Source organism: Bacillus sp. ISL-75 (genome assembly GCF_018613095.1).
Genome location: NZ_JAGGQX010000052.1, coordinates 57,672 through 115,342, shown reverse-complemented (window position 1 = coordinate 115,342; position 57,671 = coordinate 57,672). Strand labels below are relative to the sequence as shown.

Annotated in this window: 61 protein-coding genes, 1 tRNA gene, 1 pseudogene and 1 other annotated feature (2 of these 64 cut by a window edge); of the genes and pseudogenes, 15 read left to right on the top strand and 48 right to left on the bottom strand. The window is 38.4% G+C overall.

The annotated features are described in order from the left end of the window. A protein-coding gene (locus J7E63_RS20750) for an AI-2E family transporter (RefSeq protein ID WP_215015737.1) crosses the window boundary here: on the top strand, positions 1-864 show its 3' portion. It extends 237 nt beyond the left edge of the window; only the last 864 of its 1,101 coding nucleotides appear in the window; its start codon lies beyond the left edge, outside the window; the stop codon is at positions 862-864. An 85-nt stretch (positions 865-949) separates the two neighbouring features. Here the strand turns inward: J7E63_RS20750 and J7E63_RS20745 are convergent, their stop codons facing one another. The 8 genes from J7E63_RS20745 to cyoE all read right to left on the bottom strand — a co-directional run bounded on the left by J7E63_RS20745 (position 950) and on the right by cyoE (position 7,223). Continuing rightward, positions 950-1,705 (bottom strand): TPM domain-containing protein, encoded by a 756-nt coding sequence (locus J7E63_RS20745; RefSeq protein ID WP_215015735.1) that lies wholly within the window; start codon positions 1,703-1,705, stop codon positions 950-952. Continuing rightward, positions 1,705-2,265 (bottom strand): LemA family protein, encoded by a 561-nt coding sequence (locus J7E63_RS20740; protein WP_374193772.1) that lies wholly within the window; start codon positions 2,263-2,265, stop codon positions 1,705-1,707. The genes J7E63_RS20745 and J7E63_RS20740 overlap by 1 nt, the downstream gene beginning before the upstream one ends. A 172-nt stretch (positions 2,266-2,437) precedes the next feature. Beyond that, complete coding sequence (locus J7E63_RS20735; RefSeq protein WP_215015725.1) at positions 2,438-2,995, bottom strand: hypothetical protein; 558 nt, start codon at positions 2,993-2,995, stop codon at positions 2,438-2,440. Between the two features lie 2 nt (positions 2,996-2,997). Beyond that, positions 2,998-3,630: an SCO family protein gene (locus tag J7E63_RS20730; protein ID WP_168242542.1), complete on the bottom strand. Its 633-nt coding sequence runs from the start codon at positions 3,628-3,630 to the stop codon at positions 2,998-3,000. Between the two features lie 105 nt (positions 3,631-3,735). Continuing rightward, entirely contained in the window at positions 3,736-5,418 is a 1,683-nt protein-coding gene (locus J7E63_RS20725; RefSeq protein WP_215015723.1) for a cbb3-type cytochrome c oxidase subunit I, read from the bottom strand. A gap of 14 nt (positions 5,419-5,432) precedes the next feature. After that, on the bottom strand, positions 5,433-5,900 hold the full coding sequence (locus J7E63_RS20720) for a cytochrome c oxidase subunit II (RefSeq protein ID WP_215015714.1): 468 nt from the start codon (positions 5,898-5,900) through the stop codon (positions 5,433-5,435). A 15-nt stretch (positions 5,901-5,915) separates the two neighbouring features. After that, positions 5,916-6,065: a hypothetical protein gene (locus J7E63_RS20715; protein WP_215015712.1), complete on the bottom strand. Its 150-nt coding sequence runs from the start codon at positions 6,063-6,065 to the stop codon at positions 5,916-5,918. A 216-nt stretch (positions 6,066-6,281) separates the two neighbouring features. After that, the gene (cyoE, locus tag J7E63_RS20710; RefSeq protein ID WP_215015710.1) at positions 6,282-7,223 is read right to left on the bottom strand and encodes a heme o synthase; all 942 of its coding nucleotides are present in this window, start codon (positions 7,221-7,223) and stop codon (positions 6,282-6,284) included. A 295-nt stretch (positions 7,224-7,518) separates the two neighbouring features. On the opposite strand from cyoE, the gene J7E63_RS20705 reads away from it, so the two are divergent. Then, positions 7,519-8,415: a DNA-3-methyladenine glycosylase 2 gene (locus J7E63_RS20705; RefSeq protein WP_374193771.1), complete on the top strand. Its 897-nt coding sequence runs from the start codon at positions 7,519-7,521 to the stop codon at positions 8,413-8,415. Between the two features lie 327 nt (positions 8,416-8,742). On the opposite strand, the gene J7E63_RS29755 is transcribed toward J7E63_RS20705, so the two are convergent. After that, complete coding sequence (locus J7E63_RS29755; RefSeq protein ID WP_251033644.1) at positions 8,743-9,192, bottom strand: Gp49 family protein; 450 nt, start codon at positions 9,190-9,192, stop codon at positions 8,743-8,745. 282 nt (positions 9,193-9,474) lie between these two features. Here J7E63_RS29755 and J7E63_RS20695 point away from each other — a divergent pair. Beyond that, positions 9,475-9,786 (top strand): annotated as a pseudogene (locus J7E63_RS20695) (DNA-3-methyladenine glycosylase family protein); the annotation flags it as partial. 102 nt (positions 9,787-9,888) lie between these two features. Here J7E63_RS20695 and J7E63_RS20690 read toward each other — a convergent pair. The 14 genes from J7E63_RS20690 to J7E63_RS20625 form a co-directional block, all read right to left on the bottom strand. Continuing rightward, on the bottom strand, positions 9,889-11,391 hold the full coding sequence (locus J7E63_RS20690; RefSeq protein ID WP_215015709.1) for an amino acid permease: 1,503 nt from the start codon (positions 11,389-11,391) through the stop codon (positions 9,889-9,891). A 103-nt stretch (positions 11,392-11,494) separates the two neighbouring features. Then, a complete protein-coding gene (locus J7E63_RS20685) occupies positions 11,495-11,773 on the bottom strand; it encodes a YokU family protein (protein ID WP_215015708.1) in 279 nt (92 codons plus the stop codon). A gap of 2 nt (positions 11,774-11,775) precedes the next feature. Further along, on the bottom strand, positions 11,776-13,185 hold the full coding sequence (gene kamA / locus J7E63_RS20680) for a lysine 2,3-aminomutase (protein ID WP_215015959.1): 1,410 nt from the start codon (positions 13,183-13,185) through the stop codon (positions 11,776-11,778). Positions 13,186-13,244: 59 nt separating this feature from the next. Continuing rightward, positions 13,245-13,724, bottom strand: coding sequence for a GNAT family N-acetyltransferase (locus tag J7E63_RS20675; RefSeq protein ID WP_215015707.1), 480 nt, complete (start codon positions 13,722-13,724; stop codon positions 13,245-13,247). Next, positions 13,712-15,232: a M81 family metallopeptidase gene (locus J7E63_RS20670; protein WP_215015706.1), complete on the bottom strand. Its 1,521-nt coding sequence runs from the start codon at positions 15,230-15,232 to the stop codon at positions 13,712-13,714. Before J7E63_RS20670 ends, J7E63_RS20675 begins: the two co-directional genes overlap by 13 nt. Before the next feature lie 21 nt (positions 15,233-15,253). Next, positions 15,254-16,714: an aldehyde dehydrogenase family protein gene (locus J7E63_RS20665; RefSeq protein ID WP_215015705.1), complete on the bottom strand. Its 1,461-nt coding sequence runs from the start codon at positions 16,712-16,714 to the stop codon at positions 15,254-15,256. Between the two features lie 42 nt (positions 16,715-16,756). After that, complete coding sequence (locus J7E63_RS20660) at positions 16,757-18,052, bottom strand: aspartate aminotransferase family protein (protein ID WP_215015703.1); 1,296 nt, start codon at positions 18,050-18,052, stop codon at positions 16,757-16,759. Beyond that, the gene (locus J7E63_RS20655) at positions 18,036-19,421 is read right to left on the bottom strand and encodes an aminotransferase family protein (protein WP_215015701.1); all 1,386 of its coding nucleotides are present in this window, start codon (positions 19,419-19,421) and stop codon (positions 18,036-18,038) included. The genes J7E63_RS20660 and J7E63_RS20655 overlap by 17 nt, the downstream gene beginning before the upstream one ends. Continuing rightward, the gene (locus J7E63_RS20650) at positions 19,409-20,599 is read right to left on the bottom strand and encodes a thiolase family protein (RefSeq protein ID WP_215015699.1); all 1,191 of its coding nucleotides are present in this window, start codon (positions 20,597-20,599) and stop codon (positions 19,409-19,411) included. Before J7E63_RS20650 ends, J7E63_RS20655 begins: the two co-directional genes overlap by 13 nt. After that, on the bottom strand, positions 20,599-21,261 hold the full coding sequence (locus J7E63_RS20645; RefSeq protein ID WP_285289955.1) for a 3-oxoacid CoA-transferase subunit B: 663 nt from the start codon (positions 21,259-21,261) through the stop codon (positions 20,599-20,601). The genes J7E63_RS20650 and J7E63_RS20645 overlap by 1 nt, the downstream gene beginning before the upstream one ends. A gap of 1 nt (position 21,262) precedes the next feature. Continuing rightward, entirely contained in the window at positions 21,263-21,919 is a 657-nt protein-coding gene (locus tag J7E63_RS20640) for a CoA transferase subunit A (protein WP_215015697.1), read from the bottom strand. A 190-nt stretch (positions 21,920-22,109) separates the two neighbouring features. Further along, entirely contained in the window at positions 22,110-22,439 is a 330-nt protein-coding gene (locus tag J7E63_RS20635) for a DUF3870 domain-containing protein (protein WP_168242528.1), read from the bottom strand. A gap of 215 nt (positions 22,440-22,654) precedes the next feature. Continuing rightward, positions 22,655-23,536 (bottom strand): pyridoxal 5'-phosphate synthase lyase subunit PdxS, encoded by an 882-nt coding sequence (gene pdxS / locus J7E63_RS20630; protein WP_215015695.1) that lies wholly within the window; start codon positions 23,534-23,536, stop codon positions 22,655-22,657. A 357-nt stretch (positions 23,537-23,893) separates the two neighbouring features. Continuing rightward, positions 23,894-23,965 (bottom strand) — tRNA-Val (locus tag J7E63_RS20625). A gap of 192 nt (positions 23,966-24,157) precedes the next feature. Here J7E63_RS20625 and J7E63_RS20620 point away from each other — a divergent pair. The 5 genes from J7E63_RS20620 to J7E63_RS20600 all read left to right on the top strand — a co-directional run bounded on the left by J7E63_RS20620 (position 24,158) and on the right by J7E63_RS20600 (position 28,721). Continuing rightward, positions 24,158-24,382 carry a hypothetical protein gene (locus tag J7E63_RS20620; RefSeq protein ID WP_215015693.1) on the top strand — a complete coding sequence of 75 codons (225 nt, stop codon included), beginning with the start codon at positions 24,158-24,160 and terminating at the stop codon, positions 24,380-24,382. 114 nt (positions 24,383-24,496) lie between these two features. Then, positions 24,497-25,219 (top strand): alpha/beta hydrolase, encoded by a 723-nt coding sequence (locus J7E63_RS20615; RefSeq protein ID WP_215015691.1) that lies wholly within the window; start codon positions 24,497-24,499, stop codon positions 25,217-25,219. Between the two features lie 123 nt (positions 25,220-25,342). Next, the gene (locus J7E63_RS20610) at positions 25,343-25,855 is read left to right on the top strand and encodes a YjcG family protein (protein ID WP_215015689.1); all 513 of its coding nucleotides are present in this window, start codon (positions 25,343-25,345) and stop codon (positions 25,853-25,855) included. Between the two features lie 5 nt (positions 25,856-25,860). Then, complete coding sequence (locus J7E63_RS20605; protein WP_215015687.1) at positions 25,861-26,283, top strand: GNAT family N-acetyltransferase; 423 nt, start codon at positions 25,861-25,863, stop codon at positions 26,281-26,283. Between the two features lie 137 nt (positions 26,284-26,420). Next, complete coding sequence (locus tag J7E63_RS20600; protein WP_215015685.1) at positions 26,421-28,721, top strand: UvrD-helicase domain-containing protein; 2,301 nt, start codon at positions 26,421-26,423, stop codon at positions 28,719-28,721. A 25-nt stretch (positions 28,722-28,746) separates the two neighbouring features. On the opposite strand, the gene spoVIF is transcribed toward J7E63_RS20600, so the two are convergent. From spoVIF to J7E63_RS20560, 8 genes are all read right to left on the bottom strand, one after another. Continuing rightward, the gene (spoVIF, locus tag J7E63_RS20595; RefSeq protein ID WP_168242522.1) at positions 28,747-29,001 is read right to left on the bottom strand and encodes a sporulation-specific transcription regulator SpoVIF; all 255 of its coding nucleotides are present in this window, start codon (positions 28,999-29,001) and stop codon (positions 28,747-28,749) included. Positions 29,002-29,146: 145 nt separating this feature from the next. Continuing rightward, positions 29,147-29,263, bottom strand: a complete 117-nt coding sequence (locus tag J7E63_RS20590) for a YjcZ family sporulation protein (protein WP_098528384.1) — start codon at positions 29,261-29,263, stop codon at positions 29,147-29,149. 107 nt (positions 29,264-29,370) lie between these two features. Next, entirely contained in the window at positions 29,371-29,727 is a 357-nt protein-coding gene (gene spoVAE / locus J7E63_RS20585) for a stage V sporulation protein AE (RefSeq protein WP_168242521.1), read from the bottom strand. A gap of 4 nt (positions 29,728-29,731) precedes the next feature. Next, a complete protein-coding gene (gene spoVAD, locus J7E63_RS20580; protein ID WP_215015681.1) occupies positions 29,732-30,757 on the bottom strand; it encodes a stage V sporulation protein AD in 1,026 nt (341 codons plus the stop codon). Further along, entirely contained in the window at positions 30,758-31,237 is a 480-nt protein-coding gene (gene spoVAC / locus J7E63_RS20575) for a stage V sporulation protein AC (RefSeq protein ID WP_215015673.1), read from the bottom strand. It lies immediately after the preceding gene. 16 nt (positions 31,238-31,253) lie between these two features. Beyond that, entirely contained in the window at positions 31,254-31,724 is a 471-nt protein-coding gene (locus J7E63_RS20570) for a sporulation protein (RefSeq protein ID WP_215015672.1), read from the bottom strand. 149 nt (positions 31,725-31,873) lie between these two features. Beyond that, a complete protein-coding gene (locus tag J7E63_RS20565; RefSeq protein ID WP_215015670.1) occupies positions 31,874-32,035 on the bottom strand; it encodes a hypothetical protein in 162 nt (53 codons plus the stop codon). 82 nt (positions 32,036-32,117) lie between these two features. Then, positions 32,118-32,474 carry a DUF1360 domain-containing protein gene (locus J7E63_RS20560; RefSeq protein WP_215015668.1) on the bottom strand — a complete coding sequence of 119 codons (357 nt, stop codon included), beginning with the start codon at positions 32,472-32,474 and terminating at the stop codon, positions 32,118-32,120. Positions 32,475-32,612: 138 nt separating this feature from the next. On the opposite strand from J7E63_RS20560, the gene J7E63_RS20555 reads away from it, so the two are divergent. Then, positions 32,613-33,125 (top strand): CotY/CotZ family spore coat protein, encoded by a 513-nt coding sequence (locus tag J7E63_RS20555; protein WP_215015666.1) that lies wholly within the window; start codon positions 32,613-32,615, stop codon positions 33,123-33,125. A gap of 43 nt (positions 33,126-33,168) precedes the next feature. On the opposite strand, the gene J7E63_RS20550 is transcribed toward J7E63_RS20555, so the two are convergent. The 3 genes from J7E63_RS20550 to J7E63_RS20540 form a co-directional block, all read right to left on the bottom strand. Then, on the bottom strand, positions 33,169-33,660 hold the full coding sequence (locus tag J7E63_RS20550) for a CotO family spore coat protein (RefSeq protein ID WP_215015664.1): 492 nt from the start codon (positions 33,658-33,660) through the stop codon (positions 33,169-33,171). Between the two features lie 130 nt (positions 33,661-33,790). After that, on the bottom strand, positions 33,791-34,561 hold the full coding sequence (fabI, locus tag J7E63_RS20545; protein ID WP_214999601.1) for an enoyl-ACP reductase FabI: 771 nt from the start codon (positions 34,559-34,561) through the stop codon (positions 33,791-33,793). Positions 34,562-34,675: 114 nt separating this feature from the next. Continuing rightward, on the bottom strand, positions 34,676-36,535 hold the full coding sequence (locus J7E63_RS20540; protein ID WP_215015661.1) for a monovalent cation:proton antiporter family protein: 1,860 nt from the start codon (positions 36,533-36,535) through the stop codon (positions 34,676-34,678). Positions 36,536-36,629: 94 nt separating this feature from the next. On the opposite strand from J7E63_RS20540, the gene prpE reads away from it, so the two are divergent. Further along, positions 36,630-37,370, top strand: a complete 741-nt coding sequence (gene prpE / locus J7E63_RS20535) for a bis(5'-nucleosyl)-tetraphosphatase PrpE (protein WP_215015659.1) — start codon at positions 36,630-36,632, stop codon at positions 37,368-37,370. A 49-nt stretch (positions 37,371-37,419) separates the two neighbouring features. Here the strand turns inward: prpE and J7E63_RS20530 are convergent, their stop codons facing one another. From J7E63_RS20530 to J7E63_RS20515, 4 genes are read right to left on the bottom strand one after another with little or no spacing between them, the layout of a single operon-like run. Beyond that, on the bottom strand, positions 37,420-38,325 hold the full coding sequence (locus J7E63_RS20530; protein ID WP_215015657.1) for an RluA family pseudouridine synthase: 906 nt from the start codon (positions 38,323-38,325) through the stop codon (positions 37,420-37,422). Between the two features lie 18 nt (positions 38,326-38,343). Next, positions 38,344-39,138: an NAD kinase gene (locus tag J7E63_RS20525; protein ID WP_168242509.1), complete on the bottom strand. Its 795-nt coding sequence runs from the start codon at positions 39,136-39,138 to the stop codon at positions 38,344-38,346. A 53-nt stretch (positions 39,139-39,191) separates the two neighbouring features. After that, positions 39,192-39,830: a GTP diphosphokinase gene (yjbM, locus tag J7E63_RS20520; RefSeq protein ID WP_214999607.1), complete on the bottom strand. Its 639-nt coding sequence runs from the start codon at positions 39,828-39,830 to the stop codon at positions 39,192-39,194. 19 nt (positions 39,831-39,849) lie between these two features. Continuing rightward, entirely contained in the window at positions 39,850-40,215 is a 366-nt protein-coding gene (locus J7E63_RS20515; RefSeq protein WP_215015655.1) for a UPF0738 family protein, read from the bottom strand. 120 nt (positions 40,216-40,335) lie between these two features. Here J7E63_RS20515 and J7E63_RS20510 point away from each other — a divergent pair, with 120 nt between their 5' ends. The 3 genes from J7E63_RS20510 to J7E63_RS20500 all read left to right on the top strand — a co-directional run bounded on the left by J7E63_RS20510 (position 40,336) and on the right by J7E63_RS20500 (position 42,402). Further along, positions 40,336-40,926 carry a CYTH domain-containing protein gene (locus tag J7E63_RS20510; protein WP_215015653.1) on the top strand — a complete coding sequence of 197 codons (591 nt, stop codon included), beginning with the start codon at positions 40,336-40,338 and terminating at the stop codon, positions 40,924-40,926. Between the two features lie 206 nt (positions 40,927-41,132). Beyond that, complete coding sequence (locus J7E63_RS20505; RefSeq protein WP_098932875.1) at positions 41,133-41,540, top strand: globin domain-containing protein; 408 nt, start codon at positions 41,133-41,135, stop codon at positions 41,538-41,540. Continuing rightward, positions 41,533-42,402 (top strand): ClpXP adapter SpxH family protein, encoded by an 870-nt coding sequence (locus J7E63_RS20500; protein ID WP_246869707.1) that lies wholly within the window; start codon positions 41,533-41,535, stop codon positions 42,400-42,402. Before J7E63_RS20505 ends, J7E63_RS20500 begins: the two co-directional genes overlap by 8 nt. A gap of 601 nt (positions 42,403-43,003) precedes the next feature. On the opposite strand, the gene pepF is transcribed toward J7E63_RS20500, so the two are convergent. The 5 genes from pepF to spxA form a co-directional block, all read right to left on the bottom strand. Beyond that, positions 43,004-44,827 (bottom strand): oligoendopeptidase F, encoded by a 1,824-nt coding sequence (gene pepF / locus J7E63_RS20495; protein ID WP_215015652.1) that lies wholly within the window; start codon positions 44,825-44,827, stop codon positions 43,004-43,006. A 145-nt stretch (positions 44,828-44,972) separates the two neighbouring features. Beyond that, positions 44,973-46,169, bottom strand: coding sequence for a competence protein CoiA (locus J7E63_RS20490; RefSeq protein WP_215015646.1), 1,197 nt, complete (start codon positions 46,167-46,169; stop codon positions 44,973-44,975). A 105-nt stretch (positions 46,170-46,274) separates the two neighbouring features. Then, a complete protein-coding gene (gene cls, locus J7E63_RS20485; RefSeq protein ID WP_214999991.1) occupies positions 46,275-47,786 on the bottom strand; it encodes a cardiolipin synthase in 1,512 nt (503 codons plus the stop codon). A gap of 79 nt (positions 47,787-47,865) precedes the next feature. Then, complete coding sequence (mecA, locus tag J7E63_RS20480; protein WP_214999616.1) at positions 47,866-48,537, bottom strand: adaptor protein MecA; 672 nt, start codon at positions 48,535-48,537, stop codon at positions 47,866-47,868. A 305-nt stretch (positions 48,538-48,842) separates the two neighbouring features. Next, on the bottom strand, positions 48,843-49,238 hold the full coding sequence (spxA, locus tag J7E63_RS20475) for a transcriptional regulator SpxA (RefSeq protein ID WP_026566143.1): 396 nt from the start codon (positions 49,236-49,238) through the stop codon (positions 48,843-48,845). A gap of 588 nt (positions 49,239-49,826) precedes the next feature. Between spxA and J7E63_RS20470 the strand changes: the two genes are divergently transcribed. Then, entirely contained in the window at positions 49,827-50,012 is a 186-nt protein-coding gene (locus tag J7E63_RS20470; RefSeq protein ID WP_088086078.1) for a hypothetical protein, read from the top strand. Positions 50,013-50,053: 41 nt separating this feature from the next. Here J7E63_RS20470 and J7E63_RS20465 read toward each other — a convergent pair whose 3' ends face one another. From J7E63_RS20465 to J7E63_RS20445, 5 genes are all read right to left on the bottom strand, one after another. Continuing rightward, positions 50,054-50,992, bottom strand: a complete 939-nt coding sequence (locus J7E63_RS20465; protein WP_215015644.1) for an ABC transporter ATP-binding protein — start codon at positions 50,990-50,992, stop codon at positions 50,054-50,056. Further along, on the bottom strand, positions 50,993-52,087 hold the full coding sequence (locus tag J7E63_RS20460; protein ID WP_215015642.1) for an ABC transporter ATP-binding protein: 1,095 nt from the start codon (positions 52,085-52,087) through the stop codon (positions 50,993-50,995). Positions 52,088-52,104: 17 nt separating this feature from the next. Then, positions 52,105-53,133, bottom strand: a complete 1,029-nt coding sequence (gene opp3C / locus J7E63_RS20455) for an oligopeptide ABC transporter permease (RefSeq protein WP_215015640.1) — start codon at positions 53,131-53,133, stop codon at positions 52,105-52,107. After that, complete coding sequence (gene opp3b, locus J7E63_RS20450) at positions 53,130-54,062, bottom strand: oligopeptide ABC transporter permease (RefSeq protein WP_088086074.1); 933 nt, start codon at positions 54,060-54,062, stop codon at positions 53,130-53,132. The genes opp3C and opp3b overlap by 4 nt, the downstream gene beginning before the upstream one ends. A gap of 112 nt (positions 54,063-54,174) precedes the next feature. Beyond that, positions 54,175-55,869: a peptide ABC transporter substrate-binding protein gene (locus tag J7E63_RS20445; RefSeq protein WP_215015638.1), complete on the bottom strand. Its 1,695-nt coding sequence runs from the start codon at positions 55,867-55,869 to the stop codon at positions 54,175-54,177. 634 nt (positions 55,870-56,503) lie between these two features. After that, positions 56,504-56,745: a binding site (T-box leader), on the top strand. A 50-nt stretch (positions 56,746-56,795) separates the two neighbouring features. Here J7E63_RS20445 and trpS point away from each other — a divergent pair. Then, positions 56,796-57,671, top strand: the 5' portion of a protein-coding gene (gene trpS, locus J7E63_RS20435) for a tryptophan--tRNA ligase (protein ID WP_215015948.1). 117 nt of this gene lie beyond the right edge of the window; only the first 876 of its 993 coding nucleotides appear in the window; its start codon is at positions 56,796-56,798; its stop codon lies off the right edge, out of view.

The window sequence follows — 57,671 nt, the reverse complement described above, 5'->3', positions numbered from 1 at the left end:
ATTGGCATTCTGGTATTAGCGATTGGCAGCTTGGTCCCTGCCATCACAGAGCAATTCACCGCCCTTGCGAATGCACTTCCTGATTATGCTAACAAGACCTTGCAGTATTTTGATAAGCTATCACGCAGTTCTGAATTCAAATGGATCATGAAAGAGCAAAATGATCTTTTGGAAACAGGTAAACAAAAACTGATTGCCTACGCAAATACCTTACCGGATAGGGTTACCGGTGGCATTACAAATATACTCGGTGTGTTTGCTAATATTGCGGTCATTTTAGCCACCGTTCCTTTTTTATTATTCTACATGTTTAAGGATGGACATAAGTTCCCTAAGGCCCTCACTAAATTCCTTCCTGCAACATATAGAGATGCCGGGTTGATTATGTTGAAAGAGACTGGTGAAACACTTTCCTCCTATATTCAGGGACAAGTTATTGTAGCCCTGTCAGTAGGAACTCTTGCTTTTTTTGGTTACTTGATTATTGATTTGCCATTTGCGCTAGTTATGGCCTTAATTGTAGCGTTTACCAACATAATTCCTTATGTCGGGCCAATTCTCGGCGGTGCCCCTGCTGTGATTGTTGCTCTTTTTGATTCACCTACCAAAGCCTTATTGGTTATCGTGATTATCGTTATCGCTCAGCAGGTTGAAGGCAATGTCTTATCTCCGCTCATCCTTGGAAAATCATTGGATACCCATCCAGCGACAATTATTATTGTTTTACTCGCTGCAGGAAATTTAGCTGGAATCTTAGGGATGGTGTTGGCAGTGCCGTTCTATGCCGTAGTAAAAACGATTGTTTTAAATGTAATAAAATTTCTAAGGGCTCGAAAAATGGCAACGATAACTGACGAACCATAAGAATTTATTAAAAAAAATTAATAGAATATAAAAAACTGTTAGGAGAAAGGCCTCCTAACAGTTTTTCCACTTTCTGGAAAGGGTATCACCATCCTCGGCCTGCACCACCGCCACCGGATGAACCTCCTCCGCCCCCTCTAGAACCACCACTACCACCGCCCCCTCTACCTCCACCTCTGGAGATTATAGATAAGAGAAGGTAGGTGAGCGTTCCTCCAAAAAACTTAAAATCTAAAAACACAACGCCAATAACAACAATGACCATTAACCAACCGGGAATACCCAATCCTTTTTCACCGGTTGCCTGTGTCTGCTTACTAACGTCTCCTTCATTGCCATACTCAGCGAGGACTTCTTTTGTTAGAGCTTTATAGGTTTCAACAATTGCTCGATTTGGCTGTTGATTTTTTAAAAATGGAACGGCATATTCATCAAGAATTCGACCTGCTTTTCCATCCGGAATTCTGCCTTCCAATCCATAGCCTACTTCAATCCTTACTTTGCGTTCATGCATGGATAAGACGAGCAATATACCGTTGTTTCCCTGTTTATTTCCGATTCCATATTGCCGAAAAGCTTCATTTGCAAACTCTTCTATCGGTCGATCCCCGATAGTACCCACAGTTAGAACAGCAATTTGTGCCGTTGTTTGGTCTTCAATGTTCCTGCCTAAATTGATTAATTCTGCTCTTTCTGTTTCGTTTAATACATTGGCAAAATCCTGTACGTAAATGTCTCCAACAGGTGCCGGAATTTGGACATCCTCAGCTTGTGCATTCACAGCACAGAGAAAAAAAGTGATAAACACCAACAAAAGGCTGAAGATCCGTTTTGTTTTCATTATTGATTGTCTCCAAAGTCAACTTTTGGAGCCCCTTTGGCACTAGGGTCCGCTTTAAAATATTCTTTTTCATCAAACCCAGTTATGCCTGCAATAATTGCCCCAGGGAATCTTTTTACTTTTTTATTGTACACCGCCACTTGATCATTATAATCTTTACGTGCGACAGCTATTCTGTTTTCTGTCCCTGCAAGTTCATCCATTAATTGGGTAAACTGCTGATTTGCTTTAAGATCGGGATAATTTTCTACGACTACAAGTAGACGGCTTAACGCACCTGAAAGTTCTGCGTTTGCTGTGGCTTGTGCCTGCGGCGTATTCGCACCGGCTAGTCTTGCACGTGCATCTGAGATTGATGCAATCACTTCTTTTTCATGCGAAGCAAAACCCTTCACTGTATTTACTAAGTTCGGAATTAAATCCAGTCTTCTTTGCAGTTGGTTTTCAATTTGAGAATAGGACTGGTCCACATTTTCCTCTAAATTGACAAAAGAGTTATAGCTGGAAATTAACATTGCACCAAAAATAACAATCACTGCTACAATTATTCCAATCACCATATAACCTTTTTTCAAAATCATCACGTCCCTTCCCTTATAGTATATTTCAATTTCAAAAAATTTTCCTTTTCCAACAGTTATCATTTGTAAAAAGTACCAAATTACATTCGTATTTTAGCCTTTTCACAAAATAGAGCCTAATCCATAAAGGATTAGGCTCATCTGTATTTAATTATTCATATTTCGATGGATCAACAAAAGCGATATAAACCTTATAAATTACCATGCAGATTGCCGTCGTCAAAAATCCCCAGCCAAGCGTGATTTGCTCGATTACAAGGTAGTTATTACATAATTGCACAGGCGAGTCAATGTACAACCAGCCCATTCCAAAAAACAAGATTGCAAAAAAGTAAAAAGTAATGTCCTTCCCAATTGGGCGAAGTTTTTTCCAGCTATCCCTTAGTGGTATACCAGCTAATAATGGTAAACTGACAAATTTAAATAGTTCCATGCTCTGTTCATTCAATGCTTCATCCATTGAACGAGGCAGCGTCCAGTAAACAACTATGATAACAAACAACAAAATTCCTGGTACACCATTACCATTCCATTTTTCAAAAAAGTGAGGGAATCGCAGTTGAAAAAATCGTGCTATTAGAAATCCTGTAAAAATTAACAAAGGCATTTGCATATGCATGTGAATAACCATGACTGATTCCATTAAATTTACAACAGGAGGAAGTATTAAGGCAAGAAGTAACAATAAGCCATAGATTGATTGCTTCAAGATTACTCCCCCGCTTCCTTCTTAAGAATGCCTACAAGCTTATTAGCAGCTTCATCAATCTTTTTATAGTCTAAGACATCAAGCAGACTGCCATTTTTATCCACCAAATAAAAAGCTGAATTATGTGCAAAACTTCCATTTCCGTCAGGAATAACAATAACACCAAATTCTTTTAACAACGAATCCAATTCAGCTTGATTTGGTATTCTTGCCATCCTCCATGTTTCTCCATCACTATTAAAATAGCCCCGGTACTTTTCTAATGTACCTGGATCATCCCTGACAGGATCAAAACTTATGCTTAAAAATTCAATATCTTTGCCCATATATTTGCTTGGTATCTTATCGTAAACCTTAGACATGTTCATTTCTAATTGCGGGCAAACTGTTGTACAAGACGTATATAGAAAGGTAATAAATACATACTTGCCCTTAAACTCAGAAATAGAATAATTTCGCCCTTTACTATCCTCAAAACTTACTTCAGGGAATTTGGGCTTATCGCCAATTAGTTTATTGACCCGTGCCGTTTCTGACGTAAATGCTCGGAATCCATCGGTTCCTATATAGAACAACGCACACCCAAATAAGATAACAAGCAAACACGCAAATGTATTATGCCGATTTTTGATCACGAAGATCACTTCCCAATTTATTGATTTTGCAATTATATATGACTAAATTAAGTATAAAGAGATAGCCCATACCAACGAGCTATCTCTTTTTTAATTAATATTATATTACCAAGTTTTGAATGGTGGTGATCCTGGAGGTGCATTAACGATAAATTCAGTTAATGGGATGACATAGGCCATTGCAACAACTAATAGCATTATTACAATCCAAAGGCCCCAACGCTCTGTCCAATATGGAGTTTTAGTTGCATTATCTTCTTCCTCAGCGATAGGAAATTCTGTTTCTCCCTTTGGTGCAAAAAACATCATATTCATTACTGCATACACTTGAAGAATAACACCAATAATTAACAAGGTACCGCCAACAGCTAAGCACATTAAATATGGGCTCCAGCTTAATGCTGTTGCATTGTCTCCATAAGTTGTAAAAGAAGTTCTACGCGGGGAACCAAGTAATCCAACCCAATGCATAGCCCCTGACATAAAGATCATTCCTATTGTCCAAATCCAAGTTTGGATCACACCTAATTTATTTATTTGCGGTGTTAATACACGTTTTGAAATATATGGAACTAACCAATAACTAATGCCAAAGAACGTCATCACTACGGACATGCCAAGCGTTAAGTGAAAATGTCCAACAATCCACATCGTATTATGAACGACCTGATCCAATTGGTTAGTGCTTTGAGCAATTCCACCAGCACCAGCAGGTATAAAGGCAATCATCGCAATCATTGGAGCTAGGAAACGAACATCGCCCCATGGCATTTTTTTATACCATCCGATTAAGCCTTTTCCACCTTGTTTTCTTGCTGTACGTTCAAAAACGGCAAACATGGCGAATGATGTCATTAAGGACGGGAATCCAATCGCCAAACTCATAAATACGTGCATAAATTTAACGGCTGGATCAATTCCTGGGTCAACAATTTGGTGATGGAATCCACCCGTAATATTCATAACTACTAAGCCAATAATAACGACACGAGTTAACGTATCACTCCAGCGTTTTCCACCAATAATTTTAGGTACAATAACATACCATGCGGAAACAGCAGTTAAATACCAAATATTAACTAATGTATGTCCAAAGGCCCAAAATAGTGTGCGTGCCACCATAACATTGATTGTTTCGACCCAGCCAAATGACCAAGGAATAATCATAACGATTACTTCTATCGCTACAGGCATGGAACCGAAAAATAATAGGACAAATACTCCAGTAGCAAAATAAGCAAGTATTGGTACATGCTGTCCTTTGTTATTCTTTCTCCAATTCGCAACCTGGATAAAGGCACCGAAAGCACACATCCAAACACCAACCACAATTAATGCTAAACCAATATAAAACATTGGTGCAGCTGCCATTGGCGGATAGAAAGTATACATGACAGATGCATCACCCATAATGATTGGAATTACTGCTAAAACAAACCCGACAATCTTCAATCCAAAGCCAATCCATGCGATCTTTCTTACTTTTGGAAGAATCCCTCCTAAAGTATGTGAAAGACTGGCATAAAAATAACCAATCGTAAAGAAAGCAGTTAATACAACAACTAATAGTAAACCATGTGCTGTCAGAACTTGATAATAGTTAATCCATGATGGTAATTCCAGAATTCCTGCACGGTTCAGTCCCTGCACAAGGCCAAGAATTCCGCCAAGTAGTAATGCTATAAATGCTACAAATATATATGATTTCGTTAATAGGGCATCTTCCTTGCTGATTCCCATCACTTTACCTGCTTTATCTTTAAATGTCTGTGATTTTGCTGTTTGCATTTTGTTTCCCCCCTTTATTTAACCGTAATCGTTGTACTCATCATTTGGTGACCGGCACCGCAATATTCATTACATAACACTAAATACGTTCCCGCTTTATTAAATTTTTGAGTGATTTTTTGAATATGTCCTGGCATGACCATTGCATTTAAGTTTGTACCTGCAACTTCAAATCCATGGACAACATCTTTTGAGGTTAATGTAAAATGCACTGTCGATCCAGCAGGGACTTCGATATTACCTGGATTAAAACTGAAAGCTTGTAATGTCATAACTACTTCATATTCATTTTCGCCAATCTTTGTAATACCCGGTTTTTTGAATGGTGCTGTTTGGTCTACCTTTTGTGGATCAATTAGTTCATTATTACTCGGCGGTCCCATTTCCAAGGCAAATGCTTGATAGCCAGTAATAAGCATGAATATCACGATCATACCGAAACTCAAGGTAAGCCATATTTTTTCATCAAGACTCATTTTCATATCTATCATCCCCTCCTATACTCTAGCCATATAAAGACCATATAATATTAAATACGTAGCGAGAATTACGACCCCAACCACTCCTACAGAAATCCATGTTCCTTTTAATGGTGTCTCTTGCCTTTCACCATGCTTTTTTTTGTTGTTAACTTTTGTGTCCCCCACTGAAAATCAACCCCCTTATATTTCATACCTTAATAATAGATGGGAATGATTATCATCGAAGTGAACTGTATCACATTTGCTCAGCTTTTTTCGTGAACACCCAAAAGGAACTGCCTTTTTCAAACACAAAAAAGCTGCTCCAATAGTTTGCAAATAACTTGCATACTCTCGGAACAGCCTTCACTTTTCTATAGTTTGAGTTTTATTTGATCTCGACTAACTAAATACCGGCAATGTAACAATTACCATCAAGAGAAACAATATAGTTATATAATTAACGGAATATAGAAAATTCACATGTGCCCATTTTAAATCATCTTTAGTAAAAAATCCGCTGATACTCACAACCAACCATCCAACGTTAAGCAATGTAGCAATCACCATAAATGTAGTTCCAAGCATCGTTAATAAAAATGGTAATGGAAATAAGCAAGCAATATAGATCACCATTTGCCGTTTAGTCTCTGCCAATCCGCGAACAACGGGAAGCATGGCTACTCCAGCTGCTTTGTATTCTTTATATTTCTTTACAGCAATCGCAAAGGTATGCGGCATTTGAAAAATAAACAAGATAAGAAACAAGATCATTGGGACTCTTTGAAAACCAGGTGCGATGGCTGTCCATCCTATTAAAGGTGTAACGGCACCGGAAATACTTCCAATTACTGTATTAATTGTATACCGCCGTTTTGACCACATGGTATATAAAAAAACATAAGTAAACCATCCGACAAAGGAGTATATCGCCGCTTCAACGGTCGTAAAGAGTAAAAGGATTTGACCTAATACGCTTAGAGCAATACCTATTGTTAAAACTGCGTTCAAAGAAATATTCCCCGTTACTGTTGGACGACCCTTTGTTCGATCCATTACAGTGTCAATATCAACATCGTACCAGTTATTGAGCGCGAGGGCCCCGGCCATTACCATTGTACTTCCGAAAATTGTTAAGAAAAATAGATCCAGGTGTGCTGTAAAAGAAGTATTGGTAAAATGTAAGGCTAACCAGAATCCTGCAAAGACAGGCAAAACATTAGCGATTAATACATTTGCTTTGAAAAGTAACTTTAGATCAGTCATTATGTTAGATGTATTTCGTTGATTCAATATCGTAACTTTCCCATCCTTCTGTAGAGAAGGTATCTCATTATTGGTCATCTAATATCCTCTCCTAAGAAGTCTTCCAAACAAACCAAAGATAATTCTATCATACTACATTTCGATTATCTCACAAAATCCGGTGTCAGGCACCTGGAAATGGCTGTTGGATATTTCCATTTGGAACTTCTAGTTTAATACTCCTGTCCTTTCTTCAAAGAATCAATAAGGACATTTTGAATATAACAGCATGATATTAAAATTAATTTTACATATCTGTGATTATAATAGAATATAGCAAAAATGATGGGTGGGGATTAAATTGTCCAATACACTAAACACACTTGGGGAAGAAATTAACGAAGTTAATGAAGATATTGTCATTCCATTGCCTGAAGCGTTTGATATGAAAGCAAACTTTGGATACCTGCAGCGGAATAAAAATGAATGTATGTATGAAATTGAAAATGATAACATTACAAGAGTCATCGCGAGTGGCGAAATTCAAACACTTGTACAAATAAAAGTGAACGAGAAAAACCAAATGGTTGTACACTTTTTAAAAGGTAAACCGCGCAATCCTAATAAGGTAGTCCATTATATTCGAGAATGGTTTGACCTCGATAACGATTTAACTCCCTTTTATGAAATTGCCAAAGCTGATCCCTTACTTAAATTGCCCGTAAAAGACTTTTATGGATTACGCCTTATCGGCATTCCCGATTTGTTTGAAGCTCTTTGCTGGGGGGTCTTAGGCCAGCAAATTAACTTAGGATTCGCTTACACATTAAAGAGACAATTCGTTGAAAAATTTGGTGAATCCATCGAATGGGACGGCAAAAATTATTGGATATTCCCATCCTATGAACGAATTGCACAACTCACACCAAAGGATCTCGCAGATATTAAAATGACCGTCAAAAAGAGTGAATATATTATTGGAATTGCCAAATTAATGGCGAGCGGCGAATTATCCAAGGAAAAATTATTGGAAGCCGGTCATTTTAAAGAGGTCGAAAAAAGCTTAATTAAAATACGCGGGATTGGCCCCTGGACAGCCAATTATGTGCTGATGCGCTGCCTTCGTTTTCCGACTGCCTTCCCAATCGATGATGTCGGTCTAATTAATGCTATAAAAACGCTGCTAAATATGGATAGAAAGCCGACCAAAGAAGAAATCCTCGCATTATCAATCCCATGGGCGAATTGGGAATCCTATGCAACTTTCTATTTATGGCGTGTTCTCTATTAAATCAATAAAGAGGATAATTGTATTCGGGCAGATTAAATTGGTGGCAGGATGTTGGATTTTGCCACCACCATTCCACCAACTTACCACCAGAATGTTCCTGCATTCGATATGTGTCGAAAACTGGTCACTACTTAAGTTTGTAAGAATGTTGGATTTACCGTTCGTGTTCTTTATGATCTCATCGGGCAATTAGAATTCTTATGAATGAACCAAATCGATTTTCCAACAGTTTAGTTCTTGCTTTTTAGAAAAACAGGGTCAACATAAAAAAACCCTGAACACAATGATTCTTGCATTCAGGGTTCGGACTTTTCGCAGCTCCACATTCTAAGACTGTATCGCTACACTTTGAGTTTTGTAAGCTTCAAGCTCACTAATTTTATGTTTAATCCGTTCCAAACAAATCTGGGTGTTTGTTTCTTTGTTATAGGATGCCTCATCTACACTGGTTATCGATTCGGTGATGATAAACCCATTGGGCAGCTGGACCGCAACCATAGTGCATCTTCCAAAAGCCTTAACAACTTTAACCCGAGATTTTTCGATCATTTCATTGATATCCGCTTGTACGCTATGATTTATCATTAGTGCCTTTGCTTGTTGTTTCTCAATAGAGGAATAATCGGATGATGGTTCAAATGCCATTTCAAAGGCTAGCATTGTTGTTTCAATGACCTCATCATTGTTGATATCCCTAACCTTCACTTTCCCATTCGCTGTGATTTCCAACAATTCCATTACACTATCTGGCGACCCTTTCACTTGGTATATCTTCAAGCTCTTTCCCTCCACCATGCCTTTTTAAATAAGCTTCCGTTAAATTAGTCTATTCAGCATGTAGAAAAGCTGTGAAACTTGATAAAAAATTACTAACCGTTCATACGAGATAAGCCAGGCCACATCGCAAGAGGCCTGACACTAACTAGGAATCATAGCTCTTTTTCAAATACAATCATATCTAAAGCTCTTATCCCGTTTTCAAAGATCGGTGTTGGATAGGCTTTAAAAAAGTCTCTCTTAATTTCGGCCATTCTAAATCCGCAGCTTTTGAAAGAAAGCGGAATTGCCAAATTAATGGCGAGCGGCGAATTATCCAAGGAAAAATTAATGGAAGCCGGTCATTTTAAAGAGGTCGAAAAAAGCTTAATTAAAATACGCGGGATTGGCCCTTGGACAGCCAATTATGTGCTGATGCGCTGCCTTCGTTTTCCGACTGCCTTCCCAATCGATGATGTCGGTCTAATTAATGCGATAAAAACGCTGCTAAATATGGATAGAAAGCCGACCAAAGAAGAAATCCTCGCATTATCAATCCCGTGGGCAAATTGGGAATCCTATGCAACCTTCTATTTATGGAGAGTTCTCTATTAGTCAAAAAGCACTAGCTAGGTATTTAGCTTGTGCTTTTTGACAGGTCCATAGCTATTCCATTTTAATTCACCTTATAGAATTTATACCCATCCTCTATACCTTCTATTTTGATGATATCTCATCAAAAGAACATTCCTTTAGTGGAACGACCTTCGATTTATGAACAAGTTTATACCCAAGCCATAATGCCAAAAAGATCGGTAAACCAATATACGACACGGCTATTCCATACCAATCAATCTCACTTGCTAGAAAAGCTTGATAATTTTGGCCGAAAATGACAAAGACACACATCGCAAAAGCAAGAATCGGACCAAGCGGGAACCATTTCGCTTTAAATTTCAAATCATTCATGTCCCTGCCCTGGGCCATATATGCTTTTCTAAAACGATAATGGCTGACTGCAATTCCTAGCCATGCAATAAATCCAGTTAAGCCTGACGCATTTAATAACCATGTATACACTTGATCTCCAAAAATGGACGTTAAAAAGGCAAAGCCTCCGATAATCGTCGTCATGACAAGGGCATTCATCGGAATCCCGCGATCATTTACATTTTGTAAAAATTTAGGCGCCTGACCGTCTTTTGCCATGGACCAAAGCATGCGTGTCGATGCATATAAACCGGAACTCCCTGCAGATAAAACCGATGTCAAAATGACCGCATTCATCACAGATGCCGCAAATGCAATGCCCACTTTCTCAAATACAAGGGTAAAAGGGCTGACAGCGATGCTATCGACATCCCTGCCTAAAAGGTTTGGACTTGTATAAGGAATAATAAGGCCAATGACAGCGATGGCAACGACATAGAATAGAAGAATTCGCCAAAATACTTGTCGAATCGCCTTTGGTACGTTTTTCTCCGGCTCTTCACTTTCTCCTGCAGCAATCCCCACGAGTTCCGTTCCTTGAAAGGAAAAACCTGCAATGAAAAAAATACTTAAAATGGATAAAAGACCGCCATGAACCGGAGCATCTCCTATAGTAAAGTTTTTAAACCCGATAAACTGTCCACCAAGAATACCGAAAATGGTAAGCAAACCGACTCCAATGAAAACGATGATTGTCACTACTTTTATTAAGGAGAACCAATACTCGGATTCCCCGTAACTTTTAACCGACAATGCATTCAATAAAAATATTAGACCTAAAAACAGTGCACTCCACACGATGCTCGGTACATCTGGAAACCAGAACTTCATAATAATAGCTGATGCAGCTATTTCAACCGCCAGTGTCACAGCCCAGTTGAACCAATAATTCCAACCAAGCGCAAAACCAAATGCCGGATCGACAAAACGGCTGCCATAAGTTGAAAAGGATCCCGAAATCGGCATTAAGGTAGCCATTTCTCCGAGGCTTGTCATCAAAAAGTAGACCATGATGCCGATAGCTCCATAAGCTATTAGCGCTCCACCAGGGCCAGCTGTTTGAATGGACGTCCCTGTCGCTAAAAATAAACCTGTCCCGATTGACCCTCCAATAGCAATCATTGTCATGTGACGTGCCTTTAGATTGCGTTTAATATGCTCTTTACTTTCCTTATTATTCTGATGTTTCTGATTATTTTGGTCATTATTATAGATGTTGGTTGCTTCCATTCTTGTCCTCCTTAATTTTTCATCTATTAGCATCTATCTAACTTCTTAGAAAACATATGCCATCTCCCACTTTATATTGAAAAATGAGAGATGGCTTGGCTAATTATTTCGAAAAATCAAAGTAGTTTCGCTTCAATAAGCGTGGAGCGGCCATAAGTGTTTCATACGTCATACTTTTTTCGAGCTTTGAGCAATCAATTAAAAATAGATGATCCTCAATTTCTTTCACCGTATGATCTGTTTGATAGGTCATACCGCATTCCAAGCAATGAATGGATGGAGTGTCCTGAATTTCGATCGCATTTGTTCCATCTGGAAGTTCCCAATACACTTTGTTGCTCGTTTCACGTGCTGTGTCAGATTCGCACCATTGACAAATCAAAATTATTCCTCCTTTGCTCCCACTGTTTCATATTTCTTCATTTGTGATTGGAATTTTTTCTCTTTTAACTCGTCACGTTTGTCACGTTTATCTTTTAATGAACTATGCTCAGTATTTTCCTTATACGTTTTGCGGCGATCTAACCGTTTTAATCCTTCAGGTGTAAGGTTAAATTTCGTATCATCAATAATGGATAGAACACCATTACTTTCAAACTTTTCAAACACTTCAGGATATACCCTTTTGTAGTAATCCTCTGCACTGCCTGACTGATAATTTGTTGGTTCTGGATAGGATGTAATAACACCTTCAAAGTTACGTAATACGACTTTATTAGCACTTTGAGAAATGATATAGTTCGGCTGCAATGGAATTTTACCGCCTCCACCCGGGGCATCAACAATAAATGTCGGAACGGCATAACCCGATGTATGGCCGCGAAGTCCTTCCATAATTTCCAATCCTTTGCTGATTGGTGCACGGAAATGGCCAATCCCTTCTGATAAATCACATTGGTAAATATAATATGGCCGAACACGAATTTTAACAAGGTCATGCATAAGCTGTTTCATGATCGGTACACTGTCGTTAATGCCTGCTAAAATAACAGCCTGGTTACCAACAGGTACACCAACATTTGCAAGCATTTCACATGCACGCTTCGATTCTTCCGTAATTTCAATAGATGTATTGAAATGTGTATTCAACCAAACTGGATGATACTTTTTCAAGATATTACAAAGATTTTCAGTAATACGCTGTGGGAATACAACAGGTGCTCTTGTACCGATACGAATAATTTCTACATGCGGAATCTCACGTAAATTCTTTAAAATATATTCTAAAATATTGTCATTAATAAGGAGGCCGTCTCCTCCGGAAATTAACACATCTCGAATCTGTGGGTTAGATGCGATATAATTAATCGCTGTGTCTAACTGTTTCTTTGGTACACCCATTCCGATTTGTCCGGAGAAGCGCCTTCTTGTGCAGTAACGGCAGTACATGGAGCATTGATTTGTTACTAGGAACAACACGCGATCAGGATAACGATGTGTTAACCCAGGTACTGGTGAATCTTCATCTTCGTGCAGGGGATCTTCTAAATCATATCTTGTTTTATGCAATTCCGCAGAAATCGGAACAGACTGCATTCGAACCGGACATCTTGAATCATCAGGATCCATAAGCGATGCATAATATGGCGTGATGTTTAATGGGATTGTTTTTGTTGAGATTAAAACCCCTTCCTCTTCTTCTGGTGTTAAGTTAACTACTTTCTTTAAGTCTTCTAAATTTTTGATAGTATTCGTCAATTGCCAAACCCAATCGTTCCATTGCTCATCTGTAACATCCTTCCAAAGCTCGATTTCTTTCCAATGTCTTTTTGGTTTGAATAAATTGTTTCTCATCATAACTCCTCCTAAAAATAGCCTATTTTTTAATGAATTCTCCTCTGATCATTACTTTATTAAGAAATGAGGTATTCCATATAATAGCGATTTTCCCCTTCACCAAATTCATCGAATCTCGTCTCTTTTATGACAAACCCTAATTTTTCATATAACTTGACGGCTGCCTTGTTTTTAGTACTGACCGTTAAGCAAACCTTACGAAAACCATCTTGCTTTAGAATAGGGTAAATTTCCTGTAAAAATAATTTCCCGATTCCTTTCCCTTGCTGGTCGGAGCGGACATAAAACCCAAAAATGTAGGCTTTATGAATATCATTGTAAGCTCTCATCACTTCGCAAATCGCAATCGGCTTTGGATCATTTTGCTGCCGGTATTGAATGAGTTTCCCGTAGCGTGTAAGCGGGACAAGGGCTTGTTCATCTACTGCTCCTAATCCCGGAAACGCATCTTGCTCAAGCTCCATCATCATTTTTAGCTGTTCTGGATTCAATGAAGCTGGTACTTCGACATAATAGGTTTTGTTCAATGTTTCCATTTTTCTGTCCCCCTCCGTTCTAATTCATATTGGATATCATCCAGCGGCCAAATTGGCTTAGGAATGTAACGATACGTAAAAGTTGTTAAGCGATTGGATGCAACACCAGGTGCATCCACATAAATGATACGGCCAACAATCGGCTCAAACGCTGCCCGAAAATGATTTTTAGCCTTTAACCCAAGAATTCTCTTTACCTGCGGCTCAAGGCCAATATGACGAAACATTTCCGGATCATTCGCTGACATCGGCCTTCCAATGAGGAGGATATCCATCTTGCCAACGCGAATGTGAGCCGCCCCCTTTAAATCAACTCTTAAATGCTGATTGAACGGACCAGAATTGTGAAATACACCGTCTGATAAGGCCACTACAGTTGCTTCGACCTGTACGGGTTCCCCAAATTCAGGCGATACTTTCCCTCCAAGGGACAAGAATACCTTATTTCCGGCTCCAGACTTGCGGCAAGCCTCAATGGATTCGGGATCGTAGAGTCCTCCAAACAGCGTGTCAGGAATGTTCATCTTCACCATCTCCCGAAGCAGCTCTGTTGTATCCCCGCTCCCGCAGCTTAAAGGATTATCCGAGATGTCCGCCAGCACGACCGGTTTGTCATCTTCAATCGACATCGCCAAAGCGAGCCCTTCTTTTACACCGGGCAAATCCATGATAAATTCTTCTTTTACACTCCAGAACAAGGAAGCCATCTTTTGGGCAGTCTCTTTTCCTTTTTGCGGATCGAGCGAAACAACAAGTACACTTGCACCGACCATGGGGATATCCGAGTAAGGAAAGCCGCCAAATACGGACACATGATGAATTCCTTCTTCCTCTTCGGCTTGTTTCGCCCACTCTATCATTTTGTACATCGGCCCTTCTGCAGTTCTCATATTGATAGAGGGAGGCATCATCGGCAATTTTTCAAAAGAAGCATAATAATGCACACCTTCCTTTAATTGCTTCAATAAAGCCACTGACGCATGAACGCCTTGTTCATACATATCAACATGTGGATATGTTTTAAATCCAAAATGAAGCGGTGTGTAATCAATCATTTTTCTGCTTAAATTGGCGTGCATGTCCAGGGTCGTCGCAATCGGGACATTCGGTCCGATATGCTCACGAATTTTTCCTAGTAAATGCTCTTCTGGATCAAAGAGGTCCTCCACTACCATCGCTCCATGCAGTGCCAGCAATAAACCGTCCAGCCTTCCAGCCTCCCGGATTGACAGGAGCATTTGCTCTTCGATGATGGAATACGCTTCTGTTGATACTACGCCCGATGGGACCGCTGCCGCACAAAGCAGCGGCACGATTTCTACATCCTCTTCCTGTTTCAATACATCCAAAAACCCGCCCACTTCCGTTTTCGTACCAATATAGGCATCATAAATTTCATCGCCGATAAAGTATCCTTCATTTCGAAACTGTTCGATTTCAGTTTTCATCGGGCTGAAACTGTGGGATTCATGGTAAAAGAATGCAATACCGATACGATGTTTTCTCATGTTATCCCCCATCCCGTTCATTTAATAGTTCGTATAAATCGACTTCCACTCTGTCATGACATCGAATGCATGATGGGAAACTTCACGGTGCCCATTTCCGGACATTTTCATGCCTCCAAATGCAACTCCCATTTCGGCATTGGATGTTCCGTTATTAATATAGACAAGTCCGCTTACTGCTTCCTTTGCAGCACGGTTCGCATAATGAAGGCTCTCAGTATAAATAGAAGTTGATAGCCCATAAATTGTCCCGTTATTTACCTCCATGGCTTCCTCATATGAATCTACTTCAATGATGGCAAGAACAGGACCAAATATTTCTTCCTGTGCAATGGTATCATTTGGTTTCACATTCTCAATGATTGTCGGCTCATAATAATAGCCGCCCAATTCGTTGACACGCTGCCCACCTGACACAATTTTCCCACCTTCTTCAATCGCTGTTTTTACATATTTTTCGACTATATGGAGCTGGTCTTCATTTACGAGAGGGCCTACTTGTTTACCTTCTTCAAGTCCATTTCCTATTTTCATAGACTGTGTTAGTTCGACAACTTTTTGTATGAGCAGTTCCTTTACTGGACGCTCGACGATTACTCGGCTTGCCGCTGTACAGCGCTGACCAGTTGTCGTAAACGCTGATTTTACGATTCCGTCTGCCGCCTTGTCCAAGTCCGCATCCTTCAAGACGATCACTGCATTTTTTCCACCCAATTCCAATGAAATACGTTTCAATGTTTTACTGCTCATTTCAGCCAACTTTTGTCCGACTTCAGTTGAGCCCGTAAACGAAATGATTTTAACATCAGAATGCTCTGCGAGTGATTGCCCGACTGTTCTTCCTGAACCGGTAATTAAGTTCACAACTCCTGCTGGAAATCCTACTTCATCTAACACTTCCACAAATATCTTTGCCGATAGCGCAACCTCTGAAGCAGGCTTCCATACGACAGTATTACCAGCAATCAGAGCTGAAAAGATTTTGTAGGAAGCAAGCGCAACAGGGAAGTTCCAGGGGGTAATGCACGCCGCAACTCCAAGAGGTTCACGAACCATTCTTACGTTCCGATCCGGGAAGCCCGCAGGGACCGTTTCTCCAAAGAGGCGTCGTCCCTCGCCTGCCATATATTGAGCAGTCGCGATGACCACTCCAACTTCGCCTAAAGACTCTGGCAGCACTTTGCCCATCTCCATTGTCATAACGCTAGCAAGTTCCTCTTTTCGTACTTCAAACAATTGGGCTGCTTTCGTTAAATAAACCGCTCGTTCTGGAATGGGTGTGTTCTTCCATTGTGAATACGCTTCATTCGCTTTTGCAACAGCCTCATCCACTTGCTCTGTTGTGGCGGCCGCACATACGCCGACAAGTTCCCCCGTTGCCGGATTTAAGCTTTCAAAGTAGGACTGATCGGGGGCACTTACCCATTTTCCATTTATATAAAGATCTCCCTGAAGAATATCTGTTTTGATTTGACTAGACATAAACTTGACCTCCTTTTTCGTGGTATTTCGAGGAATCGAAAATTAGTTTCCGGATATAGTTTCTGTTATCACATCTTCTAAAATCGTTAATCCTATATCTAGTACATCTTCTTGAATATTAAGAGGCAGCATTAATCGGATCGTTTGCCCGCTTACACCGCAGTTCATAATGAGCAATCCATTTTCCAGTGCTTTCGATTTAATTTTCGGTACAAAGAAAGTAGCAGATTCCGAATCGAATTCGATACCGATCATCATGCCGACTCCTCGAACTTCAACAATGCCCGGTAAATGTCCTACCGAGTTATGAAGTCGGCCGACAATCTTGGCACCGAGTTTAGCACTGCGTTCTACTAACTTCTCTTCCTCAATGACCTCAATGTTTGCCAATGCCGCAGCACAAGAAACTGGATTTCCTCCAAATGTCGAACCATGACCGGCCGTCGGCCATTTTTCATGAAGCTCACGATTTGCTACAATGGCACCAAGAGGCATTCCGCCGGAAAGGGCTTTTGCCAGTACTAAAATATCAGGAGTCACATTCGCATGCTCTGCCGCGAACATTTTGCCTGTACGGCCAAATCCTGTTTGTACTTCGTCAAAGATAAGCAAAATGCCGTGTTCCTCTGTCATCTTTCTTAACGACTGCAAAAAGCTTGGCGGTGCCGGATAATAGCCGCCTTCACCCATTACCGGTTCAATGATGATAGCCGCCACACGTGAAGGATCCACGCGTAGATCGAACAATTTTTGAAGCTGATTCAAGCAATACTCTTCAGCTTCTTCTTCTCTAATGTTTTTCAGCTGGCTGGGATACGGATATGGAACGTGATACACCTCACCTAAAATCGGTTCATAATAACGGCGGTATTTAGAGCTTGATGCCGTAATGGCTGTTGCTCCTAATGTACGGCCATGAAACGATCCTTCAAAAGCAATGATGGCGGGTCTCCCTGTGGCCGCCTTTGCTAGTTTAAGTGCACCGTCAATAGCTTCAGCTCCCGAATTGGAGAAAAAGACAGTGTCTAGATTTCCTGGTGTGATTTGAGCAAGCTTTTCCGCCAAATTCGCTGCCGTTTCATAATAACCATAGTTCAATCCAAGATGAATCAAATTTTCAGCTTGCTTTTTAATGGCTTCCACCATTTTTTCGTTCGTATGCCCGACTGCATTGACGGCCACTCCTGAAACAAAATCGATATATTCCTTTCCGTCTGTCGTCCAAAATTTGGCGCCATGCGCTTTTTCAATGACAAGCTCCGTTACCCTTGTCATGACCGGTGATAAATGCTTTCGTGCTTTTTCTTGAATTTCGTTTGTTTTACTTTGTAATTTCATATGCCTCTTCCTTTCTAAATTGGCCTTCGAATATCGATAATGATTCATCTAGTATTCTCACAATTTCATCAATTTCTATTTTCGTGACATTTAAAGGAGGACTGATGATAAAGTGCTCCCCCATGGTGCCGTCAATTGAACCGGAACCGGGATAAAAAACCGCACCAAGTTCCATCGCAATTCCATTCAATCTTTCAGCAGCTTTTTCAGATGGATTGAACAATAGATCCTGCTCACGATCTTTCACAAGCTCCATACCGATTAAAAGCCCTCTGCCCCGAACATCAGATATATAAGAATGTTTTTGCTTCAGCTCCATAAGACGGTTGAAAAGGTAGGCCCCTTGTTTTTTGACGTTTTCCAGCACCATATCTCGCTCATATACGTCTAATGCAGCAAGACCTGCTGCCACTGCCACAGGATGACCACTATATGTGTAACCGTGAATGAATTTCCCATCGCTGTTTTGAATGAGCCCATTGATTAACCGATCATGAACGATCATTCCGGCAAGCGGAGCATATCCCGCTGATACCCCTTTTCCGAATGTGATGATATCAGGCTTGATTCCAATCTGTTCTGTCGCGAAGTTGGTACCAGTACGGCCGAATCCAGTCATCACTTCATCGATAATTAAGACGATTTCGTAACGATCACATAGCTCTCGTACTTTCTCAAAATACCCAAGCGGCGGTGGAACAGCACCTTGCTGGCTTCCGACAATCGGTTCGGCGATAAATGCCGACACGTTCTCAGGACCAATTTCTAAAATGGTTCTTTCAATATCCGTTACACACGTCCAGTTTTGTTTGGAGAGACAATCATCTTTTTGACGATCGTATGGACATCGGTGGCAGTACGGAGAATAGACATGGGCATAGTTTAAAAGATTAGGAGTGTATGCATGCCTTCTTTTAACGTCTCCTCCTGCTGATAAAGAACCGATGGTGTTACCGTGATACGATTGCCATCGCCCGATCACTATGTGTTTTTGGGGTCTGCCGGCGTCTCTATGATATTGCCTCGCCAGCTTCAAAGCACTTTCATTTGCTTCGGAGCCTCCGGTTGTAAAATACACTTTATTTAAATGGTCGGGGGCCATTTTTCCGATTGTTTCAGCCAGTTCATGCAACGGTTTCGTCTCGAAGCGCATTGTATGGACGAAAGCTGCTTTTTTTGCTTGTTCTGCCATGGCCTCTCCTATAGAAGTAATCCCATGGCCCAAGTTGGCTGCAACCGCTCCCGAGCAAGCATCCAAATATTTTTTCCCGTTCTCATCTATGAGATAGACCCCTGCACCGTGGGTAATAATCGGGTACTCCTTTTTTAAATCACGATGAAACACGTAGTCTTTTTTTATTCCATCCATCTTTCCACCACCATTGCCATTCCTAATCCCCCCGCCACACAAATCGTCGCAAGGCCATATTGCCGCTTTTGTTTTTCAAGCTCATGACATAATGTAGTGACGATTCTTGCACCGGAGCACCCAAGTGGATGGCCTAAGGCAATCGCCCCACCGTTTACATTCACGTTGTCTCCTTTTATGCCCCATTCTTTTAAACAAGCAAGACTTTGAGCAGCGAACGCTTCATTTAATTCAATCAAATCAATATCTTCCAAACGAAGACCCGCTTTTTTCAACGCAATTTGGGATGCAGGAACCGGACCGATTCCCATTTCTTTTGGTGATACACCCGCTGCAGCAAAGGAACGAATCCTTGCCATCGGGACCACTCCAAGTTGTTTCGCTTTTTCTTCCGACATCAACAGCAGCATCGAGGCTCCATCATTTCTTCCGGATGAGTTTCCGGCAGTTACCGTACCATCCTTTTGAAACACGGAACTTAATGTTCCTAACTTTTCAATGTCCGTCAATCTTGGGTACTCATCTATCGCAAAGTGTCTGATCCCCTTTTTTCCTTCCTTAACCGGAACAGGAATGATTTCTTCTTCAAAATGGCCCATTTCAATTGCACGTTTCGTTTTCTGTTGACTCGTGAAAGCAAATTCGTCTTGTTCACGGCGGCTAATGTTATATTTTTCAGCCAGCCACTCAGCTGTTTGCCCCATCGTGAAACGGCCGTATATCTCCTCTGGCTGCGATTTTGGCTGACTCTCCGTATTTGAATCATACAGCGTCATATCTCCCATCTTGTTGCCGAATCGAGTGCCAACCGTATAATGAGGCGCTTGTGACATGTTTTCGACGCCTCCTGCTAAAACGACGTCCGCCTGACCAGTCAAAATGGACATCGCCCCGTTAATGACAGCCTGCATGCCCGAACCGCACTGACGATGAACAGTATAAGCAGGAATTGATTCTGGAAAATGGGCCTGTAATGCCGCGACTCTTGCAATATTCGGAGCATGCGCACTCTGCTTTGTTTGTCCGACGATGACTTCATCGACAATATTGGCACCGTAACCGGAAGCAGAAAGATTATTTTTCATGTTGAGAGATACGAGCACTTCCGGAGGCGTATCTGCCAGTGATCCGCCGAGGCTTCCGATAGCAGTCCGAAATGCATTTACGATTACAACCACTACACAGTCACCTCTTTGTCAATATTGAAAGATTCAGCAATATGGAAGGGTGCGTCCGTTTTCTGTTGAACTTCCTCAAGGGAAATTCCAGGGGACAGCTCCATAAGATAAAGTCCATCTTCCTTTACAGTGAACACCGCCAAATCGGTAATAATTAAATCCACTTTTCGTTCCGATGTGATCGGATAGGTTAATTCCTTGACAATTTTTGACTCACCCTGGTTAGACGTATGCATCGTTGTTACGATTACCTTTTTGGAGCCTTCCAATAAATCCATCGCCCCGCCTACACCAAGAACACTTTTTCCTGGGACGGCCCAGTTGGCGATCCGGCCAATTGCATCGATTTGCAGCACACCAAGAATCGAAACGCTTACATGTCCTCCGCGAATCATTGCAAAAGAGGAAGCGCTATCAAAATAGGATGACCCTTCCAATACTGTGACAGGATGTTTCCCTGCGTTGACAAGATTTTGGTCAATATGCTCTGGATCAGGGGTGGGACCTACTCCAAGAATGCCGTTTTCCGAGTGTAAAAAAACTTTTACATCTGATGGAATATAATCAGCCACCAGCGTTGGAATCCCTATCCCCAAATTGACGATATCCCCATCCTTCAATTCCTTTGCTGCTCTTGCAGCAATGTATTGTTTCATGTTCAAGCTAGTTCACGCCCTTCACAACGATATAATCAACGTATAAATGAGGGGTCACAATTTCTTCAGGAGAAATTTGCCCTACCTCCACAATCTCGTCCACCTCGGCAATAACCACATCCGCAGCTGTTGCCATCATCGGATTAAAGTTTCTTGCCGATTTGTTGTAGATGAGATTTCCTAATTGATCCGCTTTTTTCGCTTTAATTAAAGCAAAATTGGCTTTAAGAGGCTCTTGGAACACATATTTTTTACCGTTAAGGGTACGCTCTTCTTTGTTTTCGGCGATTTTTGTACCTACGCTGACCGGTGTATAAAACCCTCCGAGTCCCGCACCGCCCGCTCGAATGGCTTCAGACATCGTTCCTTGCGGTAGCAGCTCCACTTCCATTTCCTTATCCTGATAAGACTTAACCACTTCCGGGTTGGATGTAAAATACGAACCTATCGCTTTTTTCACTTGCCTTTGCCGTACTAAAACTCCAAGACCTCTGCCTGGTTCACCAAGGTTATTACTAATAATCTCTAAGTCTTTCACTTTCGACTGAGCCAAAGCGGCTATTAAACTAAGCGGACTTCCAACTAGTCCAAATCCACCTACCATAATTCGAGAGCCGCTTTTAACCTTTTTTACAGCTTCTTCGCATGTAATCAGCTTGCTCATGTTTTTTTATCCCTGCCTCTCCATCGACTTTTGTGGGTGTAACAGTTCGGTAAAATAAAAAACCGAGCAAAACATAAATCTCTATAAAGAATGTCGTTCTAACGAACATTCCTTACAAAGAGTTCATGTTTGCCCGGTTTTAATAAGACCATGGGAAGAGGTCATCTTCCCACTTTATTATAACCAAACGTTATGTATTCATTTGCTTCACATTATCCCAGTAACGTTGAACTGCAGCTTGTAGAGCCACAATGATCGCTTGCTGGGATGGAGCAAAATAAAAACTTTGAATTCGTTTAATCAGCTGCTCGACACCGTCTTCAAGACAGTAGCCTATCAGCAGTTTTTGAAAATAATTTTTAGTTAGTTCAGTCACGAATGTGAATTCAGCTCCGATAATCTTATGATCTTTCAGATTCACTTCGAGAACAATTCCCGCATGCTTATACATTTCATACATGGAAGTTCCCTGTGGAGCTTTTGCATATCCTGTAACAATCACTGTTTCCAGTGTTTGCATGCTATAATCCACCTTTCAAAAATCCACTGAACATGTTTCTAACACGAGTATACGGGTCAGAATAAACAATGTCAATGTGAATATTTTAAATTTTCAAAAATGTTAAAGCGCTTTCACTAACAAAAAAGAGCTTACGACTATTTTTTAGACCTATACACAATAAATAGATTATTCTCCCCTGTATGTTAAAATCCTTCTAGAAGGATTTTAAATTTTTACCAACCACGTTCCTGCATTCGCGCTTCAGGTGACAGAGTTGAAATCTCAATACCTTTCATTGCAATTCCAAGATTTTTTGAAATCTCTGCAATTAGTTGATAGTCCTTATAGTGGGTTGTTGCTTCCACGATAGCTCTAGCGAATTTTGCTGGGTTATCAGATTTGAAGATTCCAGAACCAACAAATACTCCATCAGCACCTAATTGCATCATAAGTGCAGCATCAGCAGGCGTTGCTACTCCACCAGCTGCAAAGTTTACTACAGGTAGTCGTCCGTGACGCTTAATCTCTAGAAGAAGTTCATATGGAGCTCCAAGTAGCTTAGCCTCTGTCATCAATTCATCTTCACTCATTGTAGCAACTTTACGTACTTGTGCATTTACCTTACGGATATGACGAACAGCTTCTACGATATTACCAGTTCCCGGCTCTCCTTTTGTACGAAGCATGGAAGCACCTTCACCTATACGGCGTGCTGCTTCGCCAAGATCACGGCAACCACAAACAAATGGAACAGTGTAATCATTTTTATAAAGATGGTACTCTTCATCTGCTGGTGTTAAAACTTCACTCTCATCAATATAATCAACACCCATTGCTTCAAGTACTCGGGCTTCTACGATGTGTCCGATACGTGCTTTTGCCATAACTGGAATAGAAACCGCATTCATAACTTCTTCAGTAATTCGTGGATCTGCCATTCTTGCTACTCCGCCACTTGCACGGATATCAGAAGGAACGCGCTCCAATGCCATAACAGCTACCGCTCCTGCTTCCTCTGCTATTTTTGCTTGCTCAGCATTCACAACGTCCATAATGACGCCGCCCTTTTGCATTTCAGCCATGCCTCTTTTTACACGATCCGTACCTGTTTTCATTGTTAAGCCCCCTTAGATGATTATTTACGTCAAAAAATGGATAACATTCATATTTATCCAAAATTTAATTTTCACTTATAAACTTGCAATTACCATGCCAATATTAAAAACACCTATTTGTTCACTATTTGTGGAAATGATATGCAAAATTTATTGGCACTATCCTTGTTTTTTTGCACTTAAACTGCAAAAAGAATATTTGAGGTACGGTGGACACATTTATTAGAGAAAATGGAGAGGCTCCAGTTCCATTAAAGGACCGAACGGATCGATTTGAAATAAATTTTAAATTAAAATAAGAAACTAAAAGATATAAAAAAAATCCTAACATCATAAAGATGTTAGGATTTTAGTTGATGACCTGTGAGGGATTCGAACCCACGACCCCTTCCCTGTCAAGGAAGTGCTCTCCCACTGAGCTAACAAGTCGTATTTAATTAAACTACATAATTAATTATATAAATTTTTGTGATAATGTCAATAGTTTAATTATTATTCTTACATTTTTTTTGATGACATTGTTTATCATTCCAAAACAAGAACACAAGTTCTATTTTCCTTGAATAAAGAACAAATGTTTGGATATAATAATAACATAAGAAAACGAAAGGGGCGATTCACATGGATGGGCTTTTCATACGTTCAATCGAGGAAAATATTCCATTAGAAATGATTTATTTAGCCGACAACAAAGAACTTTCACAACGGAAGTTGATTGTGAAGGAAGTTCACGACGAATACATTCGTGCGTATTGTTTGCTGCGCAAACAAATGCGCACCTTTAAACGGGAAAATATATTATCGATTATGCCTGAATCTCGCACCAAACAACGCTACCTTCACTAATCCTCTTCATACCTGCATTCACATATCATTCTTCCCTCGTATCATTAAAAGCATTTCCACTTTAGTTTTGTTATAATGCAGTGGTAAAGATCGAATTATTGGGGGAATCATTGCATGGAAATTCCAAAAGGCACAATCAAAGAACTTACCTTTCACAGCAGGGAGCTTGGAGAAGATTTACAGCTTCTCGTTTATCTGCCTGCAAATTTCTCACCGTTATATAAGTATTCGCTGTTGATTGCCCAGGATGGCAGGGATTATTTTCAACTTGGCAGAATTGGCCGATTAACAGACGAGTATCTTTTTGAAAAGGAAATTGAAAATTTAATTATTGTTGGGGTACCCTATAAGAATGTAGAAGAACGCCGCAGGAAATACCATCCTGAAGGCGAACAGAATCAGCAATACATTCGCTTTCTTGCCCATGAATTAGTTCCGTTTTTAGACCAAGAGCTTCCAACTTATCAAATGGGCTTGACCAGAGCGCTTATAGGAGATTCTCTGGGCGCAACTGTTTCGTTAATGGCTGCCCTTCAATATCCTCATACATTTGGAAAAGTCCTTCTACAATCTCCATATGTGGATGAAAATGTATTGAATTCGGTCCAGAACTTCTCGGATGGACAGCTTTTACAACTCTATCACGTAATAGGTAATCAAGAAACTGAAGTTCAGACTACAAATGGCAAAATTGAAGATTTCCTGACCCCTAACCGGAAGCTTTCAAAAATAATTTCAGAAAAACCCATTACATATTTTTATGAAGAATTTAACGGGAATCATACTTGGACCTACTGGCAGCCAGATTTAAGACGGGCTCTTAAAATGCTATTTTAATCTTATTAGAATATACATCAAGATAAGTCGTTTAATATTTTTTGAAAATTTGCTATAATATCAGGAAGGTTAATTTTTTGTTTTTGTTAAAAAAGGTCAGTCCATCAAAACGGAGGTATACGTATGAAATTTGGAGTTGTTATTTTTCCATCAAAAAAACTACAGGATTTAGCTAATTCCTATCGAAAACGTTATGACCCGCATTATGCTTTAATTACACCTCACCTAACATTGAAAACTGGATTTGAAGCGTCTGAAGAAGAAGCAAAGGAATACGCTGAAAAGTTACGGAGAGTAGCTGCTAGCCATAATGCATTCACATTAAAGACTTCAAAAATCAGCTCTTTTCAGCCTGTAAATAATGTTATTTATTTCAAAGTAGACAAGACAGATGAACTTTCCGCCTTGCATAATGAAGTCAATCAAGAGTTTACGGAGCAAAACTTAGAATATGCATTTGTTCCGCATATCACGATTGGTCAAGAGCTATCTAATGATGAGCATTCTGATGTATTTGGATCACTGCGTATGACTAAGATTAATCATGAAGAAACGGTTGACCGTTTCCATTTACTTTATCAATTAGAAAATGGTTCCTGGACCGTTTATGAAACATTTCGTCTTGGAAAGGAATAGTTTAAGTGACAGTCAAGATTGTAGAGAATCAAAAAGAACTTGAAGATGCCTATTCAGTTAGGAAAATCGTTTTCGTTGAAGAACAAAATGTCCCTCTCGAAGAGGAAATTGACGCCTACGAGGACGAGGCAAAGCACTTTGTCATGTACGATGAAGGATCTCCAATTGCTGCTGGTCGATTTCGTTTCGTTGATGGCTATGGAAAAGTTGAACGAATTTGTGTATTGAACAAGGCAAGGAAAACTGGTGCAGGAAAAACGATTATGAATGCAATCGAGGACTATGCTCGTCAAAAAGATATTCATAAATTAAAGCTAAATGCTCAAACACATGCCATTCCCTTTTATGCAGGACTTGGTTATGAGATTGTCTCAGAGGAATTTATGGATGCTGGAATTCCTCATAAAACGATGGGAAAAGAAATATAAACTTGGGAAGCACTTGGCGCTTTATGCGGCAAGTGCTTTTTGGTAATTCCAGCAATGTCGGTGAAACCCTTTTAGTTACCCTCAGGTTTTGATATGATAGAACATGTCTTGATTTTTGGATATAGAGGGTAAAAATTATGAAAACAGCAATTTATCAAAATCAGAATATTGTCCTTGAACAATTAAGCAGGGATCAATATCAAAAAATATTTCTCGCCGGAAAAAATGGTCAACTGAACTGCCCTGTATGCAAAGGGAACGTTCGATTGTTTTTAGGAATTCAGAAGGACCCCCATTTTTTCCATACACATTCACCTGAAATACATTGCCCAGAACCCACTGTAATAATGGAAAAAGTAGATTCACAACAATCTTCCGAAGTGAACGGATTTAACATCCCAAAGGGTAGAACCATTACACAGATCCCGCAAAGTGTGGATCATTTCAAAAAGTCCATAAATATTGAATATAAGGTTGCGTTTAAACAAACAATTAGTGACAAGCATGAGGAGCGCTCACCTTATTTACAGCAACTTGCAGACAGTGGAGTTGTTCTTGATGGAAGTCAGGCGGCTGCTGTCATGGAGACAGAAGGCTCCTTATTAGTCCTTGCTGGTGCAGGGAGTGGCAAAACTCGAGTGTTAACAGCACGAACAGCATATATGCTAGATGACAAACACATCGACCCAAGGACAATCATGCTCGTTACTTTCACGTCAAAAGCAGCTGCTGAAATGAAGAACCGTCTGCTTTCCTATCCGCAAATGAAACGAGATAAAATCAATCAGCTTGTTACCGGAACCTTTCACAGTATTTTTTATCGCATTCTAATGTTCCATGATTCAATTAATTGGTCTTCAAATAAGCTGCTCAAAAAAGAATGGCAGCGAGACAAAATCCTGAAGGAAGCTGGCAAAGAACTCGACTTGTCCGAAAAAGAATTTGCCTATGATTTAGCTCTTCAGCAAATCGGGTTATGGAAAAACTCTCTGTTGATGCCAGATGAAGTAAAGCCCACCACCGAATGGGAAGAAAAAGCTGTCTTTTTATATAAAAGATATGAAGACTATAAGAAAAAAGAAGGTCTGTTTGATTTTGACGATATGCTAATTGGCTGCTATCAACTGTTTGCCACCACCCCTTCCCTGCTTGAACAATATCAAAATCGGTTTCATTATTTTTTAATTGACGAGTTTCAGGATATTAATAAGGTCCAGTATGAGCTGATCAAACTTTTATCCAGAAAACACAAAAATGTTTGTGCCGTTGGCGACGATGATCAAGCGATCTATTCGTTTCGGGGTAGTGACCCAAGCTATTTGCTAGAATTTGAAAAGGATTTTCCCTATGCCAAAATGGTCACACTTGATCAAAATTATCGATCGTCACATGAAATTGTCTCGGCTGCTAATCAAATGATTGCAGCTAACAAAGTAAGAAGAACAAAGAAAATGATAGCGCAGTTTTCATCAGAAAAACTCCCACAGTTATTTTTTCCCTATGATGAAGAGGAAGAAGCAACAATGATTGTTACCGATATACAGGAGAGGATTTCACTTGGTGCAAATCCTTCAGACTTTGCCATTCTTTATCGGACCAATGCAGGTTCTCGGGCAGTGTTTGAAAGACTGGCTGGCTCCAATCTTCCTTTTAAAATTGATTTAGATGCAGAGGCTTTTTACTTACGCTATATTGTAAGAAGCGCCCTTGCATTTCTAAAGGTGAGTTTAAATGAGGATGACACGCAAGCAATGTCAGACATTTTACCATTATTATTTTTAAAGCAGGCAGTCCTAAAAGAATTAAAAGCACAAAGTATCCTAAAAGACTGCAGTCTTCTTGAAGCACTCGCTTACTTAACGACAGCCCATTCATTCCAGGAAAAGAAATTAAAAAAGGCTGTCACCATTATTCGAGGGTTAAAGCATTCTTCACCTCACTCTGCGATTGAAAAAATCGAGAAAGATATTGGCTTTCTTGATTTTCTGAAAAAACGAGGAAATGAATCGAATAAACTTGAAAAAGGATCGGACGATCTTAAGGATTTAAAGGTGGCTGCAAATAGTTTCGACAAAATTGAAGCGTTTCTAGCTCATTCCGAGCATATGTCGGCGATGAATAAAGAAATCAAAAATTTAAGTAAACATTTTCATGAAGCAATCAGCCTAAGTACAATCCACCGCTCAAAAGGCCTTGAATACAAAACCGTATATATGATCGGCGCAGTCGATGGCAGCCTTCCGCATGATTTTGCCCTGGAAGCCTATCGAAATGGAGACTTTACTGCACTCGAAGAAGAAAGAAGACTATTTTACGTGGCGATGACTCGTGCAAAGGAGCAGCTGTTTATCTCTATTCCTCAAAATAGACGAGGGAGAAAAGCAAATCGCTCAAGGTTCCTAGTTCCTCTTACTAAAAAGAAGAAGACCGATTCCTAAAACTTAGGAAAGTGGTCTTCTTCTTTTACTTTTTATTGATCATATTCGAAATTGTATTAAGGTCAAGCTGCTTTCCATCGTTAACGATTGATTTTACAATTTGATCTTCCATTTCTTTATTTACCGGTTTATTGGCAATTTGAGAAACTCGACGAATCACATTACGGACTGTTTTTTCATCTTTAAAATTCGCATTTTGTAATGAATTGGCTAAATCTAAGATATCTTTCATATTAACGCCCGTTTTCTTTTCAATGTTTTTAAAAAATCCATTATCCATGGTAAAAGATCACGCTCCTTCATAAACTACTTTATTGTATGAAGGAAGGGGAAAATGGTGAATTAAATTTCCTAAACGACAAGTAAAGAAAGGGCTGGCCACTTTTTTTGGCCAACCCTTTCCATTAATACAAGCTTACTGTTTATTAATAGAAGCTTGCACCAACAATGATTAAAAGGATGAATAATACGACGATTAACACAAAAGTTGAACCGTACCCGTATCCACCACCGTAGCCGTAGCCGCCATATCCAAAGCACATAGAATGTCACCTCACTTCTGTAATCTCATTAATAACATATGAAATTACTTTATACTGTGTGTAGGCGCGACATCTATTTCAGTAATTTGGTTTTAAAAATGATTCATTTACCCTTTAGGTTTAAAAATGAGTGCACCAATAAAACCGAAAATAATCGCTGCAGAGATACCGGAACTTGTCACTTGGAACATACCGGTCAGTACTCCTATCAGCCCATGTTTCTCTGCATCCTGAAGTGCCCCATGGACTAATGAATTTCCAAAACTGGTAATTGGAATGGTAGCACCTGCCCCTGCAAAGTCAACTAGGGGCTCATACAGTCCAAAACCATCTAATATAGCTCCAATGACAACGAGCAAACTTAGTGTATGACCAGGTGTAAGCTTGGCAACATCAAATAAAAGCTGCCCTAGAACACAGATTAGCCCACCAATAACAAATGCCCAGAAAAACATCGCTAGCATAGGATCACCCCTTATCTCCATTCATTTCAATAGCAACAGCATGTGCAATACATGGTATCGATTCGTTTTGCTGAAAGCTGAGCGGGGATAGCAGAGCCCCCGTCGCAACCATTAAGATTCGTTTATATGTACCTTTTTTCATTTGGTTCAGTAAATGCCCATACAAGGCTGTGGCTGAGCATCCCGCACCGCTTCCCCCCGATTGTACAGGCTGATCATCCTTATACATTAATAAACCACAATCCTGAAATTGTTTTCGTTCTAATTGAAGTCCACTCTTATTGATTAACTCGAAAGCTGTATCATGACCAACTCGGCCGAGATCCCCAGTGACAATCAAGTCATAATACGAGGGTTCTAATTGAAGATCACGGAAATGAGCCATAATTGTATCAGCTGCTGCTGGTGCCATCGCGCCGCCCATATTAAACGGATCGGTTAATCCCATATCGATGACTTTTCCAATCGTTGCCGAAGTTGTTACTGGGTGCATCTTTCCAGATTCATTTGGTTGCACAAGTGCTACTCCAGCACCTGTTACCGTCCATTGTGCAGTCGGGGGCTTTTGACCTCCATACTCTGTTGGGTATCGAAACTGTTTCTCGACAGCTGCATTATGACTTGAAGCACCCGTAAGCACGTATTTTGCCCCCTGGTAATTTACCACAAAAGAGGCTAAGGCCAGCCCTTCCATGGACGTTGAGCAAGCCCCAAAAAGACCAAAGTATGGAATCTGCATTGTCCTTGCCGCAAAACTGGTTGGCGTAATTTGATTAATTAAGTCTCCAGCAAATAAAAATTGAATCTGCTCTTTCTCAACATTCCCTTTTTGTAAAGCTGTTTTAATTGCTTCTTCTAATAGTAAACGGTGGGCTTTTTCATAAGACTCCTTTCCCATCCATAAGTCTTCATATAATAAATCGAAATCATTGGCTAAATTTCCATTGGCTTCAAATGGTCCACCAGTAACCCCGGTAGCAGTGATCATCGGCCGATTTGTAAATATCCAAGATTGGTGCCCTTTTAGCAATTACAAAACCCCCCAAATCACTAACAGCGTTTTAACTAGCGCCACAACAAAAGCTGAGAAAACACCGAAGAGCACTACCGATCCAGCTAGCTTGAACATATTTCCACCTACACCTAAAACAAAGCCTTCCGTTCGATGTTCGATACATGCCGAGATTACGGCATTACCAAAGCCGGTAACGGGCACAGCACTTCCTGCACCAGCAAATTGTCCTAGACGATCGTAAATTCCGATGCCAGTGAGTAACATTGATAAAAAGACCATTGTTGCCACGGTCGGATTTCCTACACTCTGTTCGGTAAAATCAAAAAAGTAAATATAAAAGTAACTGATGGCTTGGCCGACAACACAAATAAGTCCACCAACAAAAAATGCCTTCATACAATTCTTCAAAACAGGCCTTTTAATTTCATGCTTCTGCTGAAGCTGTTGATAGTTGCGCTGCTGAGGCGTCATGTTCTTCTGCTTACTCGTTGCCATCTTCATTCTTCCTTTCTTACTTCATATCTTTCGTCATTTTAACGATGTCGTTAAAGCGCTTTTCAGCCCTTTGATGAGAAAATTTAGAGGAGGTTTTCATTCTCTCATCAAGTCTCACTGCTTCAAGGAAAATTTTGTAGTCACTTGAAATGGTAAAGTTATCATTGGGATATTTTTCTTCAAGCATTTTGTTGATGTTTTTTTCAATTTTTTTCATTCTAAAACGATGCAAATGCTTAACCTTATATACCACTAGTGTATCTTTTTTCCCTTTTATAACGGCCACGTCATATAATTCTGGAAACGCGCTTACATCATGCTCAATTTCTTTTACATGATTTTTACTTATGTTTTTCCCGGTTACGATCGGATTAGGATTCGTTGTTTTCATAAGGGCTATTTGACTATCCTTAACCTGTGGATTTTGACTACAGGAGGAGAGTAATAATAAACAAGCGAATAATACCCAATGACGAATAGCTTTCATTTGATTCCCATCCCTTATTCCGTTTTTTAACTCATCACAATAGGTAGTTTTTTCGATATTGTCTAAAATTATGACTAGTTACGAGTAATTTATCTATATTCCTTCGTAAAACAAAAAAACTGCCAGTCAATCTGGCAGTCCCCTTAAGCCTATCTAGAAGTTTTTTTTCCGCAGCCACAACCTGAACCTTTTTGCTTTATGGATTTTGACGGTTGATACGTGTGAGTTGATTGTGTTGTTTCTATATCTTGTGTCGTTTCTGTACCTTGTGTTGTGTTTGTATATTGGTTTCTCCTTTTTTTCTGACTCATTAATTCTCTCTCCCTTGCTATCAATTCATTCCTACTTGTATTAGAATATGACCAAGATGTAGGTCTTGTCTCAGCAAACACCTTATTTTTCGATAAAATACTGTACAATTGACTCCAATATTGATGCAATGCCAGCAACCGCTAAAATTAATATAATAGGGTAGGAAACGATTGGATATAGAAGTGATATACCGACAACTCCTACAGAAGTCCATATCCCTGTACACCAATAACAGCTAAGAAGTTCACCGAGGAACTTTTTGACCCCTTTTTCCTTTGGTAAATAATAAACCTCGATTTCACCATACTCATCTACTTCTTTGATTTCATTGAAAAAAGGCTCCCTAATAAATTCGGTTATTTTATCAAAAACAAATAATCTTGTTAGCCTAAAAGACGCAAGTGATAGAATAATCAGGTTTAATAAAGTTATTTTCATGTTGTGTTTACTTTCTTCCTTTCATAGGCATTTTTATCGCCTAATTTACTCAAACAAGGCTATTGTCCGTTACCCAAAAGTACTCTGTGAAATATGTTAATAATGTAAGGTATATATCGGATTAAGGAGGAAAAATAAATGGGTTGTGGAAATAATGATCATGATTTTCATAAAGGTAATTGTGTTTGCGAAGTCGTCCGTGCAATTAAAGATATCCAAGATAATGCTGTAGAAGAAGATGAATGTCCTGAATGTTCCAGTTGTTTCAATGAGCCACTAGGTACCTTGGTTTCACCAGCAAGGAGAGATCCAGTTGATACTCGTGTATTTGTTTTAAGTACTGCGGATGGTTCACCATTCCACGCTTTCTTTAGTACCGAAAACAATGCATGTGTATCCATCTACTTCCGTGTCGAAGATGTATTTGATAACTGCTGTGCTACACTTCGTGTATTAGTACCTGGTCGCCGTGAAGGTGGAACTTTCACCCCAGTAAACTTAGTTTCAGGTGGAGATAAGTGTTGTATTAACCTCGATAGGGTTTGTCAGGTTGAACGTTTCCGCGCAAGTAACGATTGCATTACAGTTGACTTAAGATGCTTCTGCGCTGTTCAATGTATTGCGGATGTTAACTTAGGAATTTGCAATTAAAAATATTGCCAGTCGGTATAATCGGCTGGCTTTTTTGTTGTCTCTATTTTTTGATTCCAATCAAGATAACCCCTTTAAGTGCATGGACTGGCACTGTATTTGTTGATTGATCATGAAATCGAATCGTTACTTCGTTTCCATCGTACTCAGTTAAGTATCCCTGATAATTTTTTTCTTCGGTAATAAAAACGCATGGTGGAGGCGGAAGGACTTTTGGATAGTTGATTAAATAATCCAATCGTTCTTTAATATCCATTTCTTTAAAGGGTTTCACCCTGTTAAAGGGAGAATGCTGCCTTTCCTGAATCGATCTTGGTGATTTTGTTGCTGGATTATCTGATCTAGATCCTTCCGTTCCTATTGGCTCTTGAACTATTTCTTTTTTTAAAAGAGAAATTTTCTTTTGGCTTTCTGCCTCTAACGGCTTTTCTTCTTCCTGTCTGCTCGTATAAATGTCCTGCATGTTAGTTGCAGGAGTCCTTGCAAACGGCTGGTGTATATAGAGTAATGGTCCTTTACTTTTCTTTTCCGACATGCTCTGTACCTCCATTTACGTAATCCTACACATTATATTTATGCTAGAGGCCCATACGCGTTCATAGGAAAATAAGAAATTTACTGCAAGCAAAAAGGCCCGCATCAAATGCGAGCCTTCATCATCATCCTTATAGAATATGATATCCGGAATCAACATGAATGTTTTCGCCGGTAATTCCTCGTGAAAGATCACTGAAAAGGAACAAAGCAGTGTCTCCAACTTCTTCTGGAGTGGTAGCTCTACGTAATGGAGCTCTTTCTTCAATTTCTTTTAAGATTGAATTAAAATCACTTATTCCTTTTGCGGATAATGTTCGAATTGGACCTGCAGAAATCGAGTTTACACGTATGTTATCTTTTCCAAGGTCTGCGGATAAGTAACGAACACTAGCATCTAGAGAAGCTTTGGCTACACCCATAACATTATAGTTCTGGATTGCACGTTCTCCACCTAAGTACGTCAACGTGACAATGCTTCCACCTTCAACCATCAATCCACGTGCTTCTTTCGCTACGGCTGTTAAGGAATATGAGCTGATATTATGAGCGAGCATGAAGCCCTCTCTAGTTGTGTTCATATACTCACCGCTTAGTTCTTCTTTATTAGCAAATGCGATGCAGTGTGCTACCCCATGAATTGCCCCAACTGAATCTTTGATTTCAGCAAAGCACTTCGCAACGTCTTCATCGCGTGTAACATCACACGGTAAAACAAGTGTCCCTTCAGCCTCTAACGAATTAGCAAGTTCTCGAACACTGCTTTCTAATCTTTCACCTGCATAGGTAAAAATTAATCTTGCTCCTGCATTGTGCAATGAGCGGGCAATTCCCCATGCAATACTGCGTTTATTGGCAACACCCATTACTACATAAGTTTTTCCAGATAAAGAAAGATTCATATTGAAAAAGTCCTCCTACTATTACATGAGTTATTAGTACTTGGTACTAATTTTACACTAATTTACGACAAATGAAAAGTTCAACACATCAAACAACATTTTTTCAAAAATACTTTAACAGGTTTCGCAGAATTCTAACTCTCTTTTCAGTTCATCCACATATTCCTTCGATCCGGTAACAATCAAGCGGTCATTCATTTGCAGCTCTGTATCTCCATGTGGGACGATGGAGTCCTTGCCACGGAAAATTCGGACAAATATGATATCTCCTGTAAAAGGAAATCTCCGTAAAGACATCCCATCAAATTGCCTTTTCAGCATAACAATTTCATAAAGTCCCGTCTCCTGATTTGTTAATATATTTAACAAGGTTGGTGATTCAATTAATGCCCGGAGCAATACTTTGGTTGACATAAACGCAGAAAACACTTCTATATTATGCTCCCGTAAGCTTTCCTCTAAATCAGGACTTTCTATTCGGGCAATAACCCTAGAAACTCCTTTTTCTTTCGAAGCTACAGAAAGTGTAGCATTTACTCTTTCATCACCTGTTGAAATCACTACAACTTCTGATTGAAAGACGTTTGTTTTCTCCAACGTTTCAAGGGAATAATCGGGAATTTCAACTATGTCAAAAAGAGAATTAGCAATTTGCTTTTCTGATTTCTCCATTTGTGTATGATACAAGATTGGATCATACAAGCCTGACTTTAATTCTCTTGAGACAGGCAATGTGGTCTGATTGGCACCTAAGAATGCCACGCTTACCCTTTTATTAGCGACCACTTCTTTAGGGAATAACTTTTTAAAAACAATCGGTGTAAAAATAGACGTAATTACAGCAACCAATATTAATGTGCCACTCATCTGCGGGGTAATGATTTCTAACCTCTCTCCTATTGTCGCCGCTGCAATGACTAGGGAAAGTGTTGAAGTGAGTAAAAAACCCGATGCAATGACTGTTTTCAACTCATACCAAATTTTCAAAATATACACGGGGATAAGTTTTGATAAAAGCAGCCCCATTAATAGCAGCGGTATCAATAATAAGAGTTTTTTTTCATTAAAAAGGGACCAAATATCAAGATTTACCCCCACCATTACAAAAAAGATGGGAATCAAAAATCCATACCCGAATGAGTCTAGCTTATGTACAAGCTCTTGGTTCGGTGATAACAACGAAACTAGGACACCTGCTAGAAACGCTCCTAAGATGTTTTCTGCACCCACTGTTTCAGAAAGGCCTACTAACACGATGATCAGTGTAAACACGGCCCTCGTCCCTATTTGAACGGTCCCCGTTGAAAGTGTTTCTATAAAGGTTCGATTTTTAAATCTTTTGCCCAGTAAATAAAGAACGATACCTGCGGCAAACAAAATAAGTAACAGCCACGTATTTCCATGTCCTGATTCATAGAGCGATACAAAAACAGCAAGCAATATCATCGTCACTAAATCAGCTATGACCGCAACCAATAAGATAATTTGTCCGATGACGGTTTTCATAAGATGCGCCTCTTTCAAGGTAGGCACAACAACACCCAATGATATGGTCGAAATGATCAGCGTCATTAAAAAGGCATTTTCAATAAAACCTGCCATCACAAACAAAAAAGATAAACCAAGGGAGAAAATAAAGATACCTGCAAAGATTAGCCCCGCGACTACAAATGAATTGGGCTCTTTTTTTCCATTTGGAAGCTTTTTACGCAATTTCCTCCCAGCAAAGGCCGTGAAGTCTATCTCAAGTCCGCTTAAAAACATGAGAAAAATAAACCCTAAGGTCGATAGGGTTGAGAGCCACATATCTTCGTGAACCACATCAAAACCGCTTTTACCGATTACCAATCCCATAATAATTTCCGCGACGACCACAGGGATATAATTCAATTTAAACCGATGTAAAAGAATCGGTGTTAAAAATGCCATCGTAACAACAATTAATAAAGAAATAACTGAAACCTGCTGCTCCATTCGTGTAACTCCTCTCAAAAAAGTTTTAGATTTGAATTCTTTTTATAAAAACTAACTCTTAGACAAAAAATATCGATATAAGGGAGTTGAATTTATGAAAATTGATATAATCGGTGATATTCATGGATGTTTAACGGAATTAAAAGAACTTACCATTACACTTGGTTATAATTGGGAAAACGGTATCCCGAGACATCCCAATAATAGAGTGCTAGGATTTCTCGGTGATTTAACAGATCGGGGACCTGCTTCACTAAACGTAATTGAAATTGTATGGCAGTTAGTCATTAAAGAAAAAACAGGCTATTACACACCAGGGAATCATTGTAATAAGTTATACCGTTTCTTCCTTGGCAACAAAGTTCAGATTGCCCACGGCTTAGAAACAACAGTTGCCGAATATGAATCATTATATAAAAAAGAGCAGCAATCCATTCGAAAAAAATTCACCGAACTTTATGAAAGGGCTCCATTATATTTAGTATTAGACAACAAAAAGCTTATTATTGCCCATGCAGGGATTAAGCAGGAATTTATCGGACAATCCCATGCTAAGGTCAAAGAATTTGTCCTTTACGGCGATATAACAGGTAAAAAACACCCTGACGGGTCACCGATAAGAAGAGATTGGGCCAAAGAGTATCACGGTGAAGCATGTATCGTTTACGGACATACTCCTGTGAATGAGCCAAGAATCATCAATAATACCTATAATATTGATACTGGGGCAGTCTTCGGAGGAAACCTAACCGCCTTAAGATATCCTGAAATGGAATTGGTTTCTATTAAATCTACTATGCCATATGTAGAGGAAAAATTTAAGCAATTTGATTGAAATTGAAAAAGCGGGATCGCACGCACGTTCAAATTAAAAAGGCTGCCTCCTATAAAAGCGAGTCAGCCTCTAAAATTTCACCCATATCCCTCGGTAATGGTGCAGTAAAAATCAATTCCTCTCCTGAAAATGGATGAATAAATTTTATTCCTTTACAATGAAGAGCCTGCCTAGCAATTAATGATCGGTCTCCCCCATACAAATCGTCACCAAGCAAAGGATGGTTTAAATAAGACATATGGACTCTAATTTGATGGGTTCGTCCGGTTTCAAGTGTGAGCTCCAAATAGGTAAATGCAATATGTTTCTCGATCACTTGATAATGAGTGCAGGCATATTGACCATCCGCACGAACTTCCCGCTCAATAATGCTGTCGTCATTGCGGCCAATGGGCGCTGTAATCGTGCCACTATCTAGTGAAATCCTGCCTCCAGCAAAAGCTTCATATGTCCTTTTCACCTGCCCGCCCCGTTGCATCAAACTGAACAAGTGATGGACATGGCGATGCTTAGCAATTAGAACAATCCCTGAAGTATCCCTGTCAAGCCGAGTTACAATGTGCGTTGTTGCCTTTAGCCCACTGCGCTGATAATAGCCTACAAGAGCATTTGCCAAGCTGTGTACGGGGTGTTCTCGAGACGGAATCGTATTCATTCCTGCGGGTTTATTAACAACCAACAAATACTTATCTTCATATAGAATCGTTAACGGGATTTCTTCGCCCTTTAGTCCCTCGCTAGGACTCTCCATGGGAAAAATAACCATTACTTCATCCCCAAATGCCAACCTGTATCGAACATTTACTTCTTCTCCATTTACTTGGATACTACCGCCCTTGAACTTAATATCCGTTAAGGCCGTTCGAGAAATCTCTTCCTTTTTTAAAAATTCTCTTAAAAGTTTTCCACTATCGCTTTCACTAATTTTCCACTTCATTTGAAACGGGGAAGTCATTATAATGGCCCCTTCTCGTCAATCTGAAATAAAGGAATCATGAACTCTTTTCCAAAAAGGAAACGGCCGGAAACGGGCAAAGCGAATTTTTTCTTCTGGCACCCTAAATTGGATTGATTTTACATCCTTATGAAGCAAGGTCAGATGGTCGATGGTCACTTGAAAATCAGACCGATTTACCGGTTTAAGCATACATGTATGGTGTGCAGGGAGAATAAGCGGCGAGCCTATTGTTCTAAAGACTTTGTTATTTATCGATGCCATCTCAGCCACTTGGAGTGCAGAAATCGACGGATGGATAATCGCCCCTCCAAGTGCCTTATTATAGGCGGTACTACCCGAAGGTGTTGAAACGCATAAGCCGTCCCCACGGAACCGCTCGAAATGCTGTCCGCGGATTTCCACATCCATGACGAGTGTCCCCTCGACACTTTTAACAGTTGACTCATTTAAGGCAAGATACCTTGATTCCTTCCCTGCATGTGAGTAACGGATAATCACTTCTAACAATGGGTATTCCACGACTTGATAGGGTGTTTTAGCAATCGCAATCACTAGCTTTTCAATTTCATCTGGGATCCAATCTGCATAAAAGCCGAGATGGCCTGTGTGAATTCCTACAAAGGCTGTTTTATCCAAACGGCTGCTATAGCGATGAAAGGCATAAAGGAGTGTCCCGTCACCACCAATGGAAACAACTATATCTGGTTGGTCCTCATCGTACACAAGATCAAAATCAAGTAAATAGGTCCTCATTTTGTGCATTAAAATATTTGATTTTTGATCTCCTTTTGATGTTATCGCAAATTTCATAGTATTTTTGCTCCTTGTGACTTGAATGGCTTTTCAAAAGACGGTTATGACAATTAATCCTTTTCTTCTTGTTTTAATTCTTTCTTTCTTGTAAAAAAGGCCTGAGCATCCTGAATTTCACCACGAATCAATGACATTTCCTCATCTAACCGAAATGCCGCTTCAGCTGCTCTTTTCAAACGCATTTGAATATCACTTGGAAAAACACCTTTATACTTATAGCTTAGCGTATGTTCTATGGTCGCCCAAAAATTCATTGCCAAAGTTCGTATTTGAATTTCCGCTAAGATTTTCTTTTCCCCATGTATCGTTTGAACGGGGTAGCTAATGACAACATGATAGGACCGGTACCCGCTTGTCTTTTTATGGGATATATAATCTCTATCCTCTACGATTTCAAAATCATTCCGGTTTCGTAATAAATCGACAACTGTATGAATGTCATCGACAAACTGACACATAATACGCATACCTGCAATATCTTGCATTTCCTCTTCCAATCTTTCTAGTGGTATTCCTTTCTGATTCGCTTTGTCAAGAATACTTGCGATTGGTTTGACTCTTCCCGTCACAAATTCAATCGGTGAATGAGTAGCATCGAGTTCAAATTGACCTCTCATCCCCTTTAATTTTACTTTTAATTCTGCAACGGCCTGTTTATATGGAGCTAAAAATTGGTCCCAATGCTTCATGATTTCACCTCAAAACAAATTAAGTTAAGAAAATACCCTCTACTTTTGTAACCAATTCTTTTCCATAATTACTATTACCTTTAATATTTGTTAAGAGATAATCAAATTCATCATGAAAATTTATTAGTTCTTTTTGCTCATCATTAAAGGTAGCCCAGACAGGTAACTTGTTTTCCTGTGCATTTTTTAAAAGCGGCCAGATTTGTTCATGTAAAACGATATATGTATAATCATTTTTATCTTCCATTAAGTAAATGAAAGAGTATTGGGCAGAATCTACAAGAATCTGTTCCCCAGGAACCAATTCAAGAATTGGCTCATTTGTTTCTAACATTAGTTTATCTTCTTTTATGTATGCCTTTAGGATTGCAATATTTTTCTTCATCTCTATACCTCCATTGTTCACCTACCTATTTTAGCATAATTCATCCATTTCTCCCAAGGATTGATGTTTAAGTTGGAAGTGAGATAATAAAGAAAACACTCAGTTGAAAGGAAGTACGGTATGACGCAAAATATTGAAATCGAATTTAAAAATATGCTAACAAGATTAGAATATGAAGGCCTTCTTAAGTATTTCAAGATAGACAAAAGCCAAATATTCTCACAAGAAAACCACTACTTTGATACACCTGAATTTGCTTTAAAAGGTAAAGACTCTGCACTAAGAATTCGTAAAAAGGGCGGGGCCTACGAAATGACCTTAAAACAGCCGGCATCTGTAGGGCTGCTAGAGACGAATCAGATAATAGGGGAAGAGGAAGCCTCTACCGCCATTCACCATGGGAGACTTCCAACAGGGATCATTCAGCGTCTCATCGAGGACTACCAAATTTCTTTTTCATCTATTAAATATTTTGGATCATTAATTACGGAGAGAGTAGAATTCAACTACAAACAAGGCTTACTGGTATTGGACCATAGTATTTATCTAAGTGAAGAGGATTATGAATTAGAATATGAGGTTGAAAACTATCAGGTTGGAGAAAAAATTTTTCTTGAATTTCTTAAACAATTTAAGATTCCTACACGAAAAACAGAAAATAAAATCCGCCGTTTCTATAGCAAAAAATACGAACTAACAAACCGTGATTAAATTCTTTAAATTAGCTAAAGGGAAGTTTCAATTTGGATTTTTTTCCAACATACTACTGCCTCTTTCTTCTATTAAGAATTGCTCACTTGGTACACATTAATAATGTGTTCAGAGTGACAAATTCACATTTTCAAAGCAATTAATTTGAGATATGAAATAGGCATTGTTAAAATAAATCTACATAATACTTTAAAGGAGTTGTCAACATGATTGAGAGAAAGCTTTCACCATTTGAATCCATTGGTGAAGATACATTACACCATCTTGTGGACACTTTTTATGGACTTGTTGCACAACATCCTGATCTTGCTCCAATATTCCCAAATCAATTTACAGAAATTGCTCGTAAACAAAAGCAATTCTTAACTCAATATTTAGGCGGCCCTGCATTGTATACAGAAGAACATGGCCATCCAATGATGCGTGCTCGCCATTTGCCATTTCCAGTTACTCCAACACGTGCGAAAGCATGGTTATCTTGCATGACTCAAGCAATGGACAAAATTGGCTTAAATGGTCCAATAAGGGACGAATTTTATTCAAGACTTCATCTTACTGCCCAACACATGATTAACACGCCTGATGGCGAGGTTTTAGGTGAAGATAGTGAATAGTTCAAGATCTTCTGGCTCCAAGCAGCAATGTGGCGGAAATGAGAAAAAACCAATTGAGATTTATATGTTTATTGACCCATTATGTCCGGAATGTTGGGCATTAGAGCCCATTTTAAAGAAGCTTCAAATCGAATATGGCCGTTATTTTTCAATTAAGCATATTTTGAGTGGTCGATTAGCCGATTTAAATTTGAGTAAGAAAAAGAATTTTGAGAATCTCGCTCAAGTTTGGGAAAAGACTGCTAGCAGGTCAGGAATGTCATGTGATGGAAGCCTATGGTTAGAGAATCCCGTCGATTCTCCTTTTACAGTTTCCATAGCTCTAAAAGCAGCTGAATTGCAAGGGAGACGTGCTGGTCTTCGTTTCCTGCGAAGAATACAAGAGGGCTTGTTTTTAGAGAAACTAAATGTTTCTAATCTTGAAGTGTTAAAGGATTGCGCTAAGAGCTTAGGTTTAGATGTGGAGGAATTCATGTATGATATCCATTCCGAAAGTGCTGCGAAAGCCTTCCAATGTGATTTGAAGATCACATCTGAAATGGATGTACAAGAAATTCCTACGTTAGTATTTTTCAATGAAAATGTTGAGGATGAAGGAATTAAGATAACTGGTTCTTATCCATATGAGGTATATGTCCAAATTTTAGAGGAAATGCTCTCTGAAAAACCAGTGCAATCTCCCCCGCCTCCGTTAGAAACATTTATGAAATTTTTTAAATTTGTTGCCTCAAAGGAAATTGCCGTTGTTTATAATATGTCTATTTCGCAAATTGAGCGGGAGATGAAGAAACTACTATTAAAGCAAGTGGTTGAACAAATCCCCGCTAAATATGGAACCTTTTGGAGATATATCGAAGAATAGAAAATGTCGTTTGCAAACGGCATTTTTTTATTTTAAGGCTATGTTAAAGGGGTATTGTTGGTTTTATAGCTAGTTGATTGGAGTTGAAATCAACAGCCTAGTTTAACAGATCCTATGAAAAAAACGAAAATGCCTTGCAGCTTTTATACTGCAAGGCATTTTTCTATTATACGAACAAAGGGGATGGGAGAAATTTTTCACGGTTCAAACAAAGGGGTATATGTTTGTTGTGATCAACTTCACGTATATAATATAGCATGGGGTTAAAGATACTGACAATAAGTTTGTGCTTTATTTCACATAATTGTCAAATATCATAATTTCATGGAATGGACAATAGACATAATAGTACGAAGAATGAAAACTACTTTTTAAAAGGGTGGCCATGTTCGATGAGAAAATTCCCTTTCATTATTATGGTACTGTTTATTTTGATTGCTTTTTTCCTCCAAGTACTCGCATTATTAAAGATCTTCCCTCTATTGCTTAGTACACCAATATTGTTTGTATCCATTTTTATTTTCATTTTTTACCTTAATGACAGAAAACGATTTAGAGGATTTTAAAAGGGATGGATGCCAATAGGCACCATCCCCTTTATTTATGCTTTTGATAACAATTGTTCTAATTCATTCAATTTCTCTTCAAATACCTTACAAGCATTTTTGATTGGCTCTGCACTTGTCATATCTACACCAGCTTTTTTCAGCACTTCGATTGGATAATCTGAACTTCCCGAACTTAGAAAGTCAATGTATCTTTTGACTGCTGGCTCGCCCTCTTCTAAAATTTGCTTGCTTAATGCAGTGGCTGCACTAAAACCAGTTGCATACTGGTAAACATAATAATTGTAATAAAAATGAGGAATTCTCGCCCATTCTAATCCGATTTCCTCATCAATCACAATATCCTCATCACCGAAATATTTTTTATTCAATTCGTAATAGCTTTCCGTTAATGAATCCGCTGTTAATGCCTCGTTATTTTGTGCCTTTTGATGGATGATGTGTTCAAATTCCGCAAACATGGTTTGACGGAACACGGTGCCTCTAAAGCCTTCTAAATAATGATTGAGTAAGTATATTCGTTTTTGTTCATCATCAATTGTTTTTAATAAGTAGTCATTTAGGAGTGCTTCATTGCAGGTTGAAGCCACTTCAGCAACGAAAATAGAATAGTTACCGTAAGGATATGGTTGTGATTTCCGTGTATAGTAACTGTGAACAGAATGGCCAAATTCATGGGCAAGTGTAAATAAATTATTTACATTATCCTGCCAGTTCATCAGAATATACGGATGTGTACCGTATGCTCCTGAAGAATAAGCCCCACTCCGCTTTCCTTTATTTTCATGCACATCAACCCAGCGATTTTCAAAGCCCTCTGTTAATATTTTCGAATATTCCTCGCCTAATGGGGCTAACCCTTTAATGACTAAATCCTTAGCCTCATCGTATTTAATTTCCATTTTTACATCCTTCACAAGTGGAGTAAATAAATCGTACATATGAAGCTCATCAAGCCCAAGCACTTTTTTACGAAGCTTCACATAGCGATGTAATAAATGAAGATGATCGGTAACAGTATTTACAAGGTTATCATAAACACTCTCTGGTATATTATTAGCGGAAAGGGCTGAATGTCTAGCTGAATCATATTTTCTTACACGTGCATTAAAATTATCCTTCTTCACATTTCCACTTAATGTACTTGAAAATGTATTCTTAAATTCACCATACGTTTTATAAACGGCTTTAAACGCATCGTGTCTTACTCTAGGATCTGAGCTTTCTAAAAAGCGAATATAACGGCCATGAGTAATTTCTACTTCTTCGCCATTTTCATCCTTGATAGATGGAAATTGAAGGTCCGCATTGTTTAACATTCCAAACGTATTGCTAGAAGCATCCATCACTTCACTCGCTTCAGCTAGCAATGCTTCCTGCTCCGCTGTTAGGACATGTGGTCTTTGCAAATTAATTTCAGCTAGAGCATGCTCATATAATTTTAGTTCTGGTTTCTCATTTAAGAAGCTAGTTACTTTGCTCTCGTCTAGAGAGAGAACTTCTGGAACAATATAAGCCAACTGGCTGGCTGCTTGTGAATACAGATTTTTCATTCTGTCATCCAAGCCCTGGTAAAAAGAGTTCGTCGTGTCTTGGTCATAGCGCATATGTGAATATGTATAAAGCTTTCCAATTCGTTCTAACAGCTTGTCTTGGAACTGAAGTGCTTGATACAGTGTCTCTGCACTTTCCCCTAATTTTCCTTCGAATTCTTTAATCCCTGGGATTTGAGCTTTTACCTCTTGAAACTCCTTTTCCCATTCCTGGTCACTCGAAAAAATATCTTCTAATTTCCATGTATCTTGTTCAGGGATTTCGCTTCGTGCTGGCAGCGATTTTACTGCAGTTTCATTTGCCATCCTTCATCCTCCATTCTATATTCGCCCTACTTAAAGAAATGATCATTACATTATATTCTCCTTATCTTTTCAAACTCCTTTTCACAATTGGCAGCTAGGAAACTATTTACACTTTTATATAGTATGCCCTTATACATATTTTCATTTATTTATTTAAAAGGATTCGCTGATATTTTTGAAAAAATATCAGCTTCGCTTCCTCTCTTTCTCGATTGGACTTTGGAATCGATATCTTCCGTTTCAATTGGTAACTAGTATCTCCTTTTCTTGATATCATACCCAATTGCTCTAACAGTAAAAGGTAATCGAAAATGGCTAATATCGGATTCACTTTTTCAAGCTGTGATAAATTTCTTACAATGATTTCTTTTTTCTTAATTCTCTTATTTAAATGGCATTTAATTTCATATAGGGATATTAAATCATCGGGGCTTTTGTCGGCGATTATATCTATAAAAAAATACGTTTGCCAAATGATCGGTGGTGTTTGGAGAAGTAGTGCGTGATGGACGGGAAGACCAATTTCTGGCGGTAATAAGAAAAGATTAAGGTTTTTGTTATATATTTCATGAAAAAAAGATTTATGCTGATTCCCTGGATGAAGAGCCCAATTTAGATTAAATTTTTCATTTTCACTATTCCAGCTTGATAGATTAAACTCATTGCCCATTTTGGGTTCCAATAAATCACTTAAGTCTATTTTTTTTATAGGATAAGAGGAATGATTAGCGAATGCATTTTTTGTGGAATAGGGAGTGATTGATTCAACCAAATGAAATTGTTGTTTTTCGGGGCAATATGATGGAATATAGAACTTTCCAGAAGTAGTGGTCCGTAAAAATAAGTACTGAAAGTTTGACAATGCAACGATATTCCTCTTTTTAATGATTATTTTGTTGCTAGAAAGAATCCAAAGTGGAATGTACCCATTCTGAAGATATGAATTCGTCCGCTTAATAAAAATGCTCTCTGGAATGGTTGAGCATTGATACTCTAGCGCGTATTTCTTTCCATTATAATTGAACATGATATCAGGTCGCTGTTGAATATCCCTATCATAGTACTCTAAATCGGAAGGAATCTTTTGTCTTATCAGCCACTGATAGAGTTGACGTTTTCCCTCCATGTGGTAATTCGATTCGCTTTCATAAAAATCACGGCAAGCTCCCCCCTGCTTATGGGCAAAATGAAAAATCCGCTGATCTCCTAATTTTAGCAAAACACTTTCCCCACAAATAGGGCAAAAAAATTCTTCTTTGCTGCGAAGGGCCAAAAGAGTGTCTTTTTTGTAATCAAGCCCTAGACAGATTTTTTCACCAATTTTTGTTTGTGCTGTTAACAATTATTTCTCGCCTCCTTCATCTATCATAATTCGCTATAATTATCATTAATTCCTTTTAATAGCAAAAAAAACTCGCCAATTCGACGAGTTTTTTATCATGGCTTCTTAGAGTAAGGGCGATAGTAACCGAGCTGTTGATTCAAGTACTCTTAAACCCAGATGTCTTTCATGAAAAATTGTTTTATCCAGCTGTTTAGAATATTCAAGGTCATTAATATATTCATCAACTAGCTTCTGAGTACTTTTAGTACGGAATAAGAATGCATTTACCTCAAAATTCAAATGGAAGCTCCTCATATCCATATTGGATGTTCCAATCGAGGCTAGTTCATGATCAACGATAACAATCTTACTGTGCATAAAGCCCCGTTGGTATTCATATACCTTAACGCCTGCTTCTAAAAGCTCTGGGAAATAAGATCTTGATGCATGAAAGACGATCCGTTTATCAGGTTTATTGGGTACTAGGAGGCGTACGTCTATACCACTGAGTGCTGCAACTTTTATTGCTGAAAAGATATCTTCATCTGGAATAAAATACGGTGAAGCAATCCAAACTGATTTTTCCGCACTTGCAATCATTGAGAAAAAGATATTTTTGATAACACTCCATTCGTTATCAGGCCCTCCAGCGATGAGTTGAACACCACCGTGACTTTCATTATCATTTTGGGGTGATAAGTATTCGGCTGTTAGGAAACTGTGATTAGTCATGTAATACCAGTCTTGTAAAAAAATTAGCTGAAGTGTTCGAACAGCTTCCCCACGAAGCATTAAATGCGTATCACGCCAAAAACCAATGTTCTTATCTCTTCCTAAATATTCATCTCCAATATTGAGACCGCCAACAAATCCAATCGTCCCATCTATTATGATCATTTTACGATGATTACGGAAATTAAATTTATTATTTAAAAAAGGCAGTTTTACAGGCCCGAAAATCACCATTTCGATCCCTGCATTTCTTAGGTCGTTTATATAAGACTTGGACAACTGCCAAGAACCCACTGCGTCATATAAGAAACGAATCTTTACACCTTGATGGGCCTTTTCAATAAGAATATTTTTAATTTCTTGACCAATATGGTCGTGACGAACAATATAATATTCAAGATGGATATGATGCCTAGCTTTTTTTAGTTGTTCTAAGATATGGTGAAATGTTTCTTCTCCATTTGTTAAGATTTTTGTGGAGGTATCAAAGGAAATTGGACTATTCCCCAGTTTTTGAGCCAAATTGAATAATTTACCTTGGTGTTCCCCCATTAAGCTTAGCTTTTCATCACTTCTTGGATCATCCTCACCTTCAACTGTCAAAAACGCTTGCTTATCTAAGAAATACTTCTTCCTAAACATCTTTTCTTTCCGATAATTTCGGCCAAAAAGGAGGTAAAAAATAAAACCAACCAAAGGAAAGCTACCTAGAACTACTAGCCAAGTGATCGTTTGAGTTGGGTGGCGGTTCTCAAGGAAAATAACAAAGCCAATAAAAATAACTGACAGTGTAACCAAAACACTTAGGACTCCAAAGATCCCACTTGCTAATCGATCCTTAAAGAAAAACAATAGTACAGATAATACCGCCAAAAATATAATAACCCTTACTGTGTTTTTCAGTGCCCTCACCTACCCGAGTTTTTTCAGGAAACAGTTAATGTTAAAAATACCGATTTCAATATTGAAATCGGTACATTAATTAGCGAAAATGTTTTCGTAATTCAGTAAAAACATTTCCAGAAATTATTTCTTTACCATATTCTTGAATACGATGAATGGTAAGTTGTGTTTCAAAACCGTACTCAAGCAAAATACTTAATATATCGTCAATTTCATCTTCTTCAAATAAGTCTTCAGGAAATTCAATATATAAATAGTATTTTCCTTCAAAATGATACAGCATTGTCACTAAATCATCCAATCCTGAACGATTAGATAAGCTAATAACATCCTCAAAGTCTTTAAAGCCAATGAGGAATTCTAACGTTTCTTCCTCAAGAATTATATCTTCCTCATCTGAATGATTGCGATTAAAATGATGATCCAAAAGATCTTCAATCTTATCATCAGCAGGAAAATCTTTTATTTTTTCATTAGGAATGGGGAGTTCAAACTTTTCTCCATCTTTTGACAACTGTGCTTTGGTAACCAGAACCTCTAAGCCTTTATCAAGTGCTTGGACTTGAATCCAAAGAGGACCTTCAATAACAAATTCTTCCTCATCATGGACTTCATCCATCATTTCCCAAAAGAGTTCTTCACTACGTTCGCGATTGTACCAAATCTCTTCACGGTCAAAGCCTCTTTCCTCTATATCACCATATGAAATGTAAAATTTCACTGTATTTTCATTAATGCGTTCAATCTCCATTAAAAACCTCTCCCTTCCGTTTTCCAGATTGAAGGGACTAAATACCCCCAAGCAGATACTGCCTTAGCATTTACTTAATTTCAAAAAAATTTTCATAGGGTGTAAAAAAGTAAATACTCGTGTACTTTTATTTTATGTTAAAAGTACTAATAAGGGAAATAAAAAAGGCTGAAATCTAAAAAACCGTGTTAATACCTATTCAACTTAGTTAAGATTTTCATTATATTGTAGCAAAGTGGGATAGAAACCACAACGATATTATTTTTTATATACAAAAAAAGACCTCCAAAAGAAGGCCTATTTATTTAATTAACCATACGCTGTGCTTCGCGCAACTGAAACGTTCTGACTCTTCTTGGGAGGAATCGTCTGATTTCATCCTCATTATATCCAACTTGTAAACGTTTTTCATCGATTATAATCGGCCTGCGCAAGAGACCAGGATTTTCTTTTATTAATCCAAATAAATCCTGAAGCGGCATTGCATCTAAGTTAACGTCTAATTTTTGAAATGTCTTTGATCTTGTTGAAATAATTTCATCCGTACCATCTTCAGTCATTCGAAGTATTTCTTTTATCTCTTCCATTGTTAATGGTTCGGAGAAAATATTTCTCTCTGTGTATGGTATTTCATGTTCTTCTAACCATGATTTGGCTTTCCTACATGATGTACAACTTGGTGAAGTGTATAGTGTAACCATTCGATCTTCACACTCCTCTTTTATTTGCGTCTATTTATTGATATATCCCGTATATTGAATTATTAAACCAATTTATTATAATCAAGTTAAATCATCTTTCAATAATCATTATAAATAAGTAATTTATATCATTGATTATACACCACTGTTTCTTAAAAGGGTACCTTTTTTTCAAAAAATATTGTAAGACGAAAAACAATTCAAAAATTTGTTGTATCACTAGATTAGACGAATAATTCTCCTAAAAGTTTCATATTTTTTTATTATTTTATCTTGAAATTTTTCAATAATCATTATTCCTCTTCCTATAATGTTCGTCTATCCTGTCTAATAAAGAGATTGTCATCAAGAAATAAATTGTTTTCACTACTTTAACAATTTATTTCTCTACGGCAAAAAACGATAAACCAAAATTCTATTCTCAATTAAAAATTTGCAGTGAAAACGCATTCATTAATTTTAAAAATCAAATCGAAAGTTATTTAATTTCCTCTTTAAATAAACGGTAAGTTCTTTTACAATAAAGGAGGGATATTAATATCGTGCTACGAATATTCAAAACAGCTGATAATGAAGGGGGTTAATACTATGGGAGCATACATATTGGATTTAACTATTGTTGCTTTACTAATTGTAGGAATTACTGCCCTAATGGGTGTTATTACAAACAGTTTTGGTGAAAAAGTGTTTGGTGGTAAAAATCGAAGTGAATTTGTTGATGAAAGTGCTAAATACCAGACTGGATGGAAAACTGTCGGAGGCAATAAGAAATAATAAACAAAAAAACGATCTCGTAGCGAGATCGTTTTTTTGTTTTATTTAGATTGTACTTTGTATTGTTTGAACTCTTTCTCCGAGCATAGAACAAAGTGACCAGGAGTCACCTCTCTAAATTCAACTGATTCATTAGGCTCGTAGTTATGACTAGCTGGATCATATGATTTCCGTTTCCGTGTCCGTTCACTGATTGGATCTGGAGCAGGAATCGCTGATAAAAGTGATTGTGTGTACGGGTGCAGTGGATTTTTATAAAGTTCATCGGCAGGTGCAAGTTCTACCATTTTACCAAAATACATAACACCGATACGATCACTAATGTATTTTACCATTGAAAGATCATGGGCAATGAAGAGATAAGTTAAGTTTTTCTCTTTTTGAAGTTTTTTCATCAAGTTAACAACCTGCGCTTGGATAGAAACATCCAACGCTGAAATAGGTTCATCAGCAATGATAAATTCTGGTTGAACAGCAAGGGCACGTGCAATACCAATTCGCTGACGCTGACCACCACTAAATTCATGAGGATAGCGGTTCGCATGCTCTCTATTCAAGCCAACGGTTTCTAAAAGCTCATATACTTGCTCCATCCGATCTTTTTTTGAATTTGCCAAGCCATGGATATCAATTCCCTCGGCAATAACATCAGCTATTTTTAATCTCGGATTTAATGACGCATATGGATCTTGGAATATCATTTGCATTTTCCGATTAAAATCTTTTAATTGTTTTTTAGACTTTTTACCGTGGACGTTAACTCCATCGTATAAAACTTCGCCGCCAGTAGCATCGTATAAACGGATTATTGTTCGACCTGTTGTTGATTTACCACAACCAGACTCTCCTACTAATCCCATTACTTCACCTTTAAATATTTCAAAAGAGACATTATCTACTGCTTTTACTTCATTCACTTTACCTTCATTAAAATATTGCTTTAAATTTTTAATCTCAAGTAATTTTTCTCTTTGAGCCATTTATTTCCCCTCCTTTATTCCAGGGAATTGACCTTGATTCGTTTTCTCTAGAGTAGCTACTGGAGTATTTCCTGCAAATTGATTTTGGCGTCTTTTTACAGCCTCAGGTGGGTTAACCTTTGGTGCATCAGGATGTAACAGCCATGTTGCTGCATAATGTGTGTCAGAAACTTTAAAGAAAGGCGGCTCTTGCTCTAAATCAATTTTCATAACAAATGGGTTACGCGGTGCAAACGCATCACCTTTTGGAGGATCTAATAAATCAGGTGGTGTCCCAGGAATCGAGAATAACTCCTCATCATGTGTATCCATGTCAGGCATTGAACTGATTAAGCCCCATGTGTATGGATGTTGTGGATTATAGAAAATCTCATCGGCTGTCCCAATTTCAACAATTTTCCCACCATACATAACTGCTACACGATCCGCTACATTAGCAACCACCCCAAGGTCATGGGTAATGAAGATTATCGATGTATCAATTTTCTTTTGTAGATCCTTCATTAATTCAAGAATTTGTGCTTGAATTGTAACGTCTAAAGCAGTTGTCGGTTCATCGGCAATAAGAATTTTAGGATTACATGCCAAGGCAATGGCGATAACAACCCTTTGTCTCATCCCACCGGAGAACTGATGCGGGTATTGATCTACACGTATCTCTGCTTTTGGAATACCAACTAGTTTTAATAAATCAACTGCTCTTTCCTTTGCAGCGTGTCTGCTTATATTTTGATGTTTAATAAGAGGCTCCATAATCTGGTTGCCAATTTTCATTGTTGGATTTAGTGAAGTCATCGGGTCCTGGAAAATCATTGAAATATCTTTTCCACGGATTTTTTGCATTTCTTTATCTTTAAGTTTTGTTAGGTCTTTTCCTTCGAAAAGAATTTCACCACTTTTAATTTCTGAATTGTGTTCAGGAAGTAACCGCATGATTGATTTTGTTGTAACTGATTTTCCAGAACCTGATTCACCAACGATCGCTAATGTTTCACCATTATATAAATCAAAGCTTACACCACGAATCGCTTGTACTTCTCCAGAAAATGTATGAAACGATATATTTAAATCCTTTACTTGTAAAACTTTCTCCATTTACATACACCTGCCTTCTAATCACGCATTTTTGGATCCAACGCATCTCGTAATCCGTCCGCCACTAAGTTAAAGCAAACCATAATAATAGCTATCATAATGGAAGGAATAATCATTTGATAAGGAAATGCAATCATAGATTTAAATCCTGAATTGACTAATGTTCCTAAAGATGCATTCGGTTCTTGTAATCCCAACCCAATAAAGCTCAAAAATGCTTCAAAGAAAATAGCATTTGGGATTGAAAACATCGTATTTATTATAATGACACCAAACATGTTCGGAATCATATGTTTAAAAATAATTGAAGAATTAGTAGCACCTAGTGTCTTGGCAGCCAAAACAAATTCCTGACCTTTAAATTTCAACACTTGTGCTCGAACAACTCGGGCCATACTAGTCCAGCCGGTTATAGTTAAGGCGATTATGATTGGAATAATACCTGGCTTTAACACCAAAATCATTAATACAACAACAATCAGGTTGGGAATACCAACAATAACTTCTATAATACGTTGCATAACACCGTCAATTTTTCCGCCTAAATAACCAGATACAGCTCCATATGCAACACCAATGGCCATATCAATTAATGCTGCCATGAAAGCAATAAATAACGATACTTGTGTACCTTTCCAAATTCGTGCAAACTGGTCTCGGCCTAAATTATCAGTTCCAAACCAGTAATAGGCATCAATTTTCCGAACTTCATATGCGTTGTACACTGTGCCGTCTCTTCTGGATAATGTTCCATCAAATGGAAGCCATTCTACATCTTCTAAACCTTGAATACGCGGCGGCAAGTTATTATGCTTAGTGTTTTGTGTATCGAAATCATACGGCGTAATCATCGGACCAACAAATGCCAAAATAAGCATGATAGCTAAGACTACTAAGCTAACAACCGCACCTTTATTCTTCCGAACTCTTAGCCATGAATCCTGCCAAAAGTTTAGGCTCTTTTTGGAGATTTTTTCACTTTTTGATGGGTCAATATGGGCAGGAGCAAACATATCCTTTGAAATTGTAATGTCTTTGTTGCTCATTTAGTTTTCCCCCCCGATATACGAATACGTGGGTCGATGATTCCATATAGAATATCAACAATCAAGATAACAACAACAAATAATACAGCAAATAAAATATTGGTTCCCATAATGACAGGGTAGTCATTCATATTAATTGATTTAACAAATTGTTCCCCAAGTCCTGGAATTCCAAAAATTTGTTCAATAACTAATGAACCAGTCATTAAGCTAACAGCTAAGGGTCCTAATACAGTCACAACAGGTATTAATGCATTCCTAAGTGCATGCTTTAGACTAATTTGCCAACGGCTTGCTCCCTTTGCTCTCGCCAAAGTAATATAATCAGATCCTAATACCTCTATCATCTCAGTACGCATAAACCGTGCCGCAATTGATATTGGAAACATCGCTAATGCAATGGTAGGCAGAATGGTATATTCAGGTCCTTTCCATAACATAACAGGAAGCCAATGCAGTTTAACAGAAATATAAAACTGAAGCAATCCAGCAAATATAAATGACGGTACTGATTTACCAACTACAGCAATAAATGTAGACCCATAATCTATCCATGTATTTTGCTTTAAGGCAGCAATTACACCCAAAAATATGCCAATTATTGCACCAACTATCATAGCTTGCAAACCTAATTGTGCAGATGGCCCAATGCGGTTAGCAATAAGTTCTGTTACAGGGGTATTGTCAAATTGAAAGGATACTCCTAGGTCACCCTTTACCAAATTCCTCATATAATTAAAATATTGAACAGGCAGAGGTTCATTCAAACCATATTTATCCAGCAAAATATCGCGCTGAACTTCTGAGAGCTTTTCGAAGTTATTAAATGGGCTACCTGGAATTAGCTTCATGAGGAAAAAAGTAAGTGATGTTACGATTAAAAGTGTAATTATCATATAGCCAGTTCGTTGTAAGATATATTTTGCCATGCCTACACCTCCTAATTTTTTAAATATTCGACGTTTTTCGACAATTCCCATACAGGTAAAAAGAGAGTATATTTCTTCAATATACTCTCTTTCTATTTGAGTAGTATAGCTACTATTTTGTGATTTTAATCCACTGGTAACTATAATCCGGACCAAATGCATGGTGAGCAAAACCTTTAACCTTTGGATTGATAAGAAGGTTAACTGAACGTTGGTAAAGTGGTGCGATTGCCGCATCATCTTCTAACAAGATTTTTTCTGCATCTTGAAGAGCTTTCCAACGATCTTGTGGCTTAGCTACAAGTTCTTCACTAGCTGATTTAATTAACTTATCAAATTCTGGATTACTATAATCCATGTGGTTTTGTCCGCCGCCAGTAACCCATAGATCCATGTATGTCATAGGGTCAGCGTAGTCAGGTCCCCAACCACCCATTAATAGATCGTAATCTTGAGCGTCTTCACGAGCAATACGAATTTTGAATGGTACAGCCTCGACAGTAATTTTTAATCCAGGTAAGTTTTTCTCTAATTGGTCTTTAACGAAAGCGTCAGTTAATTTTGAAGTTTCAGTATCTTGACCAACATAAGTAAATGCTACTTCTTTAAGGCCTGTTTCTTTAAGACCTTTTTCCCAAAGCTTTTTAGCTTCTTCTTTGTTAGTGCTTAGGTAAGTTCCAGGAGTATCACGGAAATCTTTACCATCTAAGAATGAGAAACCTTTTGGTACAAGGAAATCAGCAGGGATAGATCCGTTTGCTAATACATCTTCTGTTAAAGCTTTTTTGTCAACAGATAAAGCAATCGCTTTACGGATGTTAACATTTTTCAATGCTTTATTCTTTTCGTTCATTTTTAACCACCAGATAGATGGCTCTTGGTAGCGTAGTAAATCTTTTTGTCCTTCAAATTGAGAAAGAATCGCAGCTTGTGCAAGCTTCCCTGTGATATCAGCTTCGCCTGCAGTATATGCGTTTGCAGAAGCTTGTGGGTCTTTAGAAACGTTAAAGTTGATTTTCTCTAAAGTAACGTCTTTAGCATTAACGTAATCAGCATTCTTTTCTAATACCCATTCAGTTCCAGTTGGGCCATCCCACTTAGTCATTTTAAATGGACCATTGTAAAGTAGGTGAGTAGCATCTTTCGCATAGTTAGCGCCTTCTGCTTCAACAAACTTTTTGTTTTGTGGGTAGAACAATGGGAATGTTAAGTAAGATTCGATATATGGAAGCGCTCTCACTAAAGTGATTTCGACAGTATAATCATCTAATGCTTTAATACCTAAATCTTCTATTTTCGCTTTACCAGCAACAATTTCAGATGCATTTTTGATTTTGCCTTCCATGAAGTATGCGCCATAGGGAGCAGCAACTTTCGGATCAATTGCACGTTGCCATGCAAACACAAAATCATGAGCAGTAACTGGGTCACCGTTTGACCATTTTGTATTTTGTTTTAGTTTAATTGTGATAACAGTTTTGTCGTCATTGTATGTTGGTGCAGCCTCAGCAACGCCAGGGATAACTTTTTGGTCGGGATCTAAACGATATAAACCTTCGTTTGTAGCATTTAACATTGTGAAGCTTAATACGTCTTGAGACATTACGCTGTCCATAGATGGAATTTCTGCAGTTTCAAGAACATTAAGAACTTGTTCATCTGCTAAAGTTGTTTCCTCAGTGCCAGCATTATTATTGCCTTCATTCTTCTCTTTTCCTTCATTCTTGTCTCCGCCTGAACATGCTGCTAGAAACATGCTTAGAACTAGTGATAGAACTAAAAGTAGTGAAAGTTTTGATTTCTTCACTTGTAGACCTCCCTTTTCTATTATTCTGAAAAATTACTACATTCTCTATTATACATATTTTAAATTAATTGTACATTATTTTTTACAATTTTATTTACAGTATTGAAACATTCGTTACGTATTCGTTACAAATTCCTGTGTTATAATTTACACTTATAATAATTTTTTTGTATAATATTAAGTGTCTACCCTTATTAAATCTATGTTTTGGAGGTTATACTGTGAATTACAGATTAAGGAAAAGACTTTTAATATTGGCACTAACACAGTTGCTTATACTAATAATTTCTTCACTTTCAAAAAAAGGATTTTCTTTATTAAATTATATCGATATATCGTTTTATGTTTCTTCTTTGCTCCTTCTTACTTTCTTACTACTTTATACGATAAATTCTGGCTTTTACGATGTCATTGGTAAATCATTTAATTTGGCTTTTTCAAGAGGGCAAAATAATAGAAAGTTCGAAGATATTCCTGCCTTATCTGAGCTCATTACATTCAATAAATCATCCCTTCTATTTCATGGATTAGCTAACGGTCTCCTGATGCTAATCTCCTGCTGCCTATATTATTTTTTACGGACTTGAAATTAAATATACAGTTCATTTATAATAAGAACAATTGTATAGTTGCTTAACAGGCTATGATAAAGAGTAGTACGTATTTTCCTTCGTTTCAGAGAGTTTGTGGGTGGTGTAAACAAACACGAATAAATACGGAATGGACTTTGGAGCCTCTGTCTGAACATATAAAAGTAGGATTTGACGTTTTCCTTGCGTTAAAAGGACTCCCGATCGTCATTGTGGATGATTGTGGAATTGAGTGACTCTTTATTGAGTAATTTAGGGTGGTACCGCGGAACCATTCGTCCCTATTAGTTTTATGGGGATGAATGGTTTTTTTTATATATTTTTAGGAGGAAATTAATCATGAAAACGATTTTTTCTGGTATTCAGCCGAGTGGAACAATAACACTTGGTAACTATATCGGAGCATTAAAGCAGTTTGTTGAAATGCAAAACGAATACAATTGTTTCTTTTGTATCGTTGACCAGCATGCCGTTACGGTTCCACAGGATCCAATAACACTTCGCAAAAATATTCGAAGTTTAGCGGCATTGTATCTAGCAGTTGGAATTGATCCAGAAAAAGCTACTTTATTTATCCAATCAGAGGTCCCTGCTCACGCACAGGCAGGATGGATTATGCAATGTGTTGCCTATATTGGTGAACTTGAAAGAATGACACAATTTAAGGATAAATCTACTGGTAAAGAGGCTGTGCAGGCAAGTCTTTTAACTTACCCGCCACTCATGGCTGCAGATATCCTCTTATATAACACGAATCTTGTACCAGTAGGTGAAGATCAAAAGCAACATTTAGAATTAACACGGGATTTAGCTGAAAGATTTAATAAAAAATATAGGGACGTATTAACTATCCCTGAGATTAGTATTCCTAAAATTGGTGCTAGAATTATGTCATTACAAGAACCAACAAAAAAAATGAGCAAATCAGATCCAAATAAAAAGGCAATTATTACACCATTAGATGACCCGAAACAGATTGAGAAGAAAATTAAGAGTGCTGTCACCGATTCAGAAGGAATTGTTAAATTCGATAAATTAAACAAACCTGGTATATCTAACTTATTATCGATTTATTCTATCCTAGGTGGTAAATCAATAACAGAAATTGAAGGAATGTATGAAGGGAAAGGATATGGTGATTTTAAAGGCGATTTAGCAGATGTCGTCGTAAATTTCTTTCAGCCTATCCAAGAAAAATACTATGATTTACTC

Bases quoted from the DNA above. Each gene is read 5' to 3' on its own strand.
- J7E63_RS20550 (WP_215015664.1), bottom strand. From the start codon at position 33,660: ATGTCGGAAAAGAAAAGTAAAGGACCATTACTCTATATACACCAGCCG.
- spoVIF (WP_168242522.1), bottom strand. From the start codon at position 29,001: ATGGATAATGGATTTTTTAAAAACATTGAAAAGAAAACGGGCGTTAAT.
- J7E63_RS20460 (WP_215015642.1), bottom strand. From the start codon at position 52,087: ATGGAGAAAGTTTTACAAGTAAAGGATTTAAATATATCGTTTCATACA.
- J7E63_RS20600 (WP_215015685.1), top strand. From the start codon at position 26,421: ATGAAAACAGCAATTTATCAAAATCAGAATATTGTCCTTGAACAATTA.
- fabI (WP_214999601.1), bottom strand. From the start codon at position 34,561: ATGAATCTTTCTTTATCTGGAAAAACTTATGTAGTAATGGGTGTTGCC.
- J7E63_RS20525 (WP_168242509.1), bottom strand. From the start codon at position 39,138: ATGAAATTTGCGATAACATCAAAAGGAGATCAAAAATCAAATATTTTA.
- J7E63_RS20690 (WP_215015709.1), bottom strand. From the start codon at position 11,391: ATGGAAGCAACCAACATCTATAATAATGACCAAAATAATCAGAAACAT.
- J7E63_RS20465 (WP_215015644.1), bottom strand. From the start codon at position 50,992: ATGGCTCAAAGAGAAAAATTACTTGAGATTAAAAATTTAAAGCAATAT.
- J7E63_RS20675 (WP_215015707.1), bottom strand. From the start codon at position 13,724: ATGGAAACATTGAACAAAACCTATTATGTCGAAGTACCAGCTTCATTG.
- J7E63_RS20505 (WP_098932875.1), top strand. From the start codon at position 41,133: ATGATTGAGAGAAAGCTTTCACCATTTGAATCCATTGGTGAAGATACA.
- kamA (WP_215015959.1), bottom strand. From the start codon at position 13,185: ATGAGAAACAATTTATTCAAACCAAAAAGACATTGGAAAGAAATCGAG.
- J7E63_RS20470 (WP_088086078.1), top strand. From the start codon at position 49,827: ATGGGAGCATACATATTGGATTTAACTATTGTTGCTTTACTAATTGTA.
- J7E63_RS20615 (WP_215015691.1), top strand. From the start codon at position 24,497: ATGGAAATTCCAAAAGGCACAATCAAAGAACTTACCTTTCACAGCAGG.
- yjbM (WP_214999607.1), bottom strand. From the start codon at position 39,830: ATGAAGCATTGGGACCAATTTTTAGCTCCATATAAACAGGCCGTTGCA.
- J7E63_RS20740 (WP_374193772.1), bottom strand. From the start codon at position 2,265: ATGGTGATTGGAATAATTGTAGCAGTGATTGTTATTTTTGGTGCAATG.
- J7E63_RS20665 (WP_215015705.1), bottom strand. From the start codon at position 16,714: ATGTCTAGTCAAATCAAAACAGATATTCTTCAGGGAGATCTTTATATA.
- mecA (WP_214999616.1), bottom strand. From the start codon at position 48,537: ATGGAGATTGAACGCATTAATGAAAATACAGTGAAATTTTACATTTCA.
- opp3b (WP_088086074.1), bottom strand. From the start codon at position 54,062: ATGGCAAAATATATCTTACAACGAACTGGCTATATGATAATTACACTT.
- J7E63_RS20590 (WP_098528384.1), bottom strand. From the start codon at position 29,263: ATGTGCTTTGGATATGGCGGCTACGGCTACGGTGGTGGATACGGGTAC.
- J7E63_RS20530 (WP_215015657.1), bottom strand. From the start codon at position 38,325: ATGACTTCCCCGTTTCAAATGAAGTGGAAAATTAGTGAAAGCGATAGT.
- J7E63_RS20570 (WP_215015672.1), bottom strand. From the start codon at position 31,724: ATGAAAGCTATTCGTCATTGGGTATTATTCGCTTGTTTATTATTACTC.
- J7E63_RS20560 (WP_215015668.1), bottom strand. From the start codon at position 32,474: ATGAAAATAACTTTATTAAACCTGATTATTCTATCACTTGCGTCTTTT.
- J7E63_RS20610 (WP_215015689.1), top strand. From the start codon at position 25,343: ATGAAATTTGGAGTTGTTATTTTTCCATCAAAAAAACTACAGGATTTA.
- spoVAE (WP_168242521.1), bottom strand. From the start codon at position 29,727: ATGCTAGCGATGTTTTTCTGGGCATTTGTTATTGGTGGGCTAATCTGT.
- J7E63_RS20720 (WP_215015714.1), bottom strand. From the start codon at position 5,900: ATGAAAATGAGTCTTGATGAAAAAATATGGCTTACCTTGAGTTTCGGT.
- pdxS (WP_215015695.1), bottom strand. From the start codon at position 23,536: ATGAAAACAGGTACGGATCGTGTAAAAAGAGGCATGGCTGAAATGCAA.
- J7E63_RS20660 (WP_215015703.1), bottom strand. From the start codon at position 18,052: ATGAAATTACAAAGTAAAACAAACGAAATTCAAGAAAAAGCACGAAAG.
- J7E63_RS20565 (WP_215015670.1), bottom strand. From the start codon at position 32,035: ATGAGTCAGAAAAAAAGGAGAAACCAATATACAAACACAACACAAGGT.
- J7E63_RS20515 (WP_215015655.1), bottom strand. From the start codon at position 40,215: ATGAAGAAAAATATTGCAATCCTAAAGGCATACATAAAAGAAGATAAA.
- J7E63_RS20620 (WP_215015693.1), top strand. From the start codon at position 24,158: ATGGATGGGCTTTTCATACGTTCAATCGAGGAAAATATTCCATTAGAA.
- J7E63_RS20745 (WP_215015735.1), bottom strand. From the start codon at position 1,705: ATGAAAACAAAACGGATCTTCAGCCTTTTGTTGGTGTTTATCACTTTT.
- J7E63_RS20510 (WP_215015653.1), top strand. From the start codon at position 40,336: ATGACGCAAAATATTGAAATCGAATTTAAAAATATGCTAACAAGATTA.
- J7E63_RS20555 (WP_215015666.1), top strand. From the start codon at position 32,613: ATGGGTTGTGGAAATAATGATCATGATTTTCATAAAGGTAATTGTGTT.
- spxA (WP_026566143.1), bottom strand. From the start codon at position 49,238: ATGGTTACACTATACACTTCACCAAGTTGTACATCATGTAGGAAAGCC.
- cyoE (WP_215015710.1), bottom strand. From the start codon at position 7,223: ATGACCAATAATGAGATACCTTCTCTACAGAAGGATGGGAAAGTTACG.
- J7E63_RS20670 (WP_215015706.1), bottom strand. From the start codon at position 15,232: ATGAGAAAACATCGTATCGGTATTGCATTCTTTTACCATGAATCCCAC.
- J7E63_RS20640 (WP_215015697.1), bottom strand. From the start codon at position 21,919: ATGAGCAAGCTGATTACATGCGAAGAAGCTGTAAAAAAGGTTAAAAGC.
- opp3C (WP_215015640.1), bottom strand. From the start codon at position 53,133: ATGAGCAACAAAGACATTACAATTTCAAAGGATATGTTTGCTCCTGCC.
- J7E63_RS20540 (WP_215015661.1), bottom strand. From the start codon at position 36,535: ATGGAGCAGCAGGTTTCAGTTATTTCTTTATTAATTGTTGTTACGATG.
- spoVAC (WP_215015673.1), bottom strand. From the start codon at position 31,237: ATGGCAACGAGTAAGCAGAAGAACATGACGCCTCAGCAGCGCAACTAT.
- J7E63_RS20725 (WP_215015723.1), bottom strand. From the start codon at position 5,418: ATGCAAACAGCAAAATCACAGACATTTAAAGATAAAGCAGGTAAAGTG.
- J7E63_RS20635 (WP_168242528.1), bottom strand. From the start codon at position 22,439: ATGCAAACACTGGAAACAGTGATTGTTACAGGATATGCAAAAGCTCCA.
- J7E63_RS20655 (WP_215015701.1), bottom strand. From the start codon at position 19,421: ATGGATGGAATAAAAAAAGACTACGTGTTTCATCGTGATTTAAAAAAG.
- prpE (WP_215015659.1), top strand. From the start codon at position 36,630: ATGAAAATTGATATAATCGGTGATATTCATGGATGTTTAACGGAATTA.
- pepF (WP_215015652.1), bottom strand. From the start codon at position 44,827: ATGGCAAATGAAACTGCAGTAAAATCGCTGCCAGCACGAAGCGAAATC.